The 57,671-nt window shown below is 37.1% G+C and carries 60 protein-coding genes and 1 other annotated feature (2 of these 61 only partly in view); of the genes, 51 read left to right on the plus strand and 9 right to left on the minus strand.

Annotated features, from left to right (window positions below; all coding sequences use genetic code 11):
• Nucleotides 1-72, plus strand: the final stretch of a protein-coding gene (locus QNH24_RS05140) for a UDP-N-acetylmuramoyl-L-alanyl-D-glutamate--2,6-diaminopimelate ligase (RefSeq protein ID WP_283871040.1). It extends 1,404 nt beyond the left edge of the window; 72 of the gene's 1,476 nt are visible here — the last part of the coding sequence; its start codon lies off the left edge, out of view; its stop codon occupies nt 70-72.
• Here the strand turns inward: QNH24_RS05140 and QNH24_RS05145 are convergent.
• Entirely contained in the window at nt 47-553 is a 507-nt protein-coding gene (locus tag QNH24_RS05145) for a PaaI family thioesterase (RefSeq protein ID WP_283871041.1), read from the minus strand. The two genes, QNH24_RS05140 and QNH24_RS05145, sit on opposite strands and share 26 nt — an antisense overlap.
• Nucleotides 554-640: 87 nt before the next feature.
• On the opposite strand from QNH24_RS05145, the gene QNH24_RS05150 reads away from it, so the two are divergent.
• The 6 genes from QNH24_RS05150 (at nt 641) to QNH24_RS05175 (ending at nt 5,767) form a co-directional block, all read left to right on the plus strand.
• Nucleotides 641-1,087 (plus strand): YlbF/YmcA family competence regulator, encoded by a 447-nt coding sequence (locus QNH24_RS05150; RefSeq protein WP_054770802.1) that lies wholly within the window; start codon nt 641-643, stop codon nt 1,085-1,087.
• Nucleotides 1,088-1,522: 435 nt separating this feature from the next.
• Entirely contained in the window at nt 1,523-1,939 is a 417-nt protein-coding gene (locus QNH24_RS05155) for an SMI1/KNR4 family protein (protein WP_283871042.1), read from the plus strand.
• A gap of 200 nt (nt 1,940-2,139) precedes the next feature.
• Entirely contained in the window at nt 2,140-2,661 is a 522-nt protein-coding gene (locus tag QNH24_RS05160) for a hypothetical protein (protein WP_283871043.1), read from the plus strand.
• A gap of 256 nt (nt 2,662-2,917) precedes the next feature.
• Nucleotides 2,918-3,415, plus strand: a complete 498-nt coding sequence (locus QNH24_RS05165) for a hypothetical protein (RefSeq protein WP_283871044.1) — start codon at nt 2,918-2,920, stop codon at nt 3,413-3,415.
• 338 nt (nt 3,416-3,753) lie between these two features.
• On the plus strand, nt 3,754-4,317 hold the full coding sequence (locus tag QNH24_RS05170) for a TetR/AcrR family transcriptional regulator (RefSeq protein WP_283871045.1): 564 nt from the start codon (nt 3,754-3,756) through the stop codon (nt 4,315-4,317).
• A 43-nt stretch (nt 4,318-4,360) separates the two neighbouring features.
• Nucleotides 4,361-5,767: a serine hydrolase gene (locus QNH24_RS05175; protein ID WP_283871046.1), complete on the plus strand. Its 1,407-nt coding sequence runs from the start codon at nt 4,361-4,363 to the stop codon at nt 5,765-5,767.
• Nucleotides 5,768-5,963: 196 nt separating this feature from the next.
• Here the strand turns inward: QNH24_RS05175 and QNH24_RS05180 are convergent, their stop codons facing one another.
• The 3 genes from QNH24_RS05180 to QNH24_RS05190 form a co-directional block, all read right to left on the minus strand.
• Nucleotides 5,964-6,392, minus strand: coding sequence for a DUF7832 domain-containing protein (locus QNH24_RS05180; RefSeq protein ID WP_283871047.1), 429 nt, complete (start codon nt 6,390-6,392; stop codon nt 5,964-5,966).
• A gap of 17 nt (nt 6,393-6,409) precedes the next feature.
• Nucleotides 6,410-7,645 carry a DUF6138 family protein gene (locus tag QNH24_RS05185; protein WP_283871048.1) on the minus strand — a complete coding sequence of 412 codons (1,236 nt, stop codon included), beginning with the start codon at nt 7,643-7,645 and terminating at the stop codon, nt 6,410-6,412.
• Nucleotides 7,646-7,806: 161 nt separating this feature from the next.
• A complete protein-coding gene (locus tag QNH24_RS05190; protein WP_283871049.1) occupies nt 7,807-8,670 on the minus strand; it encodes a YwqG family protein in 864 nt (287 codons plus the stop codon).
• A gap of 469 nt (nt 8,671-9,139) precedes the next feature.
• On the opposite strand from QNH24_RS05190, the gene QNH24_RS05195 reads away from it, so the two are divergent.
• Together QNH24_RS05195 and QNH24_RS05200 are read left to right on the plus strand one after the other, a co-directional pair.
• Entirely contained in the window at nt 9,140-10,192 is a 1,053-nt protein-coding gene (locus QNH24_RS05195) for a tartrate dehydrogenase (protein WP_283871050.1), read from the plus strand.
• A gap of 33 nt (nt 10,193-10,225) precedes the next feature.
• On the plus strand, nt 10,226-10,690 hold the full coding sequence (locus QNH24_RS05200; RefSeq protein ID WP_283871051.1) for a DinB family protein: 465 nt from the start codon (nt 10,226-10,228) through the stop codon (nt 10,688-10,690).
• A 64-nt stretch (nt 10,691-10,754) separates the two neighbouring features.
• On the opposite strand, the gene QNH24_RS05205 is transcribed toward QNH24_RS05200, so the two are convergent.
• Nucleotides 10,755-11,660 carry a glycerophosphodiester phosphodiesterase family protein gene (locus QNH24_RS05205; RefSeq protein WP_283871052.1) on the minus strand — a complete coding sequence of 302 codons (906 nt, stop codon included), beginning with the start codon at nt 11,658-11,660 and terminating at the stop codon, nt 10,755-10,757.
• 273 nt (nt 11,661-11,933) lie between these two features.
• Here QNH24_RS05205 and QNH24_RS05210 point away from each other — a divergent pair, with 273 nt between their 5' ends.
• Nucleotides 11,934-12,206 carry a YlbG family protein gene (locus tag QNH24_RS05210; RefSeq protein ID WP_054770814.1) on the plus strand — a complete coding sequence of 91 codons (273 nt, stop codon included), beginning with the start codon at nt 11,934-11,936 and terminating at the stop codon, nt 12,204-12,206.
• A 2-nt stretch (nt 12,207-12,208) separates the two neighbouring features.
• Here the strand turns inward: QNH24_RS05210 and QNH24_RS05215 are convergent, their stop codons facing one another.
• Nucleotides 12,209-12,598 (minus strand): DUF7147 family protein, encoded by a 390-nt coding sequence (locus QNH24_RS05215; RefSeq protein ID WP_283871053.1) that lies wholly within the window; start codon nt 12,596-12,598, stop codon nt 12,209-12,211.
• Nucleotides 12,599-12,654: 56 nt separating this feature from the next.
• Here QNH24_RS05215 and QNH24_RS05220 point away from each other — a divergent pair, with 56 nt between their 5' ends.
• The 3 genes from QNH24_RS05220 (at nt 12,655) to coaD (ending at nt 15,552) form a co-directional block, all read left to right on the plus strand.
• On the plus strand, nt 12,655-14,076 hold the full coding sequence (locus QNH24_RS05220) for an RNA polymerase II (protein ID WP_283871054.1): 1,422 nt from the start codon (nt 12,655-12,657) through the stop codon (nt 14,074-14,076).
• A gap of 332 nt (nt 14,077-14,408) precedes the next feature.
• The gene (rsmD, locus tag QNH24_RS05225; protein WP_283871055.1) at nt 14,409-14,969 is read left to right on the plus strand and encodes a 16S rRNA (guanine(966)-N(2))-methyltransferase RsmD; all 561 of its coding nucleotides are present in this window, start codon (nt 14,409-14,411) and stop codon (nt 14,967-14,969) included.
• Between the two features lie 91 nt (nt 14,970-15,060).
• Nucleotides 15,061-15,552, plus strand: a complete 492-nt coding sequence (coaD, locus tag QNH24_RS05230; protein WP_283871056.1) for a pantetheine-phosphate adenylyltransferase — start codon at nt 15,061-15,063, stop codon at nt 15,550-15,552.
• Between the two features lie 166 nt (nt 15,553-15,718).
• On the opposite strand, the gene QNH24_RS05235 is transcribed toward coaD, so the two are convergent.
• Complete coding sequence (locus QNH24_RS05235; protein ID WP_283871057.1) at nt 15,719-16,618, minus strand: hypothetical protein; 900 nt, start codon at nt 16,616-16,618, stop codon at nt 15,719-15,721.
• A 117-nt stretch (nt 16,619-16,735) separates the two neighbouring features.
• Between QNH24_RS05235 and QNH24_RS05240 the strand changes: the two genes are divergently transcribed.
• Complete coding sequence (locus QNH24_RS05240) at nt 16,736-17,782, plus strand: SepM family pheromone-processing serine protease (RefSeq protein WP_283871058.1); 1,047 nt, start codon at nt 16,736-16,738, stop codon at nt 17,780-17,782.
• Nucleotides 17,783-17,827: 45 nt separating this feature from the next.
• Here the strand turns inward: QNH24_RS05240 and QNH24_RS05245 are convergent, their stop codons facing one another.
• The gene (locus tag QNH24_RS05245; RefSeq protein WP_283871059.1) at nt 17,828-19,039 is read right to left on the minus strand and encodes a nucleotidyltransferase; all 1,212 of its coding nucleotides are present in this window, start codon (nt 19,037-19,039) and stop codon (nt 17,828-17,830) included.
• A gap of 182 nt (nt 19,040-19,221) precedes the next feature.
• On the opposite strand from QNH24_RS05245, the gene QNH24_RS05250 reads away from it, so the two are divergent.
• From QNH24_RS05250 to ileS, 31 genes are all read left to right on the plus strand, one after another.
• Entirely contained in the window at nt 19,222-19,755 is a 534-nt protein-coding gene (locus QNH24_RS05250; protein ID WP_283871060.1) for a YceD family protein, read from the plus strand.
• Nucleotides 19,756-19,779: 24 nt separating this feature from the next.
• Complete coding sequence (gene rpmF, locus QNH24_RS05255; RefSeq protein ID WP_054770816.1) at nt 19,780-19,953, plus strand: 50S ribosomal protein L32; 174 nt, start codon at nt 19,780-19,782, stop codon at nt 19,951-19,953.
• A 163-nt stretch (nt 19,954-20,116) separates the two neighbouring features.
• A complete protein-coding gene (locus QNH24_RS05260) occupies nt 20,117-20,884 on the plus strand; it encodes an enoyl-CoA hydratase/isomerase family protein (protein WP_283871061.1) in 768 nt (255 codons plus the stop codon).
• A 110-nt stretch (nt 20,885-20,994) separates the two neighbouring features.
• Entirely contained in the window at nt 20,995-21,372 is a 378-nt protein-coding gene (locus tag QNH24_RS05265; protein ID WP_283871062.1) for a transcriptional regulator, read from the plus strand.
• A gap of 254 nt (nt 21,373-21,626) precedes the next feature.
• Complete coding sequence (locus QNH24_RS05270; protein ID WP_283871063.1) at nt 21,627-22,529, plus strand: ketopantoate reductase family protein; 903 nt, start codon at nt 21,627-21,629, stop codon at nt 22,527-22,529.
• The gene (locus QNH24_RS05275; RefSeq protein ID WP_283871064.1) at nt 22,526-22,921 is read left to right on the plus strand and encodes a DUF3397 domain-containing protein; all 396 of its coding nucleotides are present in this window, start codon (nt 22,526-22,528) and stop codon (nt 22,919-22,921) included. Before QNH24_RS05270 ends, QNH24_RS05275 begins: the two co-directional genes overlap by 4 nt.
• Before the next feature lie 319 nt (nt 22,922-23,240).
• Nucleotides 23,241-24,857, plus strand: a complete 1,617-nt coding sequence (gene bshC / locus QNH24_RS05280) for a bacillithiol biosynthesis cysteine-adding enzyme BshC (protein WP_283871065.1) — start codon at nt 23,241-23,243, stop codon at nt 24,855-24,857.
• A gap of 254 nt (nt 24,858-25,111) precedes the next feature.
• Entirely contained in the window at nt 25,112-25,543 is a 432-nt protein-coding gene (gene mraZ, locus QNH24_RS05285; RefSeq protein WP_068983256.1) for a division/cell wall cluster transcriptional repressor MraZ, read from the plus strand.
• Between the two features lie 53 nt (nt 25,544-25,596).
• The gene (gene rsmH, locus QNH24_RS05290) at nt 25,597-26,547 is read left to right on the plus strand and encodes a 16S rRNA (cytosine(1402)-N(4))-methyltransferase RsmH (RefSeq protein ID WP_283871066.1); all 951 of its coding nucleotides are present in this window, start codon (nt 25,597-25,599) and stop codon (nt 26,545-26,547) included.
• Complete coding sequence (gene ftsL / locus QNH24_RS05295; RefSeq protein ID WP_283871067.1) at nt 26,548-26,916, plus strand: cell division protein FtsL; 369 nt, start codon at nt 26,548-26,550, stop codon at nt 26,914-26,916. It begins immediately after the preceding gene.
• Entirely contained in the window at nt 26,913-29,147 is a 2,235-nt protein-coding gene (locus QNH24_RS05300) for a penicillin-binding protein (protein WP_283871068.1), read from the plus strand. The genes ftsL and QNH24_RS05300 overlap by 4 nt, the downstream gene beginning before the upstream one ends.
• A 58-nt stretch (nt 29,148-29,205) precedes the next feature.
• The gene (locus QNH24_RS05305; RefSeq protein WP_283871069.1) at nt 29,206-31,122 is read left to right on the plus strand and encodes a stage V sporulation protein D; all 1,917 of its coding nucleotides are present in this window, start codon (nt 29,206-29,208) and stop codon (nt 31,120-31,122) included.
• A gap of 125 nt (nt 31,123-31,247) precedes the next feature.
• A complete protein-coding gene (gene mraY / locus QNH24_RS05310) occupies nt 31,248-32,222 on the plus strand; it encodes a phospho-N-acetylmuramoyl-pentapeptide-transferase (protein WP_283871070.1) in 975 nt (324 codons plus the stop codon).
• Nucleotides 32,219-33,571, plus strand: a complete 1,353-nt coding sequence (gene murD / locus QNH24_RS05315) for a UDP-N-acetylmuramoyl-L-alanine--D-glutamate ligase (RefSeq protein WP_283871071.1) — start codon at nt 32,219-32,221, stop codon at nt 33,569-33,571. Before mraY ends, murD begins: the two co-directional genes overlap by 4 nt.
• 37 nt (nt 33,572-33,608) lie before the next feature.
• Entirely contained in the window at nt 33,609-34,688 is a 1,080-nt protein-coding gene (locus tag QNH24_RS05320; protein ID WP_283871072.1) for an FtsW/RodA/SpoVE family cell cycle protein, read from the plus strand.
• A gap of 20 nt (nt 34,689-34,708) precedes the next feature.
• Complete coding sequence (locus QNH24_RS05325) at nt 34,709-35,542, plus strand: cell division protein FtsQ/DivIB (protein ID WP_283871073.1); 834 nt, start codon at nt 34,709-34,711, stop codon at nt 35,540-35,542.
• A complete protein-coding gene (locus QNH24_RS05330) occupies nt 35,520-36,248 on the plus strand; it encodes a DUF881 domain-containing protein (protein ID WP_283872745.1) in 729 nt (242 codons plus the stop codon). Before QNH24_RS05325 ends, QNH24_RS05330 begins: the two co-directional genes overlap by 23 nt.
• Nucleotides 36,249-36,369: 121 nt before the next feature.
• Nucleotides 36,370-37,089, plus strand: a complete 720-nt coding sequence (locus tag QNH24_RS05335) for a DUF881 domain-containing protein (RefSeq protein ID WP_283871074.1) — start codon at nt 36,370-36,372, stop codon at nt 37,087-37,089.
• 3 nt (nt 37,090-37,092) lie between these two features.
• Entirely contained in the window at nt 37,093-37,464 is a 372-nt protein-coding gene (locus QNH24_RS05340) for a small basic family protein (protein WP_283871075.1), read from the plus strand.
• A gap of 95 nt (nt 37,465-37,559) precedes the next feature.
• A complete protein-coding gene (gene ftsA, locus QNH24_RS05345) occupies nt 37,560-38,843 on the plus strand; it encodes a cell division protein FtsA (RefSeq protein ID WP_283871076.1) in 1,284 nt (427 codons plus the stop codon).
• Between the two features lie 342 nt (nt 38,844-39,185).
• On the plus strand, nt 39,186-40,343 hold the full coding sequence (gene ftsZ, locus QNH24_RS05350; RefSeq protein WP_283871077.1) for a cell division protein FtsZ: 1,158 nt from the start codon (nt 39,186-39,188) through the stop codon (nt 40,341-40,343).
• A 918-nt stretch (nt 40,344-41,261) separates the two neighbouring features.
• Nucleotides 41,262-42,095 carry a sigma-E processing peptidase SpoIIGA gene (locus QNH24_RS05355; protein ID WP_283871078.1) on the plus strand — a complete coding sequence of 278 codons (834 nt, stop codon included), beginning with the start codon at nt 41,262-41,264 and terminating at the stop codon, nt 42,093-42,095.
• A 13-nt stretch (nt 42,096-42,108) separates the two neighbouring features.
• The gene (sigE, locus tag QNH24_RS05360) at nt 42,109-42,816 is read left to right on the plus strand and encodes an RNA polymerase sporulation sigma factor SigE (RefSeq protein WP_053594633.1); all 708 of its coding nucleotides are present in this window, start codon (nt 42,109-42,111) and stop codon (nt 42,814-42,816) included.
• A 114-nt stretch (nt 42,817-42,930) separates the two neighbouring features.
• The gene (gene sigG / locus QNH24_RS05365) at nt 42,931-43,704 is read left to right on the plus strand and encodes an RNA polymerase sporulation sigma factor SigG (RefSeq protein ID WP_004227313.1); all 774 of its coding nucleotides are present in this window, start codon (nt 42,931-42,933) and stop codon (nt 43,702-43,704) included.
• Between the two features lie 143 nt (nt 43,705-43,847).
• Nucleotides 43,848-44,084: a PRC-barrel domain-containing protein gene (locus tag QNH24_RS05370; RefSeq protein ID WP_283871079.1), complete on the plus strand. Its 237-nt coding sequence runs from the start codon at nt 43,848-43,850 to the stop codon at nt 44,082-44,084.
• 145 nt (nt 44,085-44,229) lie between these two features.
• Nucleotides 44,230-44,934 carry a YggS family pyridoxal phosphate-dependent enzyme gene (locus QNH24_RS05375; protein ID WP_283871080.1) on the plus strand — a complete coding sequence of 235 codons (705 nt, stop codon included), beginning with the start codon at nt 44,230-44,232 and terminating at the stop codon, nt 44,932-44,934.
• Nucleotides 44,918-45,415, plus strand: a complete 498-nt coding sequence (locus QNH24_RS05380) for a cell division protein SepF (RefSeq protein WP_283871081.1) — start codon at nt 44,918-44,920, stop codon at nt 45,413-45,415. The genes QNH24_RS05375 and QNH24_RS05380 overlap by 17 nt, the downstream gene beginning before the upstream one ends.
• A gap of 20 nt (nt 45,416-45,435) precedes the next feature.
• Nucleotides 45,436-45,717: a YggT family protein gene (locus QNH24_RS05385; RefSeq protein WP_283871082.1), complete on the plus strand. Its 282-nt coding sequence runs from the start codon at nt 45,436-45,438 to the stop codon at nt 45,715-45,717.
• A gap of 142 nt (nt 45,718-45,859) precedes the next feature.
• Nucleotides 45,860-46,648, plus strand: coding sequence for a YlmH family RNA-binding protein (locus QNH24_RS05390; RefSeq protein WP_283871083.1), 789 nt, complete (start codon nt 45,860-45,862; stop codon nt 46,646-46,648).
• A 95-nt stretch (nt 46,649-46,743) separates the two neighbouring features.
• Complete coding sequence (locus QNH24_RS05395; RefSeq protein ID WP_283871084.1) at nt 46,744-47,268, plus strand: DivIVA domain-containing protein; 525 nt, start codon at nt 46,744-46,746, stop codon at nt 47,266-47,268.
• Between the two features lie 112 nt (nt 47,269-47,380).
• Nucleotides 47,381-47,601 (plus strand) — a binding site (T-box leader).
• Between the two features lie 187 nt (nt 47,602-47,788).
• On the plus strand, nt 47,789-50,557 hold the full coding sequence (gene ileS, locus QNH24_RS05400) for an isoleucine--tRNA ligase (RefSeq protein ID WP_283871085.1): 2,769 nt from the start codon (nt 47,789-47,791) through the stop codon (nt 50,555-50,557).
• A 201-nt stretch (nt 50,558-50,758) separates the two neighbouring features.
• On the opposite strand, the gene QNH24_RS05405 is transcribed toward ileS, so the two are convergent.
• The gene (locus QNH24_RS05405) at nt 50,759-51,937 is read right to left on the minus strand and encodes a helix-turn-helix domain-containing protein (RefSeq protein ID WP_283871086.1); all 1,179 of its coding nucleotides are present in this window, start codon (nt 51,935-51,937) and stop codon (nt 50,759-50,761) included.
• A 238-nt stretch (nt 51,938-52,175) separates the two neighbouring features.
• Here QNH24_RS05405 and QNH24_RS05410 point away from each other — a divergent pair, with 238 nt between their 5' ends.
• The 6 genes from QNH24_RS05410 to QNH24_RS05435 all read left to right on the plus strand — a co-directional run.
• Complete coding sequence (locus QNH24_RS05410; RefSeq protein ID WP_283871087.1) at nt 52,176-52,511, plus strand: DUF485 domain-containing protein; 336 nt, start codon at nt 52,176-52,178, stop codon at nt 52,509-52,511.
• Between the two features lie 19 nt (nt 52,512-52,530).
• A complete protein-coding gene (locus QNH24_RS05415; RefSeq protein WP_283871088.1) occupies nt 52,531-54,099 on the plus strand; it encodes a sodium/solute symporter in 1,569 nt (522 codons plus the stop codon).
• 163 nt (nt 54,100-54,262) lie between these two features.
• Nucleotides 54,263-54,742, plus strand: a complete 480-nt coding sequence (gene lspA / locus QNH24_RS05420; protein ID WP_283871089.1) for a signal peptidase II — start codon at nt 54,263-54,265, stop codon at nt 54,740-54,742.
• A complete protein-coding gene (locus QNH24_RS05425) occupies nt 54,739-55,650 on the plus strand; it encodes an RluA family pseudouridine synthase (RefSeq protein ID WP_283871090.1) in 912 nt (303 codons plus the stop codon). Before lspA ends, QNH24_RS05425 begins: the two co-directional genes overlap by 4 nt.
• 238 nt (nt 55,651-55,888) lie before the next feature.
• Nucleotides 55,889-56,431: a bifunctional pyr operon transcriptional regulator/uracil phosphoribosyltransferase PyrR gene (pyrR, locus tag QNH24_RS05430; RefSeq protein WP_283871091.1), complete on the plus strand. Its 543-nt coding sequence runs from the start codon at nt 55,889-55,891 to the stop codon at nt 56,429-56,431.
• 20 nt (nt 56,432-56,451) lie between these two features.
• Nucleotides 56,452-57,671, plus strand: the 5' portion of a protein-coding gene (locus QNH24_RS05435; protein WP_283871092.1) for a uracil-xanthine permease family protein. Its footprint extends 70 nt past the window's final position; the window shows 1,220 of its 1,290 coding nt (coding positions 1-1,220); it begins with the start codon at nt 56,452-56,454; its stop codon lies off the right edge, out of view.

A 57,671-nucleotide genomic window follows, 5' to 3' on the forward strand; every position in this document is an offset into this window, starting at 1 on the left:
TTCCCTTTTTCCGATCAACAATGTGTCCGTGATTATTTTCTAAATCTTATGCCTGAGAGCGGCGTTGAATGACAAAAAATGATCCAGTTGCAATAGCGAGCTTACGTCCAGTTTCATCCTCGATATCACATTCCATTACAAGTGTTTGACGCCCTTTATGTACAAAGCGTCCACGTGCAATTAGCTCTGTATTTGTAGTTGTAGCAATATAAGAGACATTCATATTTGTTGTGACCACATTAAAGCCTTCCGGTACAGAACGAGAAGCCAATCCTCCCATCGCTGCATCTGCAATTGTAGCAATAATTCCTCCATGTGGGACCTTAATCGTATTATGGATAACTGGTGTAATTGGGATTCGAACCTCACTAATTTCTGGCTCAAATTTACCCACCATATGCAGGGCAGCATTGATATATCGACGATGTACCCCGTGTTGTTTTGCACGAAGCCCTGATAATAAATGCAATAAAACCTCTTCATCTTCAGCAGTGCTTTCTTGTAAAATATTTGCTAGTAATTCTTCGATTTGTTCTTTTGATGATGTAGCCAATATAAAAACTCCTTCATGTAATAATATCAATAATGTAAAATTACCACAAAATCTGTTATGATGGGTAAGAGATTGGGGGAATTAACTATGATGATGACCTCTGACTGGGTAATCATATTGGATGAGGCCGATGCGCTTTGTGAGATGATCCTTTCCTCTGAGCCTGCGAAAATGCTGCAACAAGCTTATGACGCTGTTTATAGCGATGTTCAGTTAATCGAAGCTATACACACGTTTAATCGCATGAAAGAGCAGTACGAAGATGTACAACGTTTCGGAAAATATCATCCGGACTATCATACAATTATGAAATCGATTCGTCAGCAAAAGCGCGCACTCGATCTAAATGAAAAGGTTTCAGCCTTAAAAATAGCTGAAAATGATTTTCAAGATTTGCTCGACGAGATAAGCCTACTTATAGGAAAAACAGTATCAGAAGCAGTAAAGGTGCCTGTAAGTAATCCTTTCTTCGCATCTGGTTCTTCATGTGCTGGAGGCTGTGGTTCAGGCGGATCTTGTTCGTGCTCTGCATAATATGCAAAATTTTTAGACTGTATACAAACTCGGATGATAGCGAGTGTATACAGTTTTTTTTATGTCCATTCAGAACTTGATTTCTGCGATAGTGTTATGATGTTAGCAAGGTGAATCGTAGTGATTGCGAAAAGCGTAGCGTAAGGGAAAAATTGTAGAGATAGATTGTGATAAGGAGCTATCAGAGAGTGAAATGAAATGTATGGATGACTCTTAAATCGTCAGGAGCAGAAGATCCAATCTTTTATTAACCTATACAATTTTTAAATATAAATGAGGAAGCTGAACTTACTTCACCAATTACAATAAAGCAAGTGGAAGAAGCCGTATATTCGCTTTATTTTTTGTTGGATCATGGCTGTATTTGATCTTGATACAAACATATAGCGACACTTATTGTTAAGCAAAATAATACATTGCATTTTGGAGGTATAAATGGTTAAAAAGCATAGAACAGCGTTTCATGCCAAGGAATGGGCTATTGATTTGTATGAAGCAGCAACTTTAGAAGAAATCCAGCAGGTTGAGAAAGAGCTACAAATAGTGCTGCCGAAAGTATATAAAGAGTTTTTAAGTGTATCAAACGGAATGCATGGTAATTTAGCTCAGCTATATTCAACAGATGGATTAATTGAAATGAATAAAACGTATGAAGTGCAGAGATATGCACCGGGCTATGTTTCTGTTGGCAATGATAATGGTGGGTATCATCTTTTAATGAGAGCAGTAGAGAATGCTGTTAATTTCCAATTAGTAAGTGATGGATATTGTGTACCCACCGAAAATGATATAACTGATAATTTTCTTTCATGGTTGGATAGTGATGAGGGTGATCCATGGAGAAATGAATAGTTGGTAAAAAAGAAGGTAAAACCCTAGACACCTAATTGCGTTTTGGTGGTAATTTCAATTCTCGTATCACATCTTCCAAAAAGCATCGCCTTGTATGATCATTACTATGGTAAACTAAAAGAATATAAAAGAAACATCGATCATAGCTGAAACAGCACAGAATTACTAGAAAGTAAAAACATTGATGAGGAGTGTGAGAAATGACGAATCAACAGAAGATTGCGGAGTTCTTAAACAATTTAACACTTGAAGAAATATATGATCAAAGTGATCTGCTCATTTGGATAGATTGGCGAGAAGCTGAGGAAGACTTAATAGATTACTTTAACGAGCAATTGCCTGAGCCAGATCGAATTGATTGTGAAATTGTTGAGATAGACAAGCCTAGAGGTGTGGATATTGTTCTATCCTCCCAAGAAAAAAAGATGACGATTCCCTTTGCCGATGATGTGACTGATAGAGATAGCGCAATTCGAGCTATGCAGGAAATGCTTTCCCCTCAATATCAAATTCGTTGGTTTATGGAATCATTAGGCAATGATACTTTAGCTTTTGCATTGCTACCAGCAGTACAATGGGAAGAATTAGTACAGCAATTTGGTAAGCATAAAGTAGACTACTATTTCCAGCCTATAACAAACACTAGCGTCATGTTTGATATGGGTATAGATGAAGTAGATGCATTAATGAACTTGAGAGCTATAGAACATTTAAATAGATGAAATTGAATTGAGCAAGTGGGATTAATCATTTGACATAAAGATTGATTATTTATAATAAAGTTTGATAAAAATCAGCTCTTAAGTTATTCTTTTGAGTTGATTTTTTTTTATTGGACATATATAACGGATGTTCATCTTATGAAGAATATTTTTCTTTGTTCAACAAGCGGATCATTTTGTTGAATAACATTCTTTTTCGGAGGATTGGATATTTATGTTAAAATTTTATAGAAGCAATGTTTCAAAGGGGGATATAATGAAGAAGTATATAAAAAGTTTAGTGCCCTGGATTTATTTGATGTTGTCTTTCTTTGTACTATCTGGCTGTAATGCTCAAAAAGGTGGTAATAACTATTATTTATTATTGATGGGTGAAAGTGAAAGCTGGAATCTAACAGGTTATGAAATTGTTATAACACCAGAAGACTTTAAAGCAGGATTTGGGATTTTAAATATGAAAAACGTCAATGAGTATATTACAGATTTCTTCCACTTTGAAACTCATGTGGTTATAGATAGTGATGATTCAGTGGTTCAATCTGGTTCAGCTACTGGTCGGATGAACATAGCAGAAAATACAACTGGTGCTATTGAAGGGCCATACCTAAATAAAAACGGTGACTCTGTTACACTTAAAGATATAAATGAGATTTATGTGGTCGTTGAATGGTGGGATATTAGTAAGAACGAAAGTATTAAAGAAAGAATAGATTTATTTAACAAATCTAAAAAAGAACAGTCCTTCTTGAACTAACTAAGGTTTTAGTTGAATAACGATCTTCAACAATCGGGCGCTTTTCTGAAATAAGAAAAGCGTCTTTATTCATGGAAATTATTTAAACAAAATGAAGGGAGATTTATTTTCAGAAGATGAAAATGAGAGAAGAAAAGATAAAAGGAACATTGATTATTTCAAAAAGGTACGCTCCAAAAATAGAAAAAAGAACTTAGTTATCGTATCATCACTTAATTTGATAAAATGCTACTTTATATTAATAAAGGCAAACAACATTTTATTGGATATTCAATTGACTTTTTGCTACGATACGAAATATAATTTGGTTGGTCAACCAAACAATAAGGAGAGATAAAATGAGTGCTAAGGATAAACGTCAAAGATTGATTGATGCGGCATATAAAGTGTTTAGCAGGAAGGGATTCAATAATGCCTCTATAAAAGATATTGCTTACGAAGCTGGCATTACTCCTGGACTTGTTCATTATTATTTTAAGAATAAGGAAGAGTTATTATTTTCCGTCCAGAGTGATATTCAAGAACGATACCATATTCAATATGATGGCAAAAAAGAGTCGGAAATGAATCCATTGGATGTTTTGTTTGAAATTAAATCAAGAGTAGAAAAAGATCCAGATTGGTATCGTTGGAGATATGAGCTTTATTCTTTAGGATTAAAAAATGATCCATATAAACAAGAAGTAGCAAACATTTTACTAAACGGGAGGGAGAGTCTTTCTAATCCCTTAAAGAACCTAAACGTTGAAGCCAAAGAAACTGATGCCCTTGCCGGTATTTTATTGGCTTGCTTCGATGGACTAGCTCTACAAAAAATGTTCGATGACGAATTTGACCTTGATCAAACGTATAAATTGTTAATTGATTTATTAGAGAACTATTTGAAAAAAAGAAAAAATTAGAGTTTTAATAGAAAGTATGATTGTTCATATGAGGAGAAAAACAATGAAAAAAGCAATCTTTTTTTTAGGGAGCTTACTACTCCTGCTAACCCCTTTTGCTGCTTCTGCTAAAACGGAAGATACGAAAGAAAAAATAACAAAATTTATGGAAAAATCCTTAGATATGTATAATATTCCTGGCACATCGTTGGCGATATTAGAAAACGGGGAAATGATTTATCAAAATCAATGGGGTATTTTAAGTGATGGGTCAAATGTAACAGCAGACACACCGTTTCTTATTGGTTCTTTAAGCAAACCAATTACATCTCTGGCTATTATGATGTTAGTGGAAGATAGCAAAATAAAGCTGGATGAACCGATACAGTCCTATATTCCATCATTTACATATCAAACAGACAGTTCAAAACAAATTACAGTTTTGCATCTTTTAGAACAAACAAGTGGTATTAGTGAGCTTGAAGGTCTTAAAGTGACGGACAAGGATTGGCCGAAAGAAGGGGCAATCAATCAAGCTATAAAAGAACTTAGTGGTGTAGTGTTATCTCACGAGCCTGGAGAGGTTTATGAATATAACTCTGCTAACTATTTACTCTTAGGGGCAATTGTTGAAAATGTTTCGAATCAAACCTTTTCAAATTTTTTGAATACGAATATTTTTACCCCACTTGGTATGGAAAATTCCGCTGCTGATTATGAAAGTGCGGTAGAAAAAGGATACATACCTGGTTTTGAGTCATGGTTTGGTAGGCCCGTTGTCAGTGATGGATTTTATGATCATGCGGGAGCACCTTATGGCTATATTGCTTCAAGTTCAAATGATTTAGGGAAATTTTTAAAATTTATGCTAGAGGGCGGAGACTTATTATCAGAACAAAACCTTAAGTTATTGAAAACTCCTCCAGAAGAAGGTAAAACATACAGTTACGGTTGGCATTTTTCTAAAACAGAACATTACCCTTTCCACGGTGGGGCAACATCTGATTTTAGAGCGCAAATGTTTTTAATACCTGAAGAAAATATTGCAGCAGTACTTTTAACCAATAAATATAATTTTATAGAAGATGCTCAAGTCTCTCATATAATGAATGGAATTCAATCTATCCTGAACGGAAAAGAACCAGATGAATTGCCTGTACAGAGCTATAGTATTCAATGGAGTATATTGGGGGTTACATTACTCCTTGCTATTTTAACGATAATCCATTTCTTCAGACTTAGAAGAAAGAAGGTTCTAAACAAAAAAATACCGTTTACTATTGGAGTCATTTCGCTCCTTCTAGCTGTGGGATTGATTCCACTATTTGTTTATGTTATTGGTACCCCATGGAAAAGTATTCGTTTCTTCGCACCGGACATATCATTATTAATTTATTGTTTGGTAGTAATATTTGCTCTTAATGGAATTATGACTTTAATCATAACAATTTTTAAAAAGAAAATTACCTAAGCTTATCCTTGTGCACAAGTCTACAAAACAATGACTCCAAGGCGAAATTGATATTAAGAGCGTTTTTTGATCAATCTTTCTTCAAAACATGCTCTTTTCTTATTGTTCATTTATCAAGGTTATTAGTATCAATTTGTTCAAACTTTATTCTAAAGCTACAATTTTATTATTTTTATAGGCGAATTATACTTTAGACTTATATTCTATTTTCTACTTTAAATTTTCCCTCCAACAACCTTGCAACAAGCACGTAATTTTCTTCATTATAAATAGCTGCATACATAGAATCATTGCCATCGAAAAGCTGTAATGGAAGGTTTTCATAGTCAGTTAAATAACCATCGTAATAGGTAGATGCAAAAGCAGCTCCTTCTTCCGTTAAATCTTCATCTAACAAAACCCCATCGTAAAATTCAATGAAAAAATCGAGCGCGGTTATTTGACCTTGCATTAGCTGTTCATAAAGCTCTGGGTCATCCTCTTCAATGATAGTCGTATTTGCTAATTGATGCTCCAACATCCAACGGTAAAAAAAAGCGATATGCACTGCACCTTGATTAGTAGGTAACTGCTGTGGAAAGTCCTCTGCATCAGAATGCCATTTCATTTTGTCATAGGCTGTCATAAAATTCTCCTGTCCTCTTATATAAGCTCTTTAATAATCAGCTCAAAGCGCGTGCGATATGGCTCTGGAATATGCATAAATGCTGAGCTAGTAAAGTCATTCATATGGATGATGCCAAAACATGTATATAAAAGCTGCGCTACAACCATATCTTTATATTCTTCAATGTGTTCACTTTGTTCAAGTGGAATAAATGGGCAAAGCTCTATAAATGGTGTCGTCATAAATTTTTCGAACCATTGCAAATTGTTATCTGTACTCATAGCTTTTTCAAAGAATGCATCGTAAGGAACTTCTTGAACAGCTAGCACAGTACATACAAAGACAGGCAATGTTTCAGGCGTTAAACCGAATTTTTCCACATAGGCTTTTGCAAAGTATTCAGGCATTAGCGAATGGTCGCCATCGCATTCATACATATAGTCGATTACGAGCTTGCCATAGCTTTTATCGTATAAGCCAAGACCGAAAACAGCGAATGTACTTGGCATTGCTGCTTCTTCATCATCAACATCTTGATAAAAATGATACTGTGCCATCGCCTTATAACTATATTCAACTAGCGCAGTATGTAGGCTAGGATAGCTGAGAGCTTTAGTAAAGAAGTGATGTGATGATGTGACAGGTAAAAGCTCGATTGGCAACACTAAGTCGCTTTTACCTTCATAATAAATGCCATAGCTTTTAGGGAAATCCTCTTCTAATAAAGCATTTAAGTAAGCTAATGCTTGACGATAAGCTTCTTCGCTCTCTTCTTTAATTTTAATCGTAATCGTGGCTAGTACATCATTTGCTTGACAGAAAATTAGGTCGGATGCCATTTGCTGTTTATATGTTGGCAAAGTACCAGAGCCGACTGTGATTAATGAGTTATATGCTTCTGCATCTAATTCTTTGATTGTTGCCAGCAGCTCTTTGACTGTTAAATAAGAATAGCTTGCGCCGTATTTACTTAAATTCACTGCGTAGTAGCATAGCAATGGTAAGTAAGTTAATGATTGATGCTCGTCGATAAAGTGAGAAAGACAATAGCGCTGTGTTTCAAAGTCTAGCTCTTGACGAAATTCATCAAGCAAGACAAGCTGCTGATAATGGCAGAGCACTTCATGCAGCGTGAAGGCGTCTAGTAAAAAAGACAGGGTGATGATTTTAGAAGGATAACCATCTGTATCAATTTTATATTGTTTAGAAAGTAGTTCTTGCTCAAGCTGTAGCCATAATGCTTCGTTTTCGGTAAATTGTTTAGTTTTCATGGAATGACCTCCCTTTTATGAAAGAACAACTACACTATTAAAATTAACTTTCGTGCATAAATATTGTAAATTTCAAATTTATTAATGCATCAGAAAGTTCATTAGGGAAAGAAAAATCTAGTGCAATCAATTAAAAATCGCTGAAATCATTACATACATAGTCAATAGCACTGCAAAATAGTCCATACTTTATCGAATTCTTTGTTTTTGCAGTCCTCTTCACGAATCCAGAAATATAGTTTGCCGCTATCGCCCCACATATAGCCTAGGTCATCTTCTGAATCAAGCTGTAATAGCAGCTGCCAATCCTTTACGTGTGGTTCAAGCTCCTTGCGTAACGGGTGATTGTAGGCTGTTGAATCCCCACAATATAAACCGTTTGTGACAAGTTGGCATTCTAAATACATATCCCCTTGAATCGTATCAGGATGACCATCTATACGATGTGTCGTTTGTTCCTGTGCTTCTTCATCGACCCAATCATAAAAAAAATCATTGTAGGCATCTTGTTGTTCCTCTGTTAAAATAGTTTCTAAATTTTTGCTATAAGGAGATGCCCATGAAGGGAGTGTCCATTCATTTCTAAAGTGTAGTGCCGCACTATCAATATACTCCGTTAAAACTGCGGGTTGCTGCATTCGCTTTAAACTGTCAGGTGCTTGTGTGAAGTGGAAAACGTGAAAGCCATCGCCATCATTTGGATCATAGCCCCAAGGTTGTCCAATGACATCATAGAAAAAGGATAATAGTCCATCGGCAGGCAGCAAGTTGTTGGAATCATACGACTTTACTTCTGTTAAATTAAGCTGACATAGAAAGTATAATGGCTGGTTATTATTTGTATGTGGCCATATAAAATCTGTCGGTACATCGGGGTTGCCACCGATTTTGGACTGTCCAATTTGAATGGCATCATCTGCTGTTGGTATTGCCGAAGCACGAATTGACTTTTTAGCGAACTGCAAAATTTGTTCTGCCACCTCTCCAAGCTCAAAATCAAATAATGCTGTTCGTAACTTTTCCATGTTTATTCCCCCTTATTTTTATCTAATTTCAATATAGTACATACGTTCCCTTGTGTAAAGCCTGTATTTGGAATTATTTAAATATTATTGAATCAACAGGTTTAGAAAGCATAGCAATTACGAGGTCTTCTTGAATTTTTACTGACTTTTGATACAGTAAAGGTTATGATAGTGAGCCTGATTAGCAATTTTTACCCCTAGATTTTAAGGGTCCAGATTGAAGAGCAGATGAGCTTTAATTAAGCGAAGTAAGGAAAAGGGCAGTATTTCATCTCACTTCTTACAACCCATATTGGATTACGTTAATAGTGAAGTAACCTAATTTACGAGTTTCATGCTGTATATCAGTTTCAATCAATTAAATTTAGCGAAGATTCTCATCAAATGATGAATAATTAAAGAACTAGAAAAAACTACAGTAAAGATTGTGATAAAAAATTATCAACATTTATAAAGGGAGGATTACTAGATGAAAACGTATCGAATTGCTGTTATACCAGGGGATGGTATTGGAAAAGAGGTTGTTCCTGCTGCGATAGAGGTTCTCGATCAGGCTGCACATCTTGATGGAAGCTTTCAATTTGAATGGACCACTTTTCCTTGGGGCTGTGACTATTACTTAGAGACAGGTAAAATGATGCCAGATAATGGAATTGAAATATTGAAAGGCTACGATCAAATTTTCTTAGGGGCAGTAGGGATGCCTAATTTAGTACCCGATCACATTTCCTTATGGGGGCTTCTGATTAAAATTCGCCGTGAGATGAAGCAGTCTATAAATGTGCGTCCAGCAAAGCTATTACAAGGCTTACCTTCACCATTGCGCAAACCAAATGACTTTGATTTAGTAGTTGTACGGGAAAACTCAGAGGGAGAATATGCTGAAAGCGGTGGCAGAATACATAGTGGTCAGGATGAGGTTGCTATCCAAAATGCTATATTTACAAGGAAGGGTACAGAGCGTGCGATGCGTTATGCATTTGAAATAGCAAAAACACGACGTCAGCATGTGACAAGTGCCACGAAGTCAAATGGAATTACCTATAGCATGCCATTTTGGGACGAGGTTTTTGTACAAGTAGGGGAAGATTTTAAAGATATTGGGCAAGTTTCTACGCATATTGATGCTTTAGCTGCCTTCTTCGTCATGAAACCAGAAAGCTTTGATGTTATTGTTGCATCCAATCTATTTGGTGATATATTAACAGATTTAGGTGGGGCTATTATGGGTAGCATCGGAATTGCTCCAGCAGCAAATTTAAATATTGAACGACAATATCCGTCTATGTTTGAACCTGTTCATGGCTCTGCTCCAGATATTGCTGGCCAGGGGATAGCCAATCCACTTGGACAAATTTGGACAGGTAAAATGATGCTTGATTTCTTAGGCTATCATGAGCTTGGCACAAGAGTGCTAAATGCGATAGAAGCAACATTAGCACAAGGGATTAAGACAGCAGATTTAGGTGGAACTTCAACATTACGCGATGTAACAAGCGCAGTACTAAATCATTTGCGATAAGGCATATGAAAAAATGATTGGAGTGAAGCGCTTATGAAAAACTTTTTTGCTTATAATTGGCAAGTCAGAGATGAATGGTTTGAGTGGTGCAATCAGCTAAGCCCAGAGGAATTATTGAAGGAAAGGCAAGGCGGAGTAGGGAGTTTCCTTTATACACTTTTTCATATTATAGACGTTGAATATAGCTGGATTCGTGGCATCCAACGCGAAAAAGACAGAATATTCGATTTTAGTGATTATCAAACATTAGAGCAAGTGAAAAAGCTTTCTGATGAACTACGAATTGACAATATCGAATTTTTAAAAGTCAATGAGGGCTTTAATAATGGCATTGTAAAAGTCGCTTGGGATGATAAGGAATATAGAAAAATTGATATTATCCATCATATTATTGTGCATGAAATCCATCATATAGGTCAGCTTTCCGTTTGGGCAAAGGAATTAGCCCTACCTTCTGTATCTGCGAATTTTATTGGTAGAGAATTAAAGACTTATTAATCTAATTTTTATATACAGCAAGGAAAAAGGTAAGGGCATGATAAAATGACCCTTACCTCTATAACTATTCTTGTGTTTGTAAGTATTCTACAGCAACATCTGGTCGATCTGTAATAATGCCCTTTGCACCGTTACGGATTAATTTCTTCATCGTCTCTCCGTCATTGATGGTCCAATAGTGAACAGGAATGTTTAAGTTGCTTAAAAACTGAATAAACTTCGGTGAATCTAATGTAATAACACCTGATTTAGGTGGTATTTGGAACACGTCTACCCTTGGATGATATAGATGTCCAAATTGGCTGGAGAAGGAAGCGAATGCTTTTCGAACATCTATCTCACCAGCACCGAGGGCTACTTGATTTTGTGCATATAGATTAAAACGGTCTATCTGCTCCCCGTAAAAGCTTGTAACAACTACACGATTCTCAGCGCCAAGCTCTTCAATTAAACGCCATAATTTTGAAGGCATTAAGCTTCCTTCATACGTATCTGGTGCGTCTTTAATATCAATATTGACCAACATATTTGGATATGCTTCTAGTAATTCCCGTAAAGTAACAACATCTACTTTTTCATTTCGATAAGGAAATTCCCCATTTAAATCTTCAAATTGATAACCGTGGTTTAAGGCATTAATTTCTGCTAAAGTCATATCTGCAATAAGACCATAGCCATCTGTTGTACGATGGACAGTATCATCATGAAAGACGATAATTTCCTCATCTTTCGTTAAGCGAATGTCTATTTCAAAGCCATCTACTCCTAATTGTGAAGCTTTTTTAAAAGCAGGCATTGTATGCTCAGGTGCTAGCAGTGCACCACCACGATGTGCGAGAATAATAGGGTGATCAAATTGTAATGCTTGTTTACTTTCACGCTGCTGAGGTTTAGAAATTGCTTTACTACCTGCCCAAGCAGCCGCACTTGCTGCTGCGATTGCAAGCGCGATCTTCGTTTTTTTACCCATATTCGTCCTCCTTAAAAAATTTAGATGATATAAAAGGTACTGGCGAATTCATTTTTGAATTTGAAAGTTTTGAGCAAACAAAATCAGAGAAACTGTGATTATGGACGTCTAAACTAATGTCTTATTAACTTGCTTAAGTGAATGTTCAACTCTTAATGAATATTGTATGCTTTACCATTATAACGGAAAAATGAGCGTTCTGTCAGCTAAACTCTGTTGCTATCATTTTCCGGTCTATGGTATTCTTTTATGTAAGAAATGAGGGAATACTATATGAACGAACGACAAGGACTAATCGTGTACGTCCATCAATTAAAACATGCAAAGTCTCTTCGAAAATATGGTCATGTTCTTTATATTTCTCGGAGGCAAAAATATGTAGTGCTCTATTGCGATCGAGAGGAAATTGAAATGATGACAACAAAACTACAACGCCTTCCTTTTGTAAAAGACGTTGTAAAGTCTTATCGTCCATTCGTGAAAACTGAGTATGAAAATGCAAAACCTGATAAAGCGAAGGAATATGACTACAAAGCAGGTCTATAATATTACGTTAATGCAGGAATATAGTGATGAAGTCTCATTATTCCAATTAAGTATTGATAAAATAGTTTTGATTCCGAAAATATAGATGAGTGCTTTATTTCTACAACAACTGCTTTTCGACCTAGTTGCTCAATACTTTCTTCGAATATTTTTTGTCGCTTAGAAGGCTTGTTTTCTATATAAGGAATGCCCTCTCGACAAATATAAATCGGCATAAATTTACTTTCACCGACAGGTTTGAAGGCAACTGCTAAAGAAGCAACTTTTTTTTCTTCTTTTGAGGAAGTTAGTATAAAGGCTTGGTGAAATCGACTTTGATTGGTATTCACTAGTTCAAGAAGCTCATAAACATCACCATAGCCTTCACCTAATTCAATAAATTGTTGTGGCATAAAAATTGCACATCCTTTCCAATATACATAGTATCATGCTGTGGGAGGTCAAGCATATGAAATTTGCAATGAGTTTTTTTTCAGTACTTGCTTTAATTATTACAGGTATAATTTTTTTCCAGTATCATGCATATTCTTCTGACTTAGAGACTGGTAATGGTGATTTTCTTTACTCACAAGAGATAGAAATTTTCTATCGCGAAAATAGCTTAGATATAAGGCAGCATTTTAAAAATCTTCCTGATCAAAAGGTGAAAATTAAGTGGCCAGAAAATGCCATTAACCTTAGCTGCTTTATGGAAACTGAAAAAAGCTGTGATCGTTTATCAGATGAAGCTTCCTACTTTGCTAAGGGAGAAATAAAATCCCAATCTGTTTCATACATAATTCCAATTGAGGGTGGCTTAAAAGATAAAATGCTTATCCAAAATGTTTTAGCCACATTATTAAATGGTGAAGCTACTTATTCGATTGTCCATATTTCCACAGATAGTAAAATTGCTGGTCAATGGATTACAGGTTTACCTTTAATTGGACAGCAACAGCTAGCACTTGTTAACTATACAATGTTTAGTGGGAATGGTACAATCCGTGATATTTATTGGCAATCAGCTAACCTCAAAGTTCAAGAACAAAGTCCTATTTTATCTATTTATGCACCAGGAGCTATTGCAAAGGATTTTTTGAAATCATTGGAAAATTTACAGTTTTTAAATGACCAGCATATTGCGATTATTCAAGAAAAAAATCCAATGAAAGAACATGATGATCGACTTTTATTTTTACCGACTTTAACCGCACAAGCAGTGGAGCAGGAAGTGGTGCTGTCACAAATAAAATCGCAATATAAGTTCGATAATTCTCCTGAATGGTTGCCAGAGGTTGTGGCATCCTATTTAGTGAAGGATACGATAGGCTCTGAAAAAACGAAGGAAATCGTGGCAACATTAAAGGAATATATGACTACAGATCAGGAGGCAGCTTGGCAGGAAGCGATGAATAAACTTGGAGAAGAACCAATTACTCCTGCTTCAATGGATGATCTTTTAACAGCGGTTTTAGGTGCAAAAACTTCTTATTTCAAGTTAAATACTGAACAAAAGAACGGGACATATCCATTATTTTTTGAAGATGATCGTGATATTTATGTAAATGATGCCTTGAAAAAAGATGTTCAATTTATTCACTATGAAGGGCAATCTTTATATACAGCCGATACATTGTTGCCGTATCTTGGTTATAGTGCCACTGAAGGGGAAAATGGCTATTATGTAAAAAGTGAAAATCGTTCATTCAGATTCCCGAAAGAACCAGGATTCTACGTATTTAATCAACGTAGATACTCTACTATTTCAGAACCGATTATTAAAATAGCTGGCCATTATTATGTTGAAGAAGCTTGGCTCCAACGCTTATTCTTAGTAGAATTACAAAAAAATGATGGTCGTATCCAAGTAATAACACAAGGGCAAGAATAATTTTTTTGCAGCGGAGGTTTTTCTTCCGCTGCAAAAATGCTTTTATCTTGATTTAGCCGATCCTTACCATGCGAAAGCGAAGCGTCTGAATACTTCCATCTCTATTAATGGCGAGATGAAAGCAGTTTTTATCTATTCAACGAGCCTACAAACACCCGCTGAAATAGAGAAACCAAAGACACGTGTAGTGACCAACATCGTGTTGGCCTACATTCCCTGGCGAATGTCACTGATTTTGAAGGGGAGCTTTTAGAGAGAGCTTAAAAAAATATAAATTCAATTATGCTGGGGTGTAATTGATATGGAAGAAGAAAGTACGGTGATTGACATAAATGAGAGTTGTAGCAGGAGAAAGAAAAGGAATGCCATTAAAGGCGATTGCGGGAAATACAACGAGACCTACAACTGACAAAGTAAAGGAATCCATTTTTAATATTATTGGTCCTTTTTTTGATGGAGGGATTGCCCTCGATTTATTTGCGGGGAGCGGTGGTTTAGGCATCGAAGCTTTAAGCAGAGGTGCTGAACGAGCTGTATTTATTGAAAAGGATGCTAAGGCGTTTCAGATGCTACAGGAGAATATAAAAAAATGTCGGTATGAGGATTGTTCTGAGCTCTTTCGGATAGATGCTAAACGAGCTGTGAAAGCGCTATTAAAACGAGATATTACCTTTAAATTAGCTTTTTTAGATCCACCTTATCACCACAAGGAATATTATGATCTAGTACAAGTACTTATCGATAATCATAAAATCCAACAAGATGGCATTATTTTGTGTGAACATGCAACAGAAGTAGAACTACCACAAAGTTTTGGAGACTTTGTATTAAAGAGACAAGAAACATATGGCGGAACGATTATTTCTGTTTATCTTTATTCAGAGGGTGTTTAAATATCATTGAATAAAGGAAAGCCTCTGGCGGATGCCATGATATTACGCCAAGGCAAAATTGATTGTTGTGCAGAGGAAGAGGGAGAATAAGTTGTCAGAGAAAATTGCTGTAGTTCCTGGAAGTTTTGATCCTGTAACATTTGGTCACTTAGATATTATTAAACGTGCGGCAGATGTTTTCGATACTGTTTATGTAGCAGTGTTAAATAATTCATCGAAGCAGCCACTGTTTTCTGTAGAAGAACGCATGGCTTTAATGGCAGAGGTGACAAAAACATTGCCAAACGTGCGTATTGAAAGCTCATCTGGGTTGTTGATAGACTATGCGAAAGAAAAAAAAGCAAAGGCTATTGTTCGCGGTTTACGTGCTGTATCAGATTTTGAATATGAGATGCAAATTACTTCGATGAACCGTTTTCTAGATGAAACCATTGAAACATTTTTTATCATGACAAAAAATCAGTATTCTTTCTTAAGCTCAAGCATTGTAAAAGAAGTTGCGAAATATGGTAGCGATGTCAAAGAGCTCGTTCCTACATGTGTTGTAGCTGCCTTAAAAGAAAAATATGGGTTTACGAAATGATAAACAAAGGGGATGTCAGTATTTGGGCGTCTCCTTTTTTATATTTTATGATAGGAATGAGGCTACTCCACTATTGTGCTAAGTGAGTAGCCTAGAAAGAAAATCACTCTCAGTCCACTACATTTCTTCATAATTTAGAATGAGTTCAAGAAAAAAGATGCTTTCATTATTTTAAGAAAAAAAGAGCATAAATAGTTGGCACAATGATTATGCTAAGTAGGCGGAATTTTATATACGGCCGAACAGAAAGCTTGGCTGATTTAGCAATAACAAAAATTTGCAAATGTATACTAATGCTTTGCATTGTAAGTAATAGAACTACTAGCAATGGTAAATAGGAATGACTGGGAAAGGCTGTGACAGTCATTTTAAGACCATTTGTAACTTCTAGTATGGCCGCAATAGAAAGCTCAGCTGTATGGGGTAATTTTGGTATGAGTTTATCTAAGCCTTGTTGTACAATCGTTTGGATCGTAGTGAAAAATATAATGGTTGTTCCAACTAAAAGAATCGTTGGTGCTGTCTCTTTAATGCTTTCTGAGAAAGGTGCTGAATATAAAGGCGTATTATGAATAGAAATGCTAGGAAGATCAGATTTTCGGAATAAAAAATAACCAGTTATTAAACAACAAATATTAAAACTATGTAGTAAACATAAAAACAGCCAGCCAAACGTATTACTGTGTAACAAATCAAGGCTTACAAAACCTAACACAAAAAGCGGACTTGGTGCATGACAGACTGCTAGTAAAAAATTGGCTTCTTTAGGATGAAGCTGCCCACTGTTTTTTAGATAAACAATTGTTGTTGCACCAGTAGGATAACCACCGAGTGCGCTAATAATATAGGCTTGTACGTATAGTGAGGCTCTTTTGGTCTTTGTTCGCATAGGAGCCGTTAAACGTAGTAGCCATTGCGTTAAAATTAAATAAGGTAATAAATACGGGAAAAGCGCATCCATAAATAGAGTTAAACCTAAGTCGGTACCATGATGAGCTGTTTGTGGGAATAGCAAGAGTAATAGAATAAGAACTATGCAAAGCGCTATTTGAATTGTGGCATACATGTTATCATCTCGTTTCAACTTTTTGTCATTCACATAGGCAAATGCTAAAATCAATATATGTAAAAAAGGCAAAAACATGAACGTATGGTTTTGCGAGCGTCCTAGGAGGTGTTCCGAATGAAGAAAAAAATAAGTATTTATGTAGTGTTATTAGTCGTTATTTGTTTTTTAATGTTATACCGACTAGACGCCTATATTATGAAGCCTGGAAGTGCTTATGATGTCAGTAAATTTGTTACAGTAGAAAACAATCATACTGAAAACAAAGGGTCTATGAGTTTAATGACAGTAGCTATGCAGCAAGCGACCCCTTTTTCGTATCTTTGGGCTAAAACTCAAAAATATCAAAAACTAATGGATATTAACCAGGTGCGAAATCCATTAGAAGATGAAGAAGAATATAATGTTCGACAGCTTAAATTAATGTCTGACTCCCAGTTCAATGCAAAGTATATTGCCTTCCAGAAAGCGGGACTTCAAACAACAATACATTTCGATGGAGTCTTTGTTTTAAATGTTCTGGATGGTGGTGCTTCAGACGGCCTTTTAAAAGCAGGAGACGAAATTATTGAAGTGGATGGACATAAAATTAGTAATCAGCAAATGCTAGTAGATCTTTTGAAGCCAAAAGAGCTTGGAGACAAAGCAACAGTTAGATTTATACGTAATAAAAATGAACAAGAGGTTACTATTACATTAAAGGAAATTCCTAGAGCCGAGGAAAAGAGAGCTGGTTTAGGTATTTCGTACGCAGAAAGTAAATCAATTGAAACAAATCCAAAAGTGACAATGAAGACAGAGGATATTGGTGGGCCATCTGCGGGTCTCATGTTTACACTTGAAATTTTAGATCAACTGCTTAAAGAGGATTTAACCAAAGGCTATGCTGTAGCAGGTACAGGAGAAATGTTGGTTGATGGCTCAGTTGGAAGGATTGGAGGAATAGACTATAAAGTCATCGCTGCTGATCGAGATGGTATGGAAATTTTCTTTGCGCCAGATGATGAAATTTCTCCAGAACTGAAGGCGAAACATCCTGAATTGGAATCAAATTATGCGACAGCAGTAAAAACGGCTAAAGAAATTGGTACAAAAATGAAAATAGTACCTGTTAAAACGGTAGATGATGCCATAAATTATTTAAAACAGTTACAGCCCAAATAAAAAAGGATGCTAGAAACTTCTGGCATCCTTTTATCGTGAATAGATTTAGAAACGAATCGGTGGTGTTTGATAATCTTTAGGTAGACTTTGTTCCATATTTCCAGTTTCGATGCTGAGATTGTAAATCTCTGCGGCATGAATATCTATAGTAAGCATAGCATCTTTCGTAGCTGCAACTCGGCTGATTAATGGTAAAGAGATGTCTTTTTTATACTTCCCTAAATAAGCCTGCCCTTTCATACTCATACCAAGTAAACGAATATAGGATGGAGTAACACTGTTGTGTAATTGTTCCTTACTAAATCCAGTATAAATATGAGTAAGCATGCGCTGAAGTCGCGTCCATGTATAGCGCTTTGATTTGATTTTTTCCATAAAGCTGCTAAAGGAATGACTTGTTTTGGCTGCCTTAATAAGAGCATTCTCAATACCTTCAGTTACTTCAGCATAGTGATTCAATTCGCTAGGTGTATGTCGAATAAGTGTAAACTGTAAGAATGGCCAGAAAGTTTCCCAACTAGCAAATTTACCATACTGACGATACCAATTAGCTAAATAATCAAAAGATGTCTTTGGAAGAACATCTTGTACCTGCTGAAGTTTACGGGATGTTGCTAAAGCCTGGCGTATTCCCGTTGCACTTGCGATGGATGCACCCTCCTGTAAAGCATCATGGTATCCTGCTGCAATTCGTGGAATAGTCATTGGTTGAATATCACTATCTAAGGTTTTGGCAGCTTCAATATAGTGAAAGCCGAGTATATTATTAGGCTGTGATAAATCAATGTATGTAGCAGGGAACTTTTGAGAAAGCTGTTTATAGGCATAATGTAAGCTTTTAGGATAGCTTGCACCTGTTGTAAGGCTTTCTTTAATAAGTGCGTTGTATTCCTCCTGATGTCCGTGAATAAGCTCATATGTGTCCAAAAAGGGTTGTATGGCACCGTCTTCACTACCAAATGCAAAAGATTCACAGCCAACTGCAGTTAATAATGCAATGGCTCCTTTAGCGAAATCAGCTGCAGGTGCGGTACTATAAACATAAGGTAGCTCGATGACAATATCTACGCCACCAGCGAGTGCCATTTTTGTACGTGTCCATTTATCGACCATGGCTGGTTCACCACGTTGTAAAAATGAACCACTCATTACAGCGATGACAAGGTCTGCTTGTGCTACTTTTTTTGCCTGTTCTAAATGATAAGCATGTCCATTGTGAAAAGGGTTGTATTCAACTACTACGCCAACTGCTTTCATGTCAAGCTCCCATCTATTTTTTACTTTTTGTTTATTGTAACCAAACGAGTACTAAATAAAGAAATTACATGTATTATAGTATATAATTATAGTGAGGTTTCATAGTGGTGACAAGAAATTATCTTGACATCTATTTTTACACATTATATAATCAACAGTGTTGTCTCGAGGTGATTAAACGAATGAAATGGTCAATTCATCAATTATCTAAATACCGCCAAAACGGGATGCTGATTGACACCTATGTCCAATTGGACGAGGTGATGGAGCGAAACCAGGATATTCGAGCAATTTCGCCCGTTCATGTAAAAGGGCTATGTACTTTTGGTGCATCGCAAATGACATGTCAGTTAACTGTGACGGCGACGTTGACACTACCATGTGCACGCACGTGGGAGGACGTTGAGTTTCCTATCGAAGTTGAGACAGTTGAGATTTTCAGCTGGATTGAAGAAGAAAAACGAGGGGAAGATGACGGAGACATTCACTATATTGATGGTGAAGTCATCGACATGAAGCCGGTTATTGAAGAACTTATTCTTCTTGAGGTACCTTTGCAAGTATTCAAAGAGAATACCGAAGGACAAGTGCAAGGTGGGAAAGACTGGTCTTACGCAACAGATGAAGACGTTGAGCTACACAAAAAAGCTGATAAGCAAAAAGTGGATCCAAGACTAGCTGCTTTAGCTAAGTATTTTGATCAAACAGACGAATAGACGATCTGTAAGGAGGTGCCATCAATGGCTGTACCATTTAGAAGAACTTCTAAAACTGCAAAAAGAAAGCGTCGTACGCATTTCAAACTATCTGTACCTGGTATGGTAGCTTGCCCAAACTGTGGTGAAGCAAAATTATCACACCGTGTTTGCAAAGCTTGCGGACATTACAAAGGTAAAGAAGTAGTAAGCAAATAATTCAGTGTTTGCTCACTTAAAAGGCTAGTAGAGAGACCATGGCTCTTTACTAGCCTTTTTGTATGCTTGAAGAGACGGAATATTTAGTCAATAACAAAAAGATATATAGTGCTATAATAATTGTATGATACAATCTATTCATTGGGACAAAGGGGGAAATAGAATGGCGTATACAATTGACAATAATGAAGGTATTATGACTTTTACCATTAATCGTGAAGAAAAGCGAAATGCGGTCAATGACGAGGTTATGGATGGTCTACAAGAAGTAATTACATATATTCAAAACCATGATAATGTTCGTTTTTTAGTTGTAACTGGTGCAGGGGATAAATCATTTTGCTCAGGTGGGGATTTATCGGAATTCCATTCGCTTGAAACAGAGGATGAAGCCTTTGGAATGCTAAGTAAAATGGGAAAAATATTGTATGATCTCGCAACATTACCTGTACCTACAATTGCTTTGATTAATGGAACGGCAGTTGGAGGAGGTTGTGAGATTGCAACAGCTTGTGATTTTCGTCTAGTAGCCAGTCATGCAAAATGTGGTTTTATCCAAGGGACATTAGCAATTACAAGCGGCTGGGGTGGCGGTACATACTTATTTGAACGAGGCTTACGGCATGATCGTGCCATGAAGATGCTAGTAGACGCCAAACCTTATCCAGCGGAATTACTATATGAAATAGGTTGGGCTATGCGTGTTTTTGAAGGCTCGAAGGAAGAAGCGTTAAATGATTTTATTGAACATATGCGTAAAATTCATCCTTCTGTTCATAAGGCCTATAAAGAAATTGAGCTTCGCAAGTGGCGTGAACGGAATATGTACGAACGTGTAATGGAGGAAGTTCGTACCTGTGCGAAGTTGTGGGAAAGTGAAGCCCATCATGAGGCAGTTAATAATTTCCTGACTAAGAAGAATAATAATTAATGTATAACTGCAGCGATTATTGAAAAGCTTAATCGCTGTCTTTTTTTATTCAATGATTCTATTTTGCTCACTCTTGCATATAGTAGTAAAAAATGCGAGGGTGATAGATTATGGAATTGAAAAAAAGAAAAGATCAATGGACAAAAGAAGACGATGAAAGATTAGCAGAAATCGTCTTGCATAATGTGCAAAATGGCAAAACGCAGTTAGAAGCTTTTGAGTTAGCTGCTTCTGAACTAGGCCGTACAAAACAAGCATGTGGTTTTCGTTGGAATAAAACGTTACGTGGTCAATATAGTCAGTCACTATTAGCTGTACGAAATCAACCGCAACAGTCAATGCGAAGTCATTTAAAGCTGGCATTGACAAGTTTTGATGAATTAACAGAGGCTTATCAAACCCTTGAGATTAGACATCGTGAGCTGCAAAATGAGCATGATAAACTGGTGAAATGGCTGCAGCAAGGGTATTCTTTAATGAAAGATTAAACACTAATGTAAAGTAAATGATGAAGAATATGCTTCTTTGTTTTCTGATTATGTTAGCAAACAATTATCCATATTTTATCGTAAACAATTTGTCAATCCTGTATAATAGAAGAACCTGTATACGAGGTGCCTTAGAAATTTTCTAAGGCACCTCGTTCTGTAAGCGGGTAAAATGAAATCATACAGCATTTTGTGGTAAAACTGTTTACAAGGAGTTTCACATTTAAGAATGATGTGGGAGGTGTCTAAGTGTTGTGAAGATAGCGGTTATAGGTGCTGGTGCTGTTGGGCAGCTAATGGCAAGCTTTTTTGCTGAGTCAGGTTTAATGGTTACATTGGTATCTAAAAGGAAAGAACAGGTAGAAGAGCTACGTGCAAATCATCTAACACGAATCAATGTTGATGGAACAAAAACTGTACAAAAAGTAGCTGCAACAACAAATTTAAAGGAGCTTCCGCAGCAAGATTTAATAGTGATAGCGGTTAAGTATGGTCAATTAAATGAGCTTTACGAACAATTGTCATCATTATCGAAAGAAGTTCCCTTACTATTTATGCAAAATGGGTTAGCACATTTTGAGGAAGCGCTAAAATTAGCGCAAAAAAATATAGCCTTTTGCACAGTGTCATTTGGCGCCCAACTGATAGATACGTCAACAGTACAGCATAGAGGTGTTGGTGTTTGTAAGATTGCGCTAGAAAGAGGAGCAAGTGATATATTCGATAGGCTATTACTCCTCAAAAATGATTTGTTTCCAATTCAATTGGTAGATAATGCTCAACAGATATTATTTGAGAAAGCTGTACTGAATAGCTTGATTAATCCGTTAACAGCTGTTTTGCAAGTGAAAAATGGAGAGTTAGTCACAAATAAACAAGCATTTTTAATAATGCAAACCATCTACCAAGAGCTAATGGAGGCTTTTGAAGAAATAGAAGAAACGATACCCTTTTCTAAAGTCATTGATTTATGTGAACACACAGCAAATAATACATCTTCCATGCTGTCAGATCGTATACAAGGGAGAAAAAGCGAAATTGATACGATTGTTGGAGTACTGCTCAATAAGGCTTTAATAAAAGGTCATCATTTGCCAACCTTGCGTACTTTATATCACCAAGTACTTGCAATTGAAGAGTGTGGTGAAAGACGTTGAAAGATTTTTTACATATTGTGATTAGTGTCATTATTTTTTGCCCAATTCTTCTATTTATGATTGTTTATTTAATTGGTAGAAAGGTAAAAATCCGAGGTACACATGCTTTTGGGGCTGCTTCAGATGTAACAACATTTTGTTTATTTTTTTCAGTGCCGTTAGCGATAGGTGTTCTATGGAGTGTTAATGTTGGTGTGCTTTTAGTCATGCTAGCACTGACGATGGCTATGATTTTTACATATATTGATTGGCGAACAAAAAAAGAAATTGAAGTGAAGCCACTGCTGAAAAAAATTTGGCGTTTTCAATTTTTAGTACTAAGTACTGCCTATGTTGTTATTTGTATTGTTGGAATAATTCAATCCGTTATAGAATATTTACAGGCTGTCTAAGCATTTTCTTTTCATGTTGAAGCCATAAGCGTTAAAATAATAACATTAAAATGTTTCTATAAAATTAACTCTTTATAAGTAATAGGTTGGGAAATACCAAATATTTGCGGTATAAAAATGTAAGTACATGTCTGGCGAGGATTTTGATTCTTTATGTGCTTAGCAGAGCAGATTGAATAGAGTATTTTCTTACTATTTGTTGAGAATTGTCATTTTAAATAATCGTTCTAGGATAAAACGCATAGTATTAATGGAACTTATTTTTTCAATTTGCTTATTAAGAGTATGATGATTTAGTGAGTAGAGGAGTTTATGTTAAATGAAACTGGAGTCTATCCAAGTACCCATAAAAAATCGTGTGCTAGCAGATTATTGGTCACCGAAAACTGCCATTCATGAGTATTTTGAATATGAATATAACGATCAATCTTTTGAAAAACGTGTGCGATATTTAGAACAGCATGCAAAAGACCAAAAAGAAATAGCAGCAATCATTCACCAATTTATGGAGCCTCTTGGAATATCGAAGAAATCAAATGAGCATTTACAGCAACTAGAGCAAGGAGCTGTTACAGTTGTTGGTGGGCAACAAGCTGGTATTTTAACAGGTCCTCTTTACTCAGTGCATAAGGCAATATCTGTTATAAAGTTAGCAAAAGAACAAAGCTTAAAGCTTCAACGGCCAGTTGTTCCTGTGTTTTGGATAGCTGGTGAGGATCATGACTTAGAAGAGATAAACCATACGTATACAGTGCAGGGTGTAGAGGTGAAAAAACGTGTCTACGGAGAACGCTCTAGACGTAAAACGATGGCTTCTGCTACAAGTATTAACAAAGAAACCATGACACAATTAATGAATACCATTGCAAAGGATTTTGGTGAAACAGAATTCACTGAAGCGCTTATGAAACAACTGATTGATACGCTAAATAAGAGTGAAACATTTACGGATTTCTTTGCACAACTTATGAATCAGCTATTCAAGGATGAGGGCTTGTTGCTTATAGATGCAACAAATTATAAACTTCGTCAGTATGAGAGCGGAAACTTTACTCATATTATTCAACATAACGAAGAAATTGCTAGAGTAGTAACAGAGAAAGAAAAACAGCTTGAACGTGCAGGGTATGGTAAGCCTATTTTAGCGACAAATGAAGCGGCAAATCTATTTTTTGTTGAAGATGGAGAACGTCATCTTTTAGAAAGAAAGAATCAATCATTTGTTAATTTAGCAGCAAATATTAAATTGTCTCGAGAACAGATGATGGAGATAGCTACGAATCAACCTGAGAGATTGAGTAATAATGTTGTAACGCGTCCTCTTATGCAGGAAATGGTATTACCAGTACTTGCGTTTGTTGGTGGTCCAGGAGAACTGGCTTATTGGGCAACGTTAAAGGATGCTTTTTCGGTACTAGGCCTACAGATGCCTATCTTTGCTCCACGACTGCATATTACAATTGTTACACGCCATGTGGAACAATTATTACGTGAGCAACAATTAACAGTTGCTGATGTATGGGCTGGAAAGGCATTACAGCTTAAAGAACAATTTATTGCTGAAGTCCAGGACCAAGAAGCAAAATCTCAAATCCAAACTATGCAACAAGAGCTTTTTGATAAATATAATCAGCTTGCATCTTACTTAAAAGAACAGCATGTATCATTAGATAAAATACTTGTAAAAAATAAAGAAAATCATCAAAAACAGTTTGACTATTTACAGCAAAAGATTGAACAATCTATACTTCATAAGCATGAAACAACCATTCGTAAATTTATGACATTACAAAATGAGCTATGTCCAAATGAGGGGTATCAGGAAAGAAGTTATAATCCATACCAATATATCAATGAGTTTGGACCTATGTTAGTAACTGAAATGCTTAAGCATAATTATAGCATTGGAAATCTCCACTATTTACTGTATATATAATATTGCATAAATATATCTTATTACCTACGTAATAATTTGATACAATGCAGATTTGATGAATATTGTCGATATTAATAATAAATAAAGAGCTATCCTACTAAGGGTAGCTCTTTATTTATGTCATTTAGCATAGATCAAAAAAATTGCTAAAGGTCTATTTGCACATTAAGTGATGAAATGTCAAGTTTTTTTTAAAAAAAGTGGAGGAAAGTGGGGGGATGTGGTACATTATTTAATAAAGTGGGGTGAATAGCATGTTCATGGGAGAATATCAACACTCTGTTGATGCGAAAGGACGATTAATCGTGCCCGCAAAATTTCGTGAAGCCTTAGGCGAAACGTTTGTTGTAACACGCGGACTCGATAATTGTTTATTTGGCTATCCTATGGATGAATGGCGAAAACTCGAAGAAAAATTAAAGGGCTTACCGATGACCAAAAAAGATACCCGTGCATTTGCAAGGTTCTTCTTTTCAGGGGCAACGGAAGTAGAAATAGACAAGCAGGGTCGTATCAATATTCCTTCAACTCTTATGCAACATGCGCATCTTGTGAAAGAATGTGTTGTGCTAGGTGTTTCGAATCGAATAGAAATATGGGCAAAAGATGCTTGGGAGACTTACTTTAGTGAGTCTGAGCAATCCTTTAATGAAATTGCAGAAAATATGATTGGCTTTGATTTTTAACTTTTGTCAAAATGTCAGTTGAATAAAGTTAAGGCCTGAAGGGAGCGAGTGGTATGTTCGATCATACAACCGTGCTATTAAAAGAAACTGTTGACGGGTTGAACATCGATCCTGATGGAATCTATGTGGACTGTACGCTAGGTGGCGCAGGGCATAGTGAATATTTAGTACAACAACTATCTGATAAGGGCCGTTTAATTTGCTTTGATCAAGATATGACAGCTATTAACAATGCGAAATTACGATTAGCACCGTATATCGAACGTGTGACGTTTATCCATTCTAATTTTCGAAATTTGAAAGAGGAATTATTCGCACTTGGTATCGAGCAAGTAGATGGTGTTTTATATGATTTAGGTGTTTCATCGCCACAGCTAGATACACCAGAACGAGGCTTTAGTTATCATCATGATGCACCATTAGATATGCGTATGGATCAAACAGCAACACTTACAGCATTTCATGTTGTGAATGAATGGGCATATGAAGATTTAGTACGTATCTTTTTTAGGTATGGAGAAGAGAAGTTTTCAAAGCAGGTTGCTCGTAAAATCGAAGAGGCACGTAAGGTGGCACCGATTGAAACAACTGGTCAACTTGTAGAACTTATAAAAGAGGGTATTCCAGCAGCGGCACGCCGTAAAGGTGGACATCCAGCAAAGCGCATATTCCAAGCAATACGAATTGCTGTAAATGATGAGCTAGGCGCAGCAGAGGATTCATTAGTCGATGCGATTGATATGATAAACGTAGGTGGACGCATTAGTGTCATTACGTTCCATTCATTGGAGGACCGCCTATGCAAAACTATTTTTAAGGAAGCGTCATCATTACCGGAATTACCACCAAATTTACCTGTAATTCCTGATGACATGAAGCCAACTTTAAAGCTTATTACGAGAAAGCCGATTGTTCCATCTGATGAGGAGCTTGAGGTTAACAATCGTGCACGTTCAGCGAAGCTTAGAGTGGTGGAGAAAATTAACGACAAAGGGCGTGAGTAAATGGCAGCAGTACGTGTAAGGCAGCACCAACATCAACAAGTGCAACAACCGATAACACCACCTAGTCCACAACCCACTATCATACGTCGTAAAAAAACGAACCAGAAGTTTGAAAAAACAATGCTACTTGCATTAGTTGGTATTATTGTTGTATTAGCGGTAGTCGTTTTAAATAAGCAAGCGGCTATTCAAACAACAAGTATGGACATTCAAAAAATTGAAGCAGAAGCAGAAAAGATTGCTAAAAAGAATGTTGACTTGACGGTTCGTGTAAGTGAACTTTCTACATACGAAAATATATGGAAAAAAGCGGAAGAACTCGGTTTAACTCAAAATGAGAAAAATGTAAAGGTAGTGCCGGGAGAATGAAAAAAAAGAGATTTCGATTCCAATGGGGAGCCTTTCTATTAATGATTTTTTATGGAGGGCTCTTTTTTCTATTATTCACAAGAATGGTGACATTACAGGCGACAGGTGAGGCAGAAGGACAGGAGCTTGCGGCACGAGCAGCTGCAAAGTATAGCAAGGAAAGTGCCATAACAGCAAATCGTGGTAAGATTTATGATCGGACTGGACAAGTTATAGCAGAGGATACGCTAAGCTATCGCTTAATCGCAGTCGTCAATGAAAAGGCCACGACGGATAAAAAAAAACCGCGACATGTTGTAGATCCAGAAAAAACAGCTGAAATTTTATCGCAGTATATTCATATGAATAAAGAGGATGCAAAGAATAAGGAAGCGATTTATAAACAGCTAACAAGGTTAAAGGAAAATGGAGAAAAACCTTATCAAGTTGAATTTGGTAGTGCAGGACGAGGAATTAGCCATCAGGTTATGAGTGAAATCGTAGATGAGAAATTGCCTGGGATTCTATTTGTAAATGATTTGAAACGCTATTATCCAAATGGGATTTTTGCCTCACATTTAATTGGCTTCGCAGTGAAAGAGGAAAATAAAGATCATACGTTCACAACAAAAGGTAAGATGGGGCTTGAATTAACCTATAACAAAGAGTTATCTGGAAAAGACGGTAAAATTGAATACGAGACAGATGCTTTTAGTTATCTATTGCCAAATAGCGAAAAAATGGTGACACCCGCCAAAAATGGGGATGATATTTATTTAACAATAGATAAAACAATTCAAAGCTTTTTAGAGGAAGCGATGTCACAGGTTGAAAAGGAGTATGATCCTGAATCCATGACAGCTGTTGTGGCAGAATCAAAAACCGGGAAAATACTGGCGATGACCCAGCGCCCAACATTTAATCCTGATACACGGGAAGGGACAAATATGAAATGGCTAAACGATGTGATTGAGGAAACCATTGAACCAGGCTCAACAATGAAAACGTTCACGCTTGCCTCAGCTATTGATACAAATACATGGCCACCAAATGCTTGGTATAAGTCAGGGCGATATAGAGTTCTTGATCGTGAAGTTAGAGACCATAATAAAGGGAACGGTTGGGGTACCATTACGTATTTAGAAGGATTCCAGCGTTCATCTAATACGGCAATGGCACATTTATTAAAGCTTATTGGCGAGGATGTCTTTTATGATTATTTAGATAAATTTGGTTTTGGCAAGAAAACAGGTATTGATTTACCGAATGAGGCAGCAGGTACACTTTTATCAAAATACCCGATTCAACGTGTTACAACAACATTTGGTCAAGGCTCTACGGTTACGCCAATTCAGCTTGTACAGGCGATGACAGCAATAGCGAATGATGGAAAAATGATGCAGCCTTATGTCATTGATCAAATTGTAGATCCATCGACAGAAAAAATCATTCAAAATCATAAGCCGATTGAAAAAGGACAGCCAGTTTCTGCTGACACAGCGAAGCAAGTAAGGGAAATCCTTGCATCTACTTTAACTGCTGAGCATGGGACAGCAAAGGACTTTATCCTTAATGAATATGAAGTTGCAGGTAAAACAGGAACTGCCCAAATACCGAAAGCAAGTGGCGGTTATCTTGCCAATGATTATCTGTATTCGTTCCTAGGAATGGCGCCAGTTGATAATCCTCAGCTTATTATGTACGTCTCAGTAACAAAACCTAAGCTTAAAATAGGGGAAAATGGTTCTGTTCCAGTGTCAAAAATATTTAAGCCAGTTATGCTAAATAGTTTAAAGTATTTAAATGTTAATACAGAAGATGTCAAACAGGTGGATAATGCAGCAATCCAAGACTACACAGGTCAAAGTGCTGAGGCGGTACAGGTAGAGCTTGCAAATGATGGACTACAGCCAGTTGTTGTTGGAAGCGGCGGGAAAATCATTGACCAGTATCCGAAAGGTCCTCAAAAACTAATTAAAGGTAATTTTGTGTTTTTAAAAACAGAAGGTGATATTTCCCTACCAGATTTTACTGATTGGTCGTTGCGCAATGTACTTGTTTTCAAATCAATGGCTGATCTAGAGATAGAGGTTGTGGGTGAGGGCTTTGTAGCGAGCCAAAGTGTATCCGCAGGTACAGTAATTTCAGATAGTTCACCGATAGTTGTGAAGCTGAAAACACCAGCAGAAAGCTATATAAAAGACGTTGAAGCAACATCTGATGATGAAGTTGAACAAATTGTTGATCAATAGATACTGAATAGAAGTCCACTTTATTTCATACGTTGTAAAAAACAAGGTGTGATGTCGAATGAAGTGGATTTCTATCCATTCTAAAAAACGTTTACGTATTTTATATGTATTATTTATGGGTGTTGCAGTAGCCATTGTCATTAGATTGTTCTTCTTACAGGTACTAGATCAAAAAGAGCTGACAAAGAAGGCAGAAGAGAATTGGGACAGAGAAATTCCTTTTGCAAATGAACGCGGTCATATAACAGATCGTGATGGGCAAAGTATTGTCACAAATAAGCTTGCCCCCACTCTTTATTTCATGCCTTCTCAAAGCAAAGATATTGAAGGCGCTGCTGCGAAGATAGCACAGGTGCTCGATGTTGATGAACAAAAGCTATTGGAGAAAATGAAGAAGAAAGAATATTTAGTGAAGTTGGCACCGGAAGGAAAAAATATTCCCTATGAAAAAGCGGTGCAGCTACAAGGGATGCAAATCGAAGGCTTATATAGTGGGGTCGATTATGCAAGGGATTACCCATACGGCACAATGCTCTCACGATTTTTAGGTTTTACAGGCTATGATGCCCAAGGGTTAGCAGGCATTGAATATGAATATGATAAACTACTCCATGCTAATTCCTCTGCCATTCGCCTTTTTACAGACGCCAAGGGCAATAACTTACCAAATGTTGCAAGTGCTTGGAAGCCGGGAGAAGATGGAGCAACGATTGAGCTTTCAATTGATGTAGATGTGCAACAGGTCGTGGAGCGTGAATTATCTCAGGCTATGGAGCGTTATGAGGCTGACCAAGCGTTAGCTATTGCAATGAATCCCAACAATGGCGAGATTTTAGCATTAGCCTCCTATCCAACCTTCCATCCTGCAGAATATCAAATTGTTGAACCCGCTATCTATAATCGGAATTTACCTGTATGGATGACCTATGAGCCTGGATCAACGTTCAAAATTATTACCTTGAGTGCAGCACTAGAAGAGAATTTAGTGGATTTAGAACATGATACGTTCTATGACCCAGGCTATACAATGGTTGCTGGCGCTAGATTGCGTTGCTGGAATCGTGGTGGGCATGGTCATGAAACATTCCTTGAAGTTGTAGAGAATTCATGTAACCCGGGATTCATAGAATTAGGACAAAGACTTGGCAGTGAAAGATTACTACAATATATTAAGGATTTTGGTTTTGGTCAAAAGACAGGGTCTAATATTGCAGGTGAAGCCTCGGGAATATTATTTTCTAAAGAAGCCTTTGGACCAGTGGAGCAGGCTACAACTTCTTTCGGTCAAGGGGTGGCGGTTACGCCTATTCAACAAGTACAGGCAGTTGCCGCAGCTATAAATGGAGGCAAGCTTTATACGCCATATGTTGTGAAGAAGATTTTTAATCCAAATACTGGGGAAGTTATTAAGGAGACTGAACCAGAAGTTAAAAAACAGGTTATTCGTGAGGAGACATCTGCCAAGGTTCGAGGTGCATTAGAATCAGTTGTAGCAAAGGGCTCTGGACGCCAGGCCTACCGAGATGGCTTACGTATTGGAGGGAAAACGGGAACAGCACAGAAAGTAGAGAATGGGCGTTATAAAAGCGGTGAATATATCGTATCTTTTATCGGCTTCGCTCCAGCGGATAATCCACAGATTGTTGTGTATGTAGCGGTGGATAACCCAAAGAAAACAACTCAATTTGGTGGTGTTGTTGCAGCTCCGATTGTTGGTCAGATTATTGAAGATGTTGCACCTTTTGTTGGCATTGAAAAATCGAAGGAACAGCTTGAAAAGGATTATCGTTGGGGTGATCCAATCACTGTGAAGGTACCAAGCTTTATTGGTCAAACGAAGGATGATATTGCGAAGCAGCATTATCCATTCCGTATTGAATGGCATGGTGAAGGAACTAAAATTGGTAATCAACTGCCTGAAGTGGATAGTGTTATCAAACAAGATGGCACAATTCATTTGTATTTGGAGAACTAATATAACTTTACCTTTAAAAAATGGGAAAGAACCACTATTATTATGAAGGGTAGTAATAAATAAATGAAAGTTTATGCTTTTTTCTTGAAGAAGAAAGTGAAACAAGATTTAAAGGAGATTTTTCAATGAAACTCGCAACAACGCTTACCATTTTAGCTCTTGCTTTTATAGTAACAGTTATTCTGGCACCAATTAGTATTCCTCTTCTTCGTCGACTTAAATTCGGTCAAAGTATTCGTGAAGAAGGACCAAAATCACATATGAAAAAAGCAGGTACTCCAACAATGGGGGGCATTATTTTCTTAATTGCTATTATCCTCACTACTGTTGGTGTAGGAAGCTTTTTAGATTTATTTACCACACAAACCATCGTACTGTTGTTAGTATTAGCTGGATTTGGCTTAATCGGCCTACTAGATGACGGCTTAAAGGTTATTTTTAAACGTAACCTTGGTTTAACATCCCTGCAAAAGCTAATTGGTCAAATCGTCATCGCAGTTTTGGCTTATTTCTTACTACATGTAGGATCATTTGATACAACGCTGGCTATACCATTTACAGACTTGACATTTGATTTAGGGATTTTCTATGTAGCCTTTTTAATTTTCTGGTTGGTTGGCTTCTCAAATGCAGTAAATTTAACAGATGGTCTAGATGGACTTGTGGCAGGTACAGCTTCTATTGCCTTTGCAGCCTTTGGTGTTATTGCGCTATTCCAAGATCAAGCTGATATTGCTTTATTTGCATTTGCAGTAACAGGTGCATTATTAGGGTTTCTATTGTTTAATGCAAATCCTGCAAAGGTATTTATGGGAGATACAGGATCATTAGCCTTAGGTGGAGCTTTAGCTATGGTGTCTGTATTGATAAAAGAGGAATTCTTATTGTTATTAGTGGGATTAGTGTTTGTGATTGAAACATTATCCGTTATTTTACAGGTAGGTAGCTTTAAGCTTCGTAAAAAACGTATTTTTAAAATGAGTCCTATCCATCACCATTTTGAATTATCAGGTTGGTCAGAGTGGAAAGTGGTCCTTGTCTTTTGGTCAACCGCTTTAGCAGTAGCATTGATTGCAGTCTTATCGGAGGCGTTCTTATGAGAAATTATACAGATCTACAACATAAAAAGGTACTTGTTTTAGGCCTTGCAAAAAGTGGTGTGGCAGCAGCCGAAATTTTACATGAACTAGGCGCCTTTGTGACGGTCAATGATTCAAAGCCATTTGATGAAAGTCCAGATGCACAGGGTTTATTGCAAAAGGGAATAACAGTTATTTGTGGTCGCCATCCAGAGGATCTTCTGGATGAAGGCTTTGAATTAGTGGTGAAAAATCCGGGTATTCCTTATAGCAATAAAATTGTAGCGGATGCCGTTAGCCGAGAAATACCTGTTTGGACGGAAATTGAGCTAGCCTATTTGATAAGCGAAGCACCATTTATTGGAATTACCGGTTCGAATGGTAAAACAACAACAACAACTTTGATTTTTGACATGCTGAATAGTGGTGGTAAAAAACCACTGATTGCTGGAAACATTGGAACAGTTGCATGTGGCGTTGCAAGAGAAGCTCAGAAAGATAATATGATTGTAACGGAATTATCCTCGTTTCAATTGATGGGGACAAAAACATTCAAACCTAAAATAGCGATTCTAACAAATCTTTATGATGCGCATCTTGATTATCATGGAACATTTGACAATTATGCAGAGGCAAAATTCGGTGTTACTCGTAATCAAGATGAGAATGATTATTTTATTTATAATGCTGATCAACCAATTGTTGTGGGCTATGCTGCAAAATCTAAAGGAAATAAGGTTCCATTTAGTTCAAAGGGACGTACAACTGAAGGAATTAGTGCAGATGACACAACGATTTACTGGCAGGGAGAACCATATATGGATCGATCTATCATTGCTTTGCCAGGTAAACATAATTTAGAAAATATTTTAGCAGCAGTAGCAGCATGTATTTTAGTTGGTTGTGATAAAGCTAAAATGGAGGGAATTCTTGCGACATTTGGTGGCGTTCGTCATCGTACACAGTTTGTACGTGAATGGAATGGAAGAAAAATTTATAACGATTCCAAAGCAACAAATTGCTTAGCTACAAAAAGTGCCTTAGATGCATTTCAGGCACCTGTTATTCTTCTAGCAGGAGGCTTAGATCGAGGTCATTCGTTTGAGGAATTACGTCCATGTATGGGGCATGTCAAGGGTGTAGTGGCGTTTGGAGAAACAGGCTTACGCTTTGTAGAATTTGCGAAGTCGTGTGGCGTACAACAAACAATCATTGCACAAAATGTGGAGGATGCTGTACATTATGCGGCACCGATGTCAGCTGAGGGTGATGTTATTCTATTGTCGCCTGCATGTGCAAGCTGGGATCAATATGACAGTTTCGAAATTCGAGGAGATGTTTTTATTGAAGCTGTAATGAAGCTGTCATAAGTCTGTAACTATTTTAGAATATACTTGACTTGGAAGGATGGCAGTACTGAGAGGGAAAGAAAGCTATTTATTGCTCGTCACAACATTGATGCTATCAATAATCGGCATTATTTTCGTCTATTCTGCAGGTACCTATTGGAGTGCCATTCATTATAGTGGAAAAATGCCGTTTTATATGAAGCAAAGTATGTATTTTGCTGTTGCCATTGTCGTATTTTTAATCACCATTCGATTAAATATTTTAAGAGAGCAATCCTTTTGGAAAATGGCGTATATTTTTTCGTTAATTTTACTGGTCCTTGTACTTATTCCAGGCATTGGACTGGTACGAAATGGCTCGCAAAGCTGGATTGGTGTAGGTCCATTAACCATTCAGCCAGCAGAGCTTACGAAAATTACAGTAATAGTGTACTTGAGTCATATATTAGCACAGCATAAAACAGGTACACCGATTATTAACTGGCGCCATGGATTCGTTCTAGTGTTACCAGTGGTTCTCATTATGCTGCAGCCTGACTTTGGCTCGGTATTTATATTAGTGGTCTCAGTCTTTTTATTGTTTTTTGTAGCAGGCTACCCATTAAAACTTTATGGGATGTTTATGGTGGCAGGAGTTGCAGGATTAGTAGGATTGATTGCAACAGCACCATATCGATTAACGCGCATAAAAGCATTTCTTGATCCATGGGCGGACCCCTTGGTAAGTGGGTTTCAAGCTGTACAATCATTAATGGCAATTGGACCAGCTGGCATTTTTGGTCATGGTTTTGGACAAAGCAGACAGAAGTTTTTATATTTACCGGAGCCTCAAAATGATTTTATTTATGCCATTATTTTAGAGGAGGTTGGGTTGCTTGGAGGTCTCGTTATTTTAGCATTATTTGTAATAGCGATTTATGCTGGTTATAAATTTGCAGTGCAAGCTAAAACGAGAGCATCCTATTACGCGATTATAGGACTTGTGACAATGCTGACTGTGCAAGCTTTTCTAAATATATCTGTAGTGATTGGCTTAGTTCCTGTAACAGGGGTCACACTGCCTTTTATTAGCTACGGTGGAACATCTTTAGTAACAATGTGGTTAATAATAGGTATTATTTATCAATTAGCGAAATAAATATAAAGGAGGAGTACTTTTTGGAGAAAGTAATTGATATAGAAGATCGCATACCTACGCTAAAAAAGCGACGAAAAAAGCGTACAAATCGTAAATTTATAGTGCTAATATTACTTTTCTTTATCGTGTTAGCAGTACTCCTTTATTTTCAATCTCCTTACAGTAAAATCAACAAAATTACAGTTAACGGTGCTCGTTTAGCAGATGAACAATATTATTTACAGGCCAGTACTCTGGCTCCTGGAAAGTCGATGTGGGGTTTTAAGGTAAACGATATTGAGAAGTTAATACTCAAGGATAAATGGGTAAAGGAAGCACATGTTAAACGTAACTGGCTACGAGATGTAACAATAGAAATAAAGGAATGGAAAAAAGTTGCATACTTAGCTGGTGATGGTACCTATTATCCTTTACTTGAAAATGGCAAGCGATTTGAGCAAGCTGGTGATGAGGTGCCAATTGATGCCCCTGTTTTTATCGGCATAACTGGTGAAAAAACGATCAACAAGCTTGTAGAGCAATTAGCTAATTTAAAGCCAGAAGTATTAGCCTTAATTTCTCAAGTCAATACAAACAGTAATGAGACAAACCCTAATGCAGTCAGACTTTATATGAATGATGGGTATGAAGTACGGGCTGTTATTCAAACTTTAGCTGATAAGTTAAATTATTACCCCTCAATTGTGGCACAAATTAGTAATTTAGAAAAGGGTGTTATTGATTTAGAGGTAGGTTCATATTATCGTCCTTACAATGATGAATATAACAAAATAAGCATTGATGTAAGTGGTAGAGAAGATGAAGAATCGGCCAACCAGGAAGTGAATAATGATGAGCAACAAACAAATGAATAGCAAAGGGAGTTTTTTGTCAAGGAAGCAATTTGAATTGCTGATTGTTTGTATAACAATGGGATTTATTATTGGCTATTCATACAATCAGGCAAAAGATAACCGAAATGCAGGTTCAATTGATTCAGAGCTTTTTGAGCAAGAGGATTCATACCGTGAGGAGTTAATAACCCAGCAAGAACGAAATAAGGTCCTAGCAGAAGAAGCAAATTCGCTGCAAGAAAAAATTCGCAAGTATGAGAAATCATTTGTTGCAGATGAAAAGGCTAACAAAAAGCTTGTTGAAGAAGCAGAGGATTTACGATTATTATTAGGTGACTTACCAGCCGAAGGAAAAGGTATTCGTATAACTCTACAAGATGGTGATTATGATCCTAAATCTGCAAATCCTAATGACTATATTGTTCATGAAAGCCATGTGTTTAAATTGCTCAATGAGCTAAAAATTTCTGGTGCACAGGCAATTGCCATTAATGGCCAAAGAGTTCTAGCGAATTCCTATATACGTTGTAATGGACCCGTAATTACGATTGATGGCAAGCAGCATCCTGCGCCATTTATTATTGAGGCTGTCGGTGATTCTCAAACATTGGTGTCCTCATTAAATTTAAATGGTGGTGTGGTGGATCAGTTATTAAATGACAATATTGTTGTGTCATTAGAAGAAAATCAGAAATTAAGTATGCCAAAAGTAAAGGTTGAGAGTTAATCTAACGTTTAATCATTTTCAACATTAGCCTCCTGAGAAGTTGCAGATTTTACATGCAATTGCATATTCAAAATCTAAGGCGTTATTCATGGGGGTTACGATACGTCTAGGAGGGGCTATTTTGAAAAAAAATATGTACACCCGAATAACGATCGTGCTATTTATTATCGGTTTGATGATAGCGGTACAGTACAATACTATACAACAACCAGCTGAGCGAGATACACGAGATATTTGGGCCATAAGAGAGGAATTAGCAGAAGAAAAGCAAAGACATTCCACATTATTAGCAGAAATTCGCTCACTCAATGAAGTAGTGGGTCGCTATGAGCAATCTGAAAAAGCAAGTTTACAAGCAGCTTTAAATGAAACATTGAATCGTTTAAAGCTTCAAGCAGGCTTAACTGAAGTCAGTGGTCCAGGAGTTGTAATGCGAATAGAGCCAGCACAAGAATTAGTGGAAATGGGGTATGACATCCAAGAAATTTCACCTGATTTGCTGACTCAACTATTGAATGCTTTGTTTAAAAGCAATGCGGCTAGTGTTTCGATAGATGGAAACCGCGTTGTACATACGACAGCCATTCGAGACATAAATGGAAAAACAACTGTGAATAGTGTAGCACTATCATCACCTTCTTTTGAAATATATGTTGGGACAAGCTCTTTTAAGGAAGCTCAAAAGATGTACAATTCGTTACAGGCTTCAACATTTATTGATTCCTTTTATTTAGATAATTTTAATTTAGTCATTGAAGAGCCGACTGAACAATTAACAATCCCAGCATTTGATCAGCCATTGACAAATGATTATTTAACAGAGGTGAAAAAAGGAGAATAAAATATGTGGCTACCATTTTTAGGTTTGATATTTGGACTTGCCCTAGGCTTGTTAACAAATATACAAATTCCCTCTATCTATGAAAATTATCTGTCAATAGCAGTTTTAGCAGCTTTAGATACATTATTTGGCGGTATTCGTGCTCAACTACAGCAAGTATACGATGATAAAGTTTTTGTGTCGGGCTTCTTTTTTAATATAATTCTTGCTGCAGGTTTAGCCTTTTTGGGTGTGTATTTAGGAATAGATTTATATTTAGCAGCTATTTTCGCTTTCGGAGTACGTTTATTCCAAAATATAGCAATAATTAGGCGTATTTTACTAACTAAGATAGATGAAAAACGTCACAAAAAGAAGAAATCTTCCACAGAATGAGAGAAAAATTGAGCAAAATACTCGATTTGCTTAGACATTACGCCAAATTTACAATAGAATGAAAATAAGAGCATTTTTCAAGGAGGTGCAGCGAATTGAATCAGCAAGATTTATATATTTCCCTTGATATAGGATCATCCTCTATCAAGGTATTAATAGGTGAAATGAGTGACGGACAATTACATGTAATTGGCGTCGGAAATGTAAAATCGAATGGCGTTCGAAAAGGTGCAATTGTTGATATTGATGCAACAGTTCAATCGATTCGAAAAGCAATCGAACAAGCAGAACGAATGACTGGCTTTCAAATTAATGAAGTTGTTCTGGGTGTTCCAGCTAACCAGACGATGTTACAACTAGTTAAGGGTGTTGTCGCTGTAAATAGTGAAAATAGAGAAATTACAGACGATGATTTAGACAGAGTGGTGGAATCTGCACAAGTCATGTCAATACCTCCTGAACGTGAATTAGTGAATATTATTCCAAGACAATTTATTGTGGACAACTTAGATGAAATTAAAGATCCACGAGGTATGATTGGAATTCGTCTAGAAATGGATGCAACGATGATTACAACTTCTAAAACACTTTTACACAATGTTTTACGTTGTGTAGAGCGGGCAGGGTTAAGTATACGAGAAATATATTTGCAACCGCTAGCAGCAGGCTTTTTTGCGCTTACAGAGGATGAGAAAAACCAAGGGACAGCCTTTATTGACCTAGGGGGAGGCTCAACTACTATTGCCGTGTTTGAAGAGGGACTGTTAACACATACGGGTGTTATTCCAATTGGTGGTGACCATATTACGAAAGATATTTCAATCGTTTTAAAAACACCAACAGAACAGGCTGAGCAAATTAAACATCAATTTGGACATGCCTTTTATGATGACGCATCAGATGATGAAATCTTCGAAGTACCAATTGTTGGAACGGATTCAACAGATCAATACAGTCAACGCTATATATCCGAAATAATAGGTGCGCGCTTAGAAGAACTTTTAGAGTTAGTGATTGACGAGTTAGCACGTCTTGGTGTCCGTGATTTACCTGGCGGTGTTGTTTTAACGGGTGGTGTTGCAAAGCTTGAAGGTATTGCTCAACTGGCACGTCAGATTTTGCAAACCCGTGTTAGAATATATACACCTGATTATATTGGCGTTAGGGAGCCTTCATTTACGACGGCAGTTGGACTTATTCGTTACGCCTATTTAGAAGATGATTTTTACGGAAAAGGTACGAATACGCAACCTATTGAATATGCGGTTGTAGGATCTCCAACAGCCACACCTAAGAAGCAAGAATATGCTTCACCTTCAGAATCAAAAGGAAGCGTAATTGGTAGAGCAAAAAAATTATTTGATAAGTTTTTTGATTAACTTCTTTCAGCAAATCTCTTTTGTAGCGAAAGCAAAGCGTCAGCTACAGAAGTCACCACCTCTATAGGTGGTGAGATGAATGCGGATTTAAGCTACTTTTCAGCAGATGTCCAAACACCTACTGAAAGAAGTTAATGCCTCCGGCGGATGTCACGGAATCGGAAAGGCGGTCTTAGAGGATGTTAGCCTAAAATCATCGCATCCATGCGATAACGGCTAACTGACCTGCGTCGTGCAGGCCTAAGCACAAAGCCGATTCCGGACGCAATTATACCGAGGCATAATTGATCTAGAATGCGTAATGAATGATACAGAGTCGAGTTACCGTGGGAGGAAAAAGAAATGTTAGAATTTGATACAAGTGTTGATCAACTTGCAGTAATAAAAGTTATTGGTGTTGGTGGCGGCGGTAACAACGCTGTCAATCGAATGATAGAACATGGTGTACAAGGTGTAGACTTTATCGCAGTAAACACAGATGCACAGGCATTAAATTTATCAAAAGCAGAAGTGAAGCTACAAATTGGAGCAAAACTTACTCGTGGTTTAGGTGCAGGAGCAAATCCTGAAGTAGGAAAAAAAGCTGCCGAAGAAAGCCGTGAACAATTAGAAGAGGTTCTACGTGGAGCGGATATGGTATTTGTAACAGCTGGAATGGGTGGAGGAACTGGTACTGGTGCAGCGCCAGTCATTGCACAAATTGCTCGTGATTTAGGCGCACTTACTGTCGGTGTTGTTACACGACCATTTACGTTTGAGGGTCGTAAGCGACAAACGCAAGCTATCGGCGGTATTGGCGGCATGAAGGAATCTGTGGATACTTTAATCGTTATTCCGAACGACAAACTGCTACAAATTGTCGATAAATCTACGCCAATGTTAGAGGCCTTCCGTGAAGCAGATAATGTTTTACGACAAGGTGTACAAGGTATTTCCGATTTAATTGCTACACCAGGTCTTATTAACTTAGATTTTGCAGATGTAAAAACAATCATGTCTAACAAAGGTTCTGCGTTAATGGGGATTGGTATTGCTACAGGTGAAAATCGTGCTGCAGAAGCAGCGAAGAAAGCTATTTCAAGTCCTTTACTGGAATCTTCAATTGATGGCGCTAAAGGTGTCCTGATGAATATTACTGGAGGCTCAAACTTAAGCTTATTTGAAGTTCAAGAAGCGGCAGATATAGTAGCTTCAGCATCAGATGAAGAGGTAAATATGATTTTCGGTTCTGTTATTAATGAAAATCTAAAAGATGAAATTATTGTAACTGTAATTGCGACTGGCTTCTCTGAAGAAGCATTACAACAACAGCGCAATACTACAAGACCTTCGTTAAATACAAATAGACAGGCTGTACAGCAACAGCAAGCACCTATTCGTGAACAACGTCAAGACATGCATGTTCAGCAAGAGCAACCTCGACAAAATCAACAACAATATGGTCAAGATGATATGCTAGAGGTACCAGCGTTTTTACGTAATCGTAAAAATCGTGGATAGTATCTTACTTCTTAAAAGCTCGTATTTTACTTATGTAGAATACGAGCTTCATGTTGTTGAAATACTATTATGTCAATGAAATCAAGGTGACAAATTAAAAAGCATAGCCTTTTTTAAAACAAGGGGTTGATCTCTGTTCCGAACTGAATGCTTTGCCGCTGACGCTTCGCTTTCGCGCAGAGCAGAGCTTCCTGGGGGCTTCCGATGAACCGCTTCACTCGCGTTGTGAAGCTCCAGGTCTCATCTGTGACGCTGAATCCCCAAGAAGTCACTCAGTCTACACTCCAATCAACCACTGCTCATAGTATTTTCTTCTGGCATTTCACATAAAAGTATAGTGATAAATTTTGAAGTCTTAACCATCACTATTTTGCGCAAAATGGAGCTTTGGTAACATTTTAATAAGTGAATTTTGTAAAGTTACAAAGTAGTTTTATGCATAAAATGTAGGTTGACAGCTATAGAATTGTCCACTATTCTATCCATTTAATGATGGTGAGTAACATGCTTTTACATTACTTTTGAGGAAAGAAAATATTTAAAGTTCTACACTATTGCTGATTGGAGTGCAAGGCTACTCGACTCCCGTGGGATAGCGAGACAGATGAGACCCTGCACGGAGCGACAGCGCAGGAAGCGGCTCGTCGCTCGCCCACTGGAAAGCGAGTAGCCTGGAACGGAAATCACCTTCTTTTTGACTAAATATTCACAAAGAGTCCCTTGACCATTTAGTTTTTCAACACTATGAAGCTCGTATTTTACTTATGTAGAATACGAGCTTTTTATATTTGTCTGTAAAGTTGTTCAAATGTGTAAGGAAACCATGTATTTTGTCAAAAGATTTTTAGGAAATGATGCGATTGTTTGACAATATTTGTGAGTATAACATGCTAACTTTGTAAGTAGGAGGCGGCTGTTATGTATGGAGAATGGCTGGTGCTCATTAATACGCTATTTAATCTAGCGATACTCACGTTTACGGCAAAAGTAACAGGGGTTTTTGTAAAGAATACAAGATTATTAATGAGTTCGATTTGTAGTAGTTTTGTAGCTGTAATTGGTGGTCAATTGCTGTGGACAACATTGCTGAGCTTTGTTCTATTAATTGGCATAGCTTTTCATTTTAAACTTCGAAGCTTTCAAAAACAAGGGCCAATTGTTTTAACAGCAACAATTATTATTGGAGGGTTGCTTACAGCATTACAACCCTATTTAAAAAATCTTTCTGTTGTCCATTTTATCATTATTTGCCTACTATTAGCTGTTGGTAACCTAGTTGCTTTTTATAAGCAATGGGGATTTGTAAAGCTTGAGCGCTTAAGTGGTCAGTTTGTTTTTGATACAATTTTAACAATTTTTGATGTTACGATACCGCTTTCTGCGTTTGTAGATACGGGAAATCAAGCGATTGAACCACTATCAGGAAAACCAGTTCACTTTGTCTCTTATAAAGCGTTAAAGCCACATTTGCCGATAGCATTTTGCAAATCATTAGTAGAATGGCAAGAAACGGATCCGTATAATGTATCCATGTTTTCAGAAGATTATCAGCGTTTAATACGGTTTATTCATGTCAATACAGTACAACAGCAGTCAGTTGTGCTAGGTTTTCGCTTTAATGAGTGGCAAATAAAGGGGGAGCCCCTACAAGTGAAAACAAATGAATATATCGTTTTAACAAAGAAGGCTAAAAATTTTCCACATAGCACAGCAGCAATTTTACATTTTTCAGCGCTTTCAAATAACTCATAGAGGGGGAGAACTATTGCTTCTTAGGCTACTTGCTAGCTTGAAAAAATTATGGAGTAAGTTTCGGAGTCGTGAAACGTACTATATAGGGGGAAATGATTCATTGCCAGTGCCACTAAGTCGAGAAGAAGAAGTTACAGTCATTGCATCCTTTATGAATGGTGATTTACGAGCTAGAGACACACTAATTGAACGTAATTTACGTCTTGTTGTTTATATTGCTAGACGTTTTGATAATACGGGTACGCCGATTGAGGATTTAATCAGTATTGGCTCCATCGGTTTAATTAAGGCAATTGAAACGTTCAATACGGATAAAAATATTAAGCTTGCAACGTATGCTTCACGTTGCATTGAAAATGAAATTCTCATGCATTTACGAAAAACAAGTCGCATGAAAGGTGAAGTTTCGCTAGACGAGCCACTTAATTCTGATGCTGATGGCAATGAATTACTATTGTCTGATATTTTAGGCACAGAAGAGCATATTATTTTAGATAATGTAGAAAAGAAAATAGAGCGTCAGCATATGTTTCATGCCATTAATTTACTAGGTGCGCGTGAACGATATATTATGGAATGTCGCTTTGGTCTCAACGGTAAAATTGAAATGACACAAAAAGAAGTTGCAGATCATTTAGGGATTTCACAATCTTATATTTCCCGATTAGAAAAGAAAATTATTCAAGATTTACGTGAAAATTTAAATCAGCCTATATCGTAGGGAGGGAAAATTAACCTACCTAAAATTGGTCGTAGCTTTTGTGCATATTCTCGTTTCTCTCGGACAAACTGATGTCACGGTTTAGTCAGAGAATAACATCCGGAGGAATCGAATATGCGAACTAAAGTAGATCTTTGCGGCTTAGATACATCGACTTTGCCAATTTTAAAGCACGAGGAAATGAAGGAACTCTTCATCCGATTACAAGCAGGAGAAACTGAGATTAGAGAAGAGCTTGTGATGTGCAATTTAAGGTTAGTGCTCAGTATTGTCGGTAGATTTGCCTATAGGGGTGAACAGGCAGATGATTTATTTCAGGTAGGCTGCATTGGCCTCATGAAAGCCATCGATCATTTTGATTTAAAGCATAATGTGCGATTTTCAACATATGCTGTACCAATGATCATTGGTGAAATTCGTCGCCATCTGCGTGATCATCATGCGTTACGTGTTTCTCGTTCTTTAAGAGATATTGCGTATAAAGCAATGCAGGCAAAAGAGCAATGGATAACTGACAATTTACGAGAACCAACCATTGAAGAAATTGCAGAAATGATTGACATGAAAAAGGAAGATGTTTTATTTGCTTTAGATGCCATTCAAGATCCAGTTTCTTTACAAGAGCCTATTTATTCAGACGGCGGAGATGCTGTTTATATGATGGATCAATTACGTGATGATGATGTATCTGAAGATCAATGGGTTGCCTACGTGTCGGTGAAGGAAAGTTTGCAAAAGTTAGATGAACGACAACAAATGATTGTTGCCAAGCGCTTTTATTATGGCGAGACACAGACAGAAATAGCAAAAGAATTGGGAATCTCACAGGCGCAAATTTCACGTCTAGAAAAAAATGCGATTGAAACAATGCAAAAAGATTATAAGTAGTAAACAATGCGCACCAGAGCTTTCGGTGCGCATTTTATCTTCATTCAACTAGCTAACAATACATACCATAAATATAAAGTGACAGCATACTTTGATGAAGATACTAGTGGATGTCATAAAGTAATTGTTACAGGAGGGGTATAATGCGTTTTTCAATGTTACAACAAAAAGAGGTTATTGAAGCAGGTAATGGGCGTTTTTTAGGATTTGTAGTAGATGCAGAAGTTTCAAAAGAAACGGGTTATGTGACAGCGTTTATGATAGCAGAGCCTCGAAAATATCTGGGTCTTTTTCGAGGTGAAGATTCTGTTAGAAAGGTATACATGAAAGATGTACTTGTGGTTGGGAAAGATGTTATTTTAGTAAAAGCATTATCTTAATTTTTGTTGTCTATTTAGAGTCAGGCTACTTTAATTTTCTATGAATAATGCAAATGTCCTTTCACTTAGGTCAGGCTATTCATTGATAATTCAGGCATTGCTTGTTACAATAAAGGAAACTATTGTTGTAAAGTTGGGGAAAATAGTGACAAAAATCTTAACAAATTTAAACAAAATCAATGACCTTATTCATGCAGCCCAAAAACGATCCAATTGGGAAACTGGGAAAGTTCAAATTATTGCAGTAACAAAAGAAGTTTCAGTTGAACGAACACAAGAAGCAATCGATGCAGGACTTCTTCATTTAGGAGAAAATCGTCCTGAGGGCTTAAATCGAAAAATAGAAGCAATTCAAGCGAATGTAAATTGGCATTATATAGGTTCTCTACAAACACGTAAAGTAAAGCAAGTGATTAACAATATTGATTATTTACATTCATTGGATCGATTAAGTTTAGCAGAAGAAATCGAAAAAAGAGCAGACAAACCTGTAAAATGCTTTGTTCAGATTAATGTATCAGGTGAGGAATCAAAACATGGTTTAACGATTGAGGAAGCCCTGCCATTTGTTCAATCATTAGCAAGTTTTACAAAAATTCAAGTAGTTGGTTTAATGACGATGGCACCAAATACAGATGACGATGACATCATTCGCTCTGTTTTTAAGCAATTAAAACAATGTCAACAGCAAATAGCCGAGCAGGGATTCGTACACGCGCCTTGTACCGAGTTATCAATGGGCATGTCTAATGACTTTGAAATTGCGGTAGAGGAAGGGGCTACATTCGTTCGAGTCGGAACGGCTCTTGTTGGAAATGAAAGAGGGGAACAGGATGAGCATGAAAAATAAAATTAAAAACTTCTTTTATCTAGAGGAAGAATTAGAAGAAGAAATCACGCAAGCTCCTATTCAACAGCAACAACCCGTACATCAACAGCAACCGTTTCAATCAGTAAAACCTAAAAAAGTTATGAAAGAGCGGAAGGCACCCATCCATGAAATTGTTCCACAGAGTGCAGCACCTGTAAACAACATTGTCAGCTTGCAGGCGGCCATGAACTCAAAAGGGGCTAAGGTTGTATTAGTAGAGCCTAGAGTCTATGCTGAAGCACAGGATATTGCTGAACATTTAAAAAACAAACGTGCAACAATCGTCAATCTACAACGAATTGAACGTGAACAAGGCGTACGAATTATTGATTTTTTAAGTGGCACAGTTTATGCTCTTGGCGGGGATATCCAAAGAATCGGTAAAGATATCTTCTTATGTACACCTGATAATGTAGAAGTTTCCGGCGAAATTTCAAATTTTATTTTAGACGATAATTAATAGCGAGGATTGTAGTTTATATGACTTTTTTATATATTTTGAGGTTTGTATCACTAGCATTTGATATTTACTCACTAATGTTAATAGTATATATTTTAATGTCTTGGGTACCTGCTGCTCAAAATTCATCTATTGGACGCATACTGGCAAATGTATGTGAGCCTTATCTTGGTATCTTTAGACGATTTATTCCGCCAATCGGCATGATTGATGTTTCTCCTTTAGTGGCAATTTTTGTCCTTAATTTTATTCAAAGAGGAGTTATTATTGTCATTCAAAAAATTTATTTTATGTTTATGTAAAAGAAATCCTCACAATGGTGGGGATTTTTTATTTTAGGGAATACTAACAAATGACATCATTTTTAACTAAATTGTGGTTACAAAACATGAAAGTACCAATGAAATTGTACTAGTAAAAGAGAGATAATAGAGGTGGAGTCAAATGGAGCATTTAATACAACATTTTAGGAAAGAAGAACAGCCTTTTATTGAACAAGTGGTGAATTGGGTGCGAGAAGTGGAGGACCGCTACGCGCCAAAGCTCACTGATTTTCTAGATCCTCGTCAGCGCTTTATCGTAAACTCCATTATTGGACAATACGACACATTGCAAATGGCTAGTGGGGGACTTTTTAATGCAGCAGAAAGGCAAAGAATGCTCATTTACCCAACTTATTATGAGCCTGTAGAGGAAGATTTTCAGCTTACGGTATTTACCATTCAATATCCTATAAAATTTGTACAGTTGCGTCATCCAGATGTACTCGGTGCATTACTATCATTGGGGTTAAATCGAGGTAAATTTGGTGATATCCGTGTTGATGAACACCATGTCCAGTTTGTTGTAGCGAATGAGATAGCAGAGTATGTTCGTTTACATTTAACTGGCATTGGCAAGGTAAAAGTGCATGTGGAATCAATGAAAGAGACGGAGCTACTTCTAGAAAATGAAGAAGAATGGCTAGAGGAGTCTCACACGGTTAGTTCAATGAGATTAGATGTTATTATCGCAACAATTTTAAAGGTTTCTCGTCAAAAGGCACAGGCTTTAATTACAGGTAATAAAGTTCGTGTCAATTGGACAGAGCGAGATACAGTTGCTTTTGAATTACAAGAAGGGGATATTTTATCTATACGAGGTAGTGGTCGAGTAAAAATTCTAATGACTGAAGGACGTACAAAAAAAGATAAAATCCGTTTGCAAGTCGGACGTTTGACCCAAAAAGGTTGAAAATCAAGTGAATTTCATTAATTTTTACTGCTAAGTTGTCGGAACAATTGTATAATAGAAAATACGAATGTACATGTAAAGGAGAGAAGGATCGTATGCCATTATCACCTATTGATATACATAATAAGGAGTTTACAAAGTCCTTCAGGGGCTATGCTGAGGATGAGGTAAACGAATTTTTAGATCAAATTATCAAAGACTATGAAATTTTATTACGCGAAAAAAAGGATGTCGACAAACAGCTAGAGATGGCCTTAGAGCAAGCAAGACATTTTAACACCTTAGAGGAAACCCTACAAAAATCAATTGTTGTGGCACAGGAAGCTGCCGATGAGGTACGAAGAAATTCACAAAAAGAGGCAAAGCTTATTGTGAAAGAAGCGGAGAAAAATGCTGATCGTATTTTGAATGAAGCTTTATCAAAGGCTCGAAAAGTAACAATTGAAATTGATGAGCTAAAAAAGCAATCCAAGGTATTCCGTAATCGATTTAAAATGCTTGTAGAGGCACAGCTTGATTTACTAAATGCAGATGACTGGGATCATTTGCTGCAATATGATATAGATTTAACAGAAATTCAAGCATCTGTGGATGAAGCACAGGAATCCGATCAACTTTAATAGCTTTTTTAATGCTATTATTGCGTGGCGTATGAGCGCAATAAGTGAAACTTGACGTGATTGTTTGATTTTCATATACTAATGTAATAGTAATTATTTTGAACAGATATGCATACAGGCAGAGACGAAGACAGTATTTGTTAGGCGTAGCAAAGCGATTTGGGGATAGTGTGAGCCCAAACAAGCAAATAACAATGAACATCACTTCAGAGCTAAATAACTGAATGAAAGTAAGTTATTTCGTGATGCACAACGTTAACGTGCTTAAAGAGGTAGTGCAAATTTGTGCTACAAGTAGGGTGGTACCGCGAGTATAAGCTTCTCGTCCCTTAGTGGGATTGAGAGGCTTTTTTTATTTGCTTAAATTCCCAGCGAGCAGCTATTTTTCTAACGTTTAATCGTAAGTGATTAAAAAAGGGCTAAAACTTGTTGAATTCGTCAAGAGCTGTCATATGTATATGAACGCCTTAATGCATTTGTTTTGTTCTAAGTGTGTAAAATTAAAAGGAGGAATGGAAGCATGGTTGAATATAAGGATACTTTATTAATGCCGAAAACAGATTTCCCAATGCGAGGAAACTTACCGGCAAATGAACCAAAAATGCAAGAAAAATGGAATGAAATGGACATTAACAAATTACAAATGGAGCGTACTGAAGGACGACCTGAATATGTACTTCATGATGGCCCTCCGTATGCAAACGGTGATATTCATATCGGTCATGCACTAAATAAAGTGCTAAAAGACATGATTACACGCCATCGCTCTATGAATGGTTATCATGTAAATTATATTCCTGGTTGGGATACGCATGGTTTACCAATTGAGCAAGCTTTAACAAACAAAGGTGTAAAGCGTAAAGAGATGTCTGTTGCGGATTTCCGAAAACTATGTGAAGAATATGCATATGAGCAAATTGACAACCAACGTGCTCAATTTAGTCGTTTAGGTATTCGTGGAGATTGGGAAAATCCATACATTACTTTAAAACCAGAATTTGAAGCTCGCCAAATTGAAGTATTTGGGAAGATGGCTGAAAAAGGCTATATTTACAAAGGCTTAAAGCCAGTTTACTGGTCTCCTTCTTCTGAATCTGCACTTGCAGAAGCGGAAATCGAATATAAGGATATTAAATCACCTTCTATTTATGTAAGCTTTGCTATTAAAGATGCTAAAGGTGTAGTACCAGCAGATGCTAAATTTATTATTTGGACAACAACGCCTTGGACAATTCCAGCAAACTTAGGGATCTCTGTGAATCCTGAATTTTTGTATGTAGTTGTTGCAGTTGCAGATAAAAAATTTATTATTGCAAAAGATTTATTAGAAACAGTGGCAAATGCCCTTGAATGGGACACATACGAGGTTATTCAAGAAGTGAAGGGTGAGACATTAGATCGTATTGTCGCTCAGCATCCTTTCTATGATCGTGAATCTCTTGTGATGGTAGGTGAACACGTTACTGCTGATGCTGGTACTGGTTGTGTTCACACGGCGCCTGGACACGGGGAAGATGATTATTACATTAGTAAACAATATGGCTTAGGCATTCTTAGCCCGCTTGATAATAGTGGCTGTTATACGGATGAAGCACCTGGTTTTGAGGGCGTATTTTATAATGATGCCAATAAACTAATAACAGAAAAGCTAAAGGAAGTAGGCGCATTAGAAAGCCTTGGTTTTATTTCGCACTCATATCCTCATGATTGGCGTACAAAGAAACCAGTTATTTATCGTGCAACACCGCAATGGTTTGCATCTGTTGAAGCATTCCGTGGTGAGTTACTAGAGGCTGTTAAAGCAACTACGTTTACGCCAGCTTGGGGAGAAACTCGCCTTTTCAACATGATTCGTGATCGTGGAGATTGGGTAATTTCCCGTCAACGAGCTTGGGGTGTGCCAATTCCAATTTTCTATGCTGAAAATGGAGAGCCAATCATTACACCTGAAACAATTGCTCATGTTTCTACGTTGTTCCGTAAGCATGGCTCAAATATCTGGTTCCAAAAAACAGCTAAAGAACTATTACCTGAAGGCTTTACACACGCAGGTAGCCCGAACGGTGAATTTACAAAAGAGAACGACATTATGGATGTTTGGTTTGATTCAGGGTCATCACATCAAGGCGTGCTAGTAGAACGTGGAATGAAATATCCGGCTGATTTATATTTAGAGGGCTCTGACCAACACCGTGGCTGGTTCAACTCTTCTTTAATTACGTCTGTTGCCATTAATGGCTATGCTCCATATAAAGGACTATTAACACACGGTTTCGTACTTGATGGAGAAGGACGCAAAATGAGTAAATCATTAGGAAATGTCATTATTCCACAAAAGGTTATGGATCAATACGGAGCTGATATTCTTCGTTTATGGGTTGCCTCTGTTGATTATACTGGTGATGTTCGTATTTCAATGGATATGTTAAAACAAGTATCTGAAGTTTATCGTAAAATCCGAAACACATTCCGTTTCTTACATGGGAATGTAGCTGATTTCGACCCGACAAAAGATCGAGTAGCCTATGCAGATCTTCGTGAAATGGATCAATACGTTTATATGCGCCTTCAAGATGTTTTAAAAACAGTACATGCTGCCTATGATCGCTATGATTTTGCAGCCGTATATCATGCTGTTAATAACTTTGTTGCTGTAGAGTTATCTTCATTCTACTTAGATATTGCAAAAGATGTTGTGTACATTGAAGGCACTGACAACAAAGATCGTCGTGCAATGCAAACGGTGATTTATGATACATTAATGACGTTAGTAAAAGTAATGACACCGATTATTCCTCATACAACAGATGAGATGTGGTCTTACTTACATGCACAAGGTGTAGTACAAGAGGTTTCTGTACAATTAACAGATTTCCCTGAAGTTGATGTACAAGAGAATTTCGAGGATTTACGTGCAAAATGGGTGAAAATTATAGACGTTCGTGACGATATTCTAAAAGCATTAGAAGAAGCTCGTAATGCAAAAACAATTGGTAAATCCCTAGAAGCAAAAGTAACGGTGTATGCTAAAGAGGATGTTGCTGCATTATTGAATGATGCAAGCATTGATTTTGCTCAGCTTTCTATTGTTTCAGCCTTTGAGGTAGCCTCTATTGATAAGGCACCAGCAGATGCGCTAGTGCTTGAGCATGTATCAATTGTTGTTGAAAAGGCAACAGGAGAAAAATGTGAGCGCTGTTGGTCAATTTCTGAATCAGTTGGTGCAAACGAAGCCCATCCAACAGTTTGTGCGCGCTGTGCGGAAGTTGTAGAAAAATATTACGCTTAAAAACAGGCTTTAATTGTGAAGAAAACGCAAGTCTCCCAAATAAGGGACTTGCGTTTTTTTGCATGTAAAATGAGTATGTATAATTGCATTCTCGCCCTTTACTGGTTGTGGCCTGTCTTTCGCGTTGAATAATAGTTGGACTAACTTAGTCTACTAGTTATGTCACCTTGATGAAACATGATGATGGGCGTGAATGCACTTTTATTTAAATAATATTTCCTTCGTGTTGCGGTAGTCTGTTGGGGAAATGCCTACATACTTTTTAAAGGTCAGGCTGAAATAATTTGGTGTGTTAAAGCCACAGATGGAGGAGATTTTCTCAATGGTATAGTCGTATTTTCTTAAAAAAGGCAATGTTTTAATGATACGTGTAAAGGCTACATAGTCCACAAAATTGCGACCAGTCTCCTTTTTAAATAATCTGCTAAAATGCGTCGCACTAAAATTTATATATTTGGCAACATCACTGATGGTAATTTGCTCATCATAATGCTCCTCAATATATAAAATAGCTTTTTGAAGCTGTTCCTGTTCTGTTAAGTCTTCATAAAACCTAGCATGTATATTCTCAACAGGTGGTTTTCTCCTTGCCTTACGAGCTTGGCTGTAGGACTCCTTCACCTGCATGGGATCATGAAAGACACCTCCTATCCCCATAAATAGATGGATACAATACTCCTTTTTCAAGCCCTCAATAACCTCATGTAGAGAGGCTACACCTTCAGTCCAATGCTTAAACGAAGTAATTTCATTTGGTATACGCATCAGCAGCAGTAAATAACGTTCAAAATTTAAAAAGGAAAGAGAGGCTTTATCCGCAAATCCTTGGCGAAACATATTGGTAATAACACTATTTGCATCATGAGGGATACTTCGATTTTCATTTATATCAATATAGCCTTGAATTAAAAAAACTATATTTGGGATACAATCCTTTGATAAAAAGGAGGCAGATTGAATAATTTCCTGCTCATTTTCAATTTCTCCACGAATAAGACGTTTTAAAAAGGCTTCTCGGAATGGTGAGGTATGGTCTTGTGAAATTTGCTGTGATAACTCAAGCATGGTAAGTGTGCTTGCTTGTTTTTCCTTATAAGATGTATAAAGCTTTTTGACAATTCTGATAAATTTTGATTTCTGTAACGGTTTTATAAGCAATGCAGATAAATTTAATTCAATCGCTATACCAGTTGAGTAGGTAAGGTGTTCTGCAACAATAGGGACGATTAAACTATTAGGATAATTTCTTTTTAAGCGATTTACCTTTACCCAATCAAATAAGTGATTAATATCATAGACAAAGATTGCGACACCCTTTGTATTGGGCTGATTGCAATTAATAAAGGTATTCGGTAGATATTCATCTAGCCAGTTGTTCATCTGTTGTTTTTCTACGGAACTTTCGATATACCAAACAATATTTAAAATGGTAACAGCTCCCTTCTGTTATAAATATACAACGATAAAAGTATTTTAACTTAAAATAGCATTTTTTTGTACTAATACAGCAATATTTTGTAACTATATTATAAACAAAATAGAATAGAATAATTGTAGTAAATAATAATTTGAAATTTCAGATAATTATTTACGTATAGAGAAAAGGGGGAGTTGACATATGGCTGAAGTAGGAAGTAGTGATTACGAGTATGTGGAAGCTGGAACAATCGATATTAAGGATCTTCCACCACTAGATGCAACAACTAACAAAATTATGAAAGATGAGTTTCTTACAGGTTTTGGCTTAACGGTATTTTATTTTATTTTAATTTTTAGTATTCCGATTATGAACTGGTTCGCTCCAGAATTTGCATTTAAGAAAATTTGGGGTGGAATGACGGTTACATGGTTTTACACAACTGTCATTATGATGGCCATGGCTTTTATTATTGCTTATGTCCATACAACATTGTACGAAAAACGCCTAAAAAAGTATGAAATAGCTAATAAGTAGGCTTGGGGGGAAATGCTGAATGATGAAAGCTCTATTGGAACCGAAAATGATTATGACCATTGCTTTAATGGGAACAATTGTCTATATTACGTATTTAACGAAAAAAAATACAACTGCATCCGATTTCTTCGTTGGGGGACGTAGCTTCGGATGGTTTACAAATGGTTCGGCAATTGGCGGGGATTATTTAAGTGCAGCAACGTTTCTTGGGATAGCTGGACTAACCTTCCAATTAGGGTATGATGGTGCCTATTATGCATTTTGTTTCTCTATCGGTTTAACACTATTAGCTATTTTCGTAGCTGGTCCATTAAGACGTTTTGGTGCATTTACTGTTGCCGATTTTTTAGCCTATCGTTTTCATAGTAAAAGAGCTCGACTAGTTGCAGTAGCGGTTGTTTTAGCAATTTCCGGTTTCTATGCCGCTCCACAGTTACTAGGTGCTGCGCAAATTTTAAGCATGTTCTTTGGTACTTCATATGAATTTGGCATTATCTTTACATGTGTAGTAATGATTTTCTATGTTGGTATAGGTGGTATGAAAGGAACTACGATTAATCAGGCGCTAGAACTTTGGATTCGTCTTGGTGCATTTGTAGTTATGCTAATTGCTGCAATGTATAGTGGGTTACATTACGATAAGATTTTAGCAGCGATTAATTCATTTAGCGGCCCAATTACGGGAACTTCACCATATGCGTTAGATGGAAAAGATGTTAATTTTGATGGGGCGGCTTGGACTGGGACAGGCTTCTATTTCCCAACATTTTGGCAAACCATTAGTATGACGATAGGGTTAGCATTAGGAACAATTGGTCTGCCTCATATTTTACTAAGATTTTATACAAATCCAAGTGCCAAGGCAGCTCGTAAATCGGCGTTAATGGCAATTGGAATTGCCAGTACGTTTTTCTTATTAGCTGTATTTTTAGGTGTTGTAGGTCGAGCTATTTTTATCTCTGGTACAGCAAGTGGAGAAGTAATGCGTGATTTAGTGCTGGGTGGTAACAATATGGTTATTCCTACAACAGCACTTGCATTAGGCGGAAAGTGGCTTCTTGGACTTGTTATAGCGGGGGCATTTGCAGCCATATTCTCTAACTTATCAGGGCTATTCATTACAAGTTCAGGCGCACTGGCACATGATTTATATGCAACGATTATGAAAAAAGATATTACGCAAAAACAACGAGTAATCGCAGCGAAGGTTTCCATTGTTTTGTTAGGCATTATTTATGGCGCTTTGGGCTTACTTGTAAAGGATGCATCTATTGGTCATTTAGTAGCACTAGCCTTTACTGTTGCAGCGAGTACATTTACACCAATATTTATTTTAGGTATTTGGTGGAGAGGAATGACAGAAAGAGGAGCAATTGCAGGTTTACTAATTGGGCTTGGTGTTTCCATGTGGATGATTTTTCTACCAGGGACATTACCAAGCTTCCTACAATTTAAAATACCTGGAATTGTGACAGTACCAGTTGGCTTCCTTTCAGTAATCATTGTGTCTATATTAGACCGAAAAGTACCTGCGGATGTAAATGATTTTATGAAGCGTGTGCATTCAAAAGAATCTGAAACTGTCTAATTTAAATTGGCTATATCCAATTACTTTATAAAGTAATTGGATATAGCTTTTTTTGTTGAACTTCATTCAGCATGCGTTTGTATAATTTCATGCTATATTAGTTATTCTGTGATGGGCTGTTATGGTAGAATAGGTTAGATGTTGAGCGAACGGAGGAATGTTTGTGTATAAGTACTATGGACTGGCCGCATTTGTCATCCTTTTAGATCAATGGACTAAATGGCTAATTGTCAAAAATATGGAGTTTGGTGAACGAATTGCAGTATGGGGCCCATGGCTTGGGATATTGTCTCATCGAAATAGAGGAGCAGCATGGGGAATGCTAGAGGGACAAATGTGGTTGTTTAGCATTGTTACAATAGGCGTTATTTGTGCAATCATCTATTTTTATCATAAAGAAGCAAAGGGCAAGCCAGTCTTTCAAGTAGGCTTAATGTTTTTATTAGGTGGAGCTATTGGTAATTTTATTGACCGTTTATTTAGAGGCGAAGTGGTCGATTTTGTGGATGTATTAATTCCAGTTATTAATTATGATTTCCCAATCTTTAATATTGCGGATGCAGCTTTAACAATAGCTGTTGTCATTTTAATGATTGGCTTAATTGCTGAAGATAAAAAAGAAAAGAAACAGGTGAAACAATGACGCAAGTAGCATATACAATGGAAGAACAGCAGCAGGGAGAGCGCATTGATAAGGCACTTTCAAGTGTGCAATCAGAATGGTCGCGCACACAAATTGGGAATTGGATTACAGACGGCATTGTCAAAGTAAATGGCGAGACAGTTAAGGCGAAGTATAAGGTAAAAGCAGGAGATTTGGTTGAAATTGATGTTCCAGAAGCAGAGCCATTAGATGTCATTGCTGAAAACTTAAAACTTGACATTGTTTATGAGGATGCAGACGTTCTTGTGGTGAATAAGCCTAAGGGTATGGTTGTACATCCAGCGCCTGGACATATGACGGGAACACTCGTTAATGGTTTAATGTATCACTGTAAGGATTTATCAGGCATTAACGGTGTTTTGCGCCCAGGCATTGTCCACCGCATTGATAAGGATACATCGGGATTATTAATGGTGGCTAAAAATGATGCAGCTCATGAATCATTAGTCAATCAGCTAGTCAATAAAACTGTAACACGTAAGTATACTGCCCTTGTTCACGGGCATATTGCACATGATAAAGGAACAATTGATGCACCGATTGGACGCGACCAGAAGGATCGTCAAAAGCAAGCAGTTGTAGATAATGGCAAGCATGCCGTAACCCATTTCCAAGTCATTGAACGTTTTGGTGACTATACGCTTGTAGAATGTCGTTTAGAAACAGGACGAACTCATCAAATCCGTGTGCATATGAATTATATTGGCTATCCACTTGTGGGTGATCCAAAATATGGTCCGAAAAAGACAATAGATTTTGGAGGACAAGTTTTACATGCAGGTATTTTAGGCTTCGATCATCCTACGTCAGGTGAATATTTAGAGTTTGAAACACCACCTCCTGCTGATTATGAACAATTATTAAATGAATTAAGAAATAGGCATTGACGTTTAGTAAAAGAAGGTCTATACTAACGAAAGTGAATGAACTACAAAACAAAATATTCACCTTTAATGGCAGTCCAGAGAGGCTGAGAAGGTACATGTGATCGTGTTGCAAATAATTTGTGCTGCAAATTATTCAACATGCCTTTTAAACACGTATTCAACCCTCTCAGGCTATTCGCCTCGAGAGGTTTTTTTATGGACACATGACCAATCAACTAGTAGGGAGGAGGAAACGTATATGGCACAAAATGAGCTAATAGATGGCCCATCCATGGCAAGAGCAGTAACACGTATTGCTCATGAAATTATTGAACGCAATAAAGGGATTGATGAATGTATCTTAGTTGGCATTAAAACGCGAGGTGCTTTTCTTGCAAAACGACTTGCAGAAAGAATTGAAAAAATTGAAGGTAAACCGATTCGTACAGGGGAGCTAGATATCACCTTATATCGAGATGATTTATCAACAAAGCATGCTAACGAACAGGCACATGTTGAACAAGTTGATATTGATTATCTTGTTGTCAATCAAAAGATTATTCTTGTGGATGATGTTTTATATACAGGACGGACTGTACGCGCGGCATTAGATGCAATCATGGATTTAGGGCGACCTGCTCAAATTCAACTAGCCGTCCTTGTTGACAGAGGTCATAGAGAGCTACCAATTAGAGCCGATTATGTTGGTAAAAATGTACCAACATCTGGATCAGAGCGCATTATCGTAAATTTACAAGAAGTAGACGGAGAAGATTGCGTCATTCTTTATAAAGAAGATTAACTACAAAGTGAGGAAACATCATGTCAAATGCAGTATTAGATATTAAGGATAAACCAACAACACTTCAACTAGTGACATTAAGTTTCCAACATATGTTTGCTATGTTTGGTTCAACAATTCTAGTGCCTCAGTTGGTTGGACTTAGCCCAGCAATTGCCCTTTTAACAAGTGGAATTGCCACATTATTCTTCTTATTAATAACGAAATTCCAGGTGCCGGCTTATTTAGGATCATCGTTTGCTTTCATTGCACCGATTATTATTGCCACAAAAGCGGGTAGTGTTGGTAGCGCAATGATAGGCGCAATGGCAGTCGGAATTACGTATGGTATTGTGTCTCTTATCATTTGGAAGAGCGGCTATAAATGGATCATGAAAATATTACCACCAATTGTGGTAGGGCCAGTAATCATGGTTATTGGTCTAGGGTTATCAGGGACAGCGGTTAATATGGCGATGAATGTAGATGGAGAATACAGCTTCTTACATTTCTCGGCTGCATTAGTAACATTATTTACTGCGATCATTTTCACGATTTTCTTTAAAGGAATTTTAAGTACAATGCCCATTTTAATTGGCTTAATTGTAGGCTATATTTATTCGATGATTATCGGCATTGTTGATTACACACCAATTGCTAAAGCAAACTTCTTTGCAAGTCCAGACTTTTTAATACCAGGTGTTCATTATGACTTCGAAATTACAACAAAGCTTCTTCTAACAATGGTGCCAATCGTGATTGTAACCATTTCAGAGCATATTGGTCACCAATTAGTTCTAGGTAAAGTTGTTAATCGAGATTACATTAAAGAACCAGGCTTGCATCGTTCACTGTTAGGTGATGGACTGGGTACATTCATAAGTGCATTAATTGGTGGCCCACCGAAAACAACTTATGGTGAAAATATCGGTGTTCTTGCTATCACTCGTGTTTACAGCGTGTATGTCATTGCAGGTGCAGCAGTTGTCGCCATTTTACTGTCATTTTTCGGGCAAGCAATGGCAGTAATTGCAACGATTCCAACATCAGTACTTGGAGGCGTTTCGATCCTGCTCTTCGGTATTATTGCTGCAAGTGGGTTACGTATGCTAGTTGATAATCATATTGACTTTGGCAATAGTCGAAATTTAGTGATTGCCTCTGTTATTCTAGTCATTGGTATTGGTGGAGCGAAGTTTGTGATTTCAGAATCATTAAGTATAGAGGGTATGGCATTAGCAGCTATAATCGGTGTTTTATT

This window comes from Lysinibacillus pakistanensis, assembly GCF_030123245.1.
Lineage (GTDB): Bacteria > Bacillota > Bacilli > Bacillales_A > Planococcaceae > Lysinibacillus > Lysinibacillus pakistanensis.

Excerpts from the sequence above, each read along its gene's own strand:
- QNH24_RS05150 (WP_054770802.1), top strand. The coding sequence starts at position 641 with ATGATGATGACCTCTGACTGGGTAATCATATTGGATGAGGCCGATGCG.
- QNH24_RS05155 (WP_283871042.1), top strand. The coding sequence starts at position 1,523 with ATGGTTAAAAAGCATAGAACAGCGTTTCATGCCAAGGAATGGGCTATT.
- QNH24_RS05160 (WP_283871043.1), top strand. The coding sequence starts at position 2,140 with ATGACGAATCAACAGAAGATTGCGGAGTTCTTAAACAATTTAACACTT.
- QNH24_RS05165 (WP_283871044.1), top strand. The coding sequence starts at position 2,918 with ATGAAGAAGTATATAAAAAGTTTAGTGCCCTGGATTTATTTGATGTTG.
- QNH24_RS05170 (WP_283871045.1), top strand. The coding sequence starts at position 3,754 with ATGAGTGCTAAGGATAAACGTCAAAGATTGATTGATGCGGCATATAAA.
- QNH24_RS05175 (WP_283871046.1), top strand. The coding sequence starts at position 4,361 with ATGAAAAAAGCAATCTTTTTTTTAGGGAGCTTACTACTCCTGCTAACC.
- QNH24_RS05180 (WP_283871047.1), bottom strand. The coding sequence starts at position 6,392 with ATGACAGCCTATGACAAAATGAAATGGCATTCTGATGCAGAGGACTTT.
- QNH24_RS05185 (WP_283871048.1), bottom strand. The coding sequence starts at position 7,645 with ATGAAAACTAAACAATTTACCGAAAACGAAGCATTATGGCTACAGCTT.
- QNH24_RS05190 (WP_283871049.1), bottom strand. The coding sequence starts at position 8,670 with ATGGAAAAGTTACGAACAGCATTATTTGATTTTGAGCTTGGAGAGGTG.
- QNH24_RS05195 (WP_283871050.1), top strand. The coding sequence starts at position 9,140 with ATGAAAACGTATCGAATTGCTGTTATACCAGGGGATGGTATTGGAAAA.
- QNH24_RS05200 (WP_283871051.1), top strand. The coding sequence starts at position 10,226 with ATGAAAAACTTTTTTGCTTATAATTGGCAAGTCAGAGATGAATGGTTT.
- QNH24_RS05205 (WP_283871052.1), bottom strand. The coding sequence starts at position 11,660 with ATGGGTAAAAAAACGAAGATCGCGCTTGCAATCGCAGCAGCAAGTGCG.
- QNH24_RS05210 (WP_054770814.1), top strand. The coding sequence starts at position 11,934 with ATGAACGAACGACAAGGACTAATCGTGTACGTCCATCAATTAAAACAT.
- QNH24_RS05215 (WP_283871053.1), bottom strand. The coding sequence starts at position 12,598 with ATGCCACAACAATTTATTGAATTAGGTGAAGGCTATGGTGATGTTTAT.
- QNH24_RS05220 (WP_283871054.1), top strand. The coding sequence starts at position 12,655 with ATGAAATTTGCAATGAGTTTTTTTTCAGTACTTGCTTTAATTATTACA.
- rsmD (WP_283871055.1), top strand. The coding sequence starts at position 14,409 with ATGAGAGTTGTAGCAGGAGAAAGAAAAGGAATGCCATTAAAGGCGATT.
- QNH24_RS05235 (WP_283871057.1), bottom strand. The coding sequence starts at position 16,618 with ATGTATGCCACAATTCAAATAGCGCTTTGCATAGTTCTTATTCTATTA.
- QNH24_RS05240 (WP_283871058.1), top strand. The coding sequence starts at position 16,736 with ATGAAGAAAAAAATAAGTATTTATGTAGTGTTATTAGTCGTTATTTGT.
- QNH24_RS05245 (WP_283871059.1), bottom strand. The coding sequence starts at position 19,039 with ATGAAAGCAGTTGGCGTAGTAGTTGAATACAACCCTTTTCACAATGGA.
- QNH24_RS05250 (WP_283871060.1), top strand. The coding sequence starts at position 19,222 with ATGAAATGGTCAATTCATCAATTATCTAAATACCGCCAAAACGGGATG.
- rpmF (WP_054770816.1), top strand. The coding sequence starts at position 19,780 with ATGGCTGTACCATTTAGAAGAACTTCTAAAACTGCAAAAAGAAAGCGT.
- QNH24_RS05260 (WP_283871061.1), top strand. The coding sequence starts at position 20,117 with ATGGCGTATACAATTGACAATAATGAAGGTATTATGACTTTTACCATT.
- QNH24_RS05265 (WP_283871062.1), top strand. The coding sequence starts at position 20,995 with ATGGAATTGAAAAAAAGAAAAGATCAATGGACAAAAGAAGACGATGAA.
- bshC (WP_283871065.1), top strand. The coding sequence starts at position 23,241 with ATGAAACTGGAGTCTATCCAAGTACCCATAAAAAATCGTGTGCTAGCA.
- mraZ (WP_068983256.1), top strand. The coding sequence starts at position 25,112 with ATGTTCATGGGAGAATATCAACACTCTGTTGATGCGAAAGGACGATTA.
- rsmH (WP_283871066.1), top strand. The coding sequence starts at position 25,597 with ATGTTCGATCATACAACCGTGCTATTAAAAGAAACTGTTGACGGGTTG.
- ftsL (WP_283871067.1), top strand. The coding sequence starts at position 26,548 with ATGGCAGCAGTACGTGTAAGGCAGCACCAACATCAACAAGTGCAACAA.
- QNH24_RS05300 (WP_283871068.1), top strand. The coding sequence starts at position 26,913 with ATGAAAAAAAAGAGATTTCGATTCCAATGGGGAGCCTTTCTATTAATG.
- QNH24_RS05305 (WP_283871069.1), top strand. The coding sequence starts at position 29,206 with ATGAAGTGGATTTCTATCCATTCTAAAAAACGTTTACGTATTTTATAT.
- mraY (WP_283871070.1), top strand. The coding sequence starts at position 31,248 with ATGAAACTCGCAACAACGCTTACCATTTTAGCTCTTGCTTTTATAGTA.
- murD (WP_283871071.1), top strand. The coding sequence starts at position 32,219 with ATGAGAAATTATACAGATCTACAACATAAAAAGGTACTTGTTTTAGGC.
- QNH24_RS05320 (WP_283871072.1), top strand. The coding sequence starts at position 33,609 with ATGGCAGTACTGAGAGGGAAAGAAAGCTATTTATTGCTCGTCACAACA.
- QNH24_RS05330 (WP_283872745.1), top strand. The coding sequence starts at position 35,520 with ATGAGCAACAAACAAATGAATAGCAAAGGGAGTTTTTTGTCAAGGAAG.
- QNH24_RS05340 (WP_283871075.1), top strand. The coding sequence starts at position 37,093 with ATGTGGCTACCATTTTTAGGTTTGATATTTGGACTTGCCCTAGGCTTG.
- ftsZ (WP_283871077.1), top strand. The coding sequence starts at position 39,186 with ATGTTAGAATTTGATACAAGTGTTGATCAACTTGCAGTAATAAAAGTT.
- QNH24_RS05355 (WP_283871078.1), top strand. The coding sequence starts at position 41,262 with ATGTATGGAGAATGGCTGGTGCTCATTAATACGCTATTTAATCTAGCG.
- sigG (WP_004227313.1), top strand. The coding sequence starts at position 42,931 with ATGCGAACTAAAGTAGATCTTTGCGGCTTAGATACATCGACTTTGCCA.
- QNH24_RS05370 (WP_283871079.1), top strand. The coding sequence starts at position 43,848 with ATGCGTTTTTCAATGTTACAACAAAAAGAGGTTATTGAAGCAGGTAAT.
- QNH24_RS05380 (WP_283871081.1), top strand. The coding sequence starts at position 44,918 with ATGAGCATGAAAAATAAAATTAAAAACTTCTTTTATCTAGAGGAAGAA.
- QNH24_RS05385 (WP_283871082.1), top strand. The coding sequence starts at position 45,436 with ATGACTTTTTTATATATTTTGAGGTTTGTATCACTAGCATTTGATATT.
- QNH24_RS05390 (WP_283871083.1), top strand. The coding sequence starts at position 45,860 with ATGGAGCATTTAATACAACATTTTAGGAAAGAAGAACAGCCTTTTATT.
- QNH24_RS05395 (WP_283871084.1), top strand. The coding sequence starts at position 46,744 with ATGCCATTATCACCTATTGATATACATAATAAGGAGTTTACAAAGTCC.
- ileS (WP_283871085.1), top strand. The coding sequence starts at position 47,789 with ATGGTTGAATATAAGGATACTTTATTAATGCCGAAAACAGATTTCCCA.
- QNH24_RS05405 (WP_283871086.1), bottom strand. The coding sequence starts at position 51,937 with ATGAACAACTGGCTAGATGAATATCTACCGAATACCTTTATTAATTGC.
- QNH24_RS05410 (WP_283871087.1), top strand. The coding sequence starts at position 52,176 with ATGGCTGAAGTAGGAAGTAGTGATTACGAGTATGTGGAAGCTGGAACA.
- QNH24_RS05415 (WP_283871088.1), top strand. The coding sequence starts at position 52,531 with ATGATGAAAGCTCTATTGGAACCGAAAATGATTATGACCATTGCTTTA.
- QNH24_RS05425 (WP_283871090.1), top strand. The coding sequence starts at position 54,739 with ATGACGCAAGTAGCATATACAATGGAAGAACAGCAGCAGGGAGAGCGC.
- pyrR (WP_283871091.1), top strand. The coding sequence starts at position 55,889 with ATGGCACAAAATGAGCTAATAGATGGCCCATCCATGGCAAGAGCAGTA.